47 protein-coding genes and 1 tRNA gene (1 of these 48 running past the window's edge) are annotated in these 57,671 nt (G+C 65.2%); 26 read left to right on the forward strand and 22 right to left on the reverse strand.

All coding sequences use genetic code 11. The features are described 5' to 3' along the window. Positions 1 to 108: 108 nt before the first annotated feature. From C8J46_RS06280 to C8J46_RS06295, 4 genes are all read left to right on the forward strand, one after another. Entirely contained in the window at positions 109 to 2,778 is a 2,670-nt protein-coding gene (locus C8J46_RS06280) for an EAL domain-containing protein (protein ID WP_243643242.1), read from the forward strand. A gap of 220 nt (positions 2,779 to 2,998) precedes the next feature. Continuing rightward, positions 2,999 to 3,724 (forward strand): haloacid dehalogenase type II, encoded by a 726-nt coding sequence (locus C8J46_RS06285; protein WP_132736342.1) that lies wholly within the window; start codon positions 2,999 to 3,001, stop codon positions 3,722 to 3,724. Positions 3,725 to 3,829: 105 nt separating this feature from the next. Then, entirely contained in the window at positions 3,830 to 5,935 is a 2,106-nt protein-coding gene (locus tag C8J46_RS06290) for an ATP-binding protein (RefSeq protein ID WP_207894117.1), read from the forward strand. Positions 5,936 to 6,611: 676 nt separating this feature from the next. Beyond that, positions 6,612 to 8,531, forward strand: coding sequence for a ribonucleoside-diphosphate reductase subunit alpha (locus C8J46_RS06295; RefSeq protein WP_132736345.1), 1,920 nt, complete (start codon positions 6,612 to 6,614; stop codon positions 8,529 to 8,531). A gap of 139 nt (positions 8,532 to 8,670) precedes the next feature. Here the strand turns inward: C8J46_RS06295 and C8J46_RS06300 are convergent, their stop codons facing one another. Continuing rightward, positions 8,671 to 8,931, reverse strand: coding sequence for a DUF2171 domain-containing protein (locus C8J46_RS06300; protein WP_056480099.1), 261 nt, complete (start codon positions 8,929 to 8,931; stop codon positions 8,671 to 8,673). A 56-nt stretch (positions 8,932 to 8,987) separates the two neighbouring features. On the opposite strand from C8J46_RS06300, the gene C8J46_RS06305 reads away from it, so the two are divergent. From C8J46_RS06305 to C8J46_RS06315, 3 genes are read left to right on the forward strand one after another with little or no spacing between them, the layout of a single operon-like run. Beyond that, positions 8,988 to 9,191, forward strand: coding sequence for a hypothetical protein (locus C8J46_RS06305; RefSeq protein WP_132736349.1), 204 nt, complete (start codon positions 8,988 to 8,990; stop codon positions 9,189 to 9,191). A gap of 60 nt (positions 9,192 to 9,251) precedes the next feature. After that, the gene (locus C8J46_RS06310) at positions 9,252 to 10,304 is read left to right on the forward strand and encodes a ribonucleotide-diphosphate reductase subunit beta (RefSeq protein WP_056484648.1); all 1,053 of its coding nucleotides are present in this window, start codon (positions 9,252 to 9,254) and stop codon (positions 10,302 to 10,304) included. Positions 10,305 to 10,309: 5 nt separating this feature from the next. Next, positions 10,310 to 12,055 carry an ATP-binding protein gene (locus C8J46_RS06315; protein ID WP_132736352.1) on the forward strand — a complete coding sequence of 582 codons (1,746 nt, stop codon included), beginning with the start codon at positions 10,310 to 10,312 and terminating at the stop codon, positions 12,053 to 12,055. 4 nt (positions 12,056 to 12,059) lie between these two features. Here the strand turns inward: C8J46_RS06315 and C8J46_RS21175 are convergent, their stop codons facing one another. Both C8J46_RS21175 and C8J46_RS06325 read right to left on the reverse strand, forming a co-directional pair. Further along, the gene (locus C8J46_RS21175; protein WP_243643243.1) at positions 12,060 to 12,863 is read right to left on the reverse strand and encodes a thermonuclease family protein; all 804 of its coding nucleotides are present in this window, start codon (positions 12,861 to 12,863) and stop codon (positions 12,060 to 12,062) included. A 535-nt stretch (positions 12,864 to 13,398) separates the two neighbouring features. Then, entirely contained in the window at positions 13,399 to 14,064 is a 666-nt protein-coding gene (locus C8J46_RS06325; RefSeq protein WP_132736355.1) for an opacity protein, read from the reverse strand. Positions 14,065 to 14,372: 308 nt separating this feature from the next. On the opposite strand from C8J46_RS06325, the gene C8J46_RS06330 reads away from it, so the two are divergent. Further along, complete coding sequence (locus C8J46_RS06330) at positions 14,373 to 14,582, forward strand: hypothetical protein (RefSeq protein WP_132736358.1); 210 nt, start codon at positions 14,373 to 14,375, stop codon at positions 14,580 to 14,582. Positions 14,583 to 14,633: 51 nt separating this feature from the next. On the opposite strand, the gene C8J46_RS06335 is transcribed toward C8J46_RS06330, so the two are convergent. Next, complete coding sequence (locus C8J46_RS06335) at positions 14,634 to 14,978, reverse strand: DNA primase (protein ID WP_132736360.1); 345 nt, start codon at positions 14,976 to 14,978, stop codon at positions 14,634 to 14,636. A 78-nt stretch (positions 14,979 to 15,056) separates the two neighbouring features. Next, a complete protein-coding gene (locus C8J46_RS06340) occupies positions 15,057 to 16,316 on the reverse strand; it encodes a multidrug effflux MFS transporter (RefSeq protein WP_132736363.1) in 1,260 nt (419 codons plus the stop codon). 128 nt (positions 16,317 to 16,444) lie between these two features. On the opposite strand from C8J46_RS06340, the gene C8J46_RS06345 reads away from it, so the two are divergent. The 4 genes from C8J46_RS06345 (at position 16,445) to C8J46_RS06360 (ending at position 22,749) form a co-directional block, all read left to right on the forward strand. Then, on the forward strand, positions 16,445 to 16,942 hold the full coding sequence (locus C8J46_RS06345; protein ID WP_132736366.1) for a hypothetical protein: 498 nt from the start codon (positions 16,445 to 16,447) through the stop codon (positions 16,940 to 16,942). Positions 16,943 to 17,065: 123 nt separating this feature from the next. Further along, positions 17,066 to 18,022 (forward strand): 2-oxoglutarate and iron-dependent oxygenase domain-containing protein, encoded by a 957-nt coding sequence (locus C8J46_RS06350; protein WP_132736370.1) that lies wholly within the window; start codon positions 17,066 to 17,068, stop codon positions 18,020 to 18,022. Between the two features lie 313 nt (positions 18,023 to 18,335). Beyond that, positions 18,336 to 21,110, forward strand: coding sequence for a DNA polymerase I (gene polA, locus C8J46_RS06355; protein ID WP_132736373.1), 2,775 nt, complete (start codon positions 18,336 to 18,338; stop codon positions 21,108 to 21,110). A gap of 121 nt (positions 21,111 to 21,231) precedes the next feature. Beyond that, a complete protein-coding gene (locus tag C8J46_RS06360; RefSeq protein ID WP_132736376.1) occupies positions 21,232 to 22,749 on the forward strand; it encodes an oligosaccharide flippase family protein in 1,518 nt (505 codons plus the stop codon). Here C8J46_RS06360 and C8J46_RS06365 read toward each other — a convergent pair. Both C8J46_RS06365 and C8J46_RS06370 read right to left on the reverse strand, forming a co-directional pair. Next, positions 22,746 to 24,062, reverse strand: coding sequence for an Nramp family divalent metal transporter (locus C8J46_RS06365; RefSeq protein ID WP_132736379.1), 1,317 nt, complete (start codon positions 24,060 to 24,062; stop codon positions 22,746 to 22,748). The genes C8J46_RS06360 and C8J46_RS06365 overlap by 4 nt on opposite strands. A gap of 316 nt (positions 24,063 to 24,378) precedes the next feature. After that, a complete protein-coding gene (locus tag C8J46_RS06370; protein WP_132736382.1) occupies positions 24,379 to 25,002 on the reverse strand; it encodes a DNA-3-methyladenine glycosylase in 624 nt (207 codons plus the stop codon). A gap of 60 nt (positions 25,003 to 25,062) precedes the next feature. Between C8J46_RS06370 and C8J46_RS06375 the strand changes: the two genes are divergently transcribed. Continuing rightward, the gene (locus C8J46_RS06375) at positions 25,063 to 25,380 is read left to right on the forward strand and encodes a 2Fe-2S iron-sulfur cluster-binding protein (RefSeq protein WP_132736385.1); all 318 of its coding nucleotides are present in this window, start codon (positions 25,063 to 25,065) and stop codon (positions 25,378 to 25,380) included. Between the two features lie 165 nt (positions 25,381 to 25,545). Here C8J46_RS06375 and rlmB read toward each other — a convergent pair whose 3' ends face one another. Further along, positions 25,546 to 26,289 carry a 23S rRNA (guanosine(2251)-2'-O)-methyltransferase RlmB gene (gene rlmB / locus C8J46_RS06380; protein WP_056055070.1) on the reverse strand — a complete coding sequence of 248 codons (744 nt, stop codon included), beginning with the start codon at positions 26,287 to 26,289 and terminating at the stop codon, positions 25,546 to 25,548. A gap of 175 nt (positions 26,290 to 26,464) precedes the next feature. Between rlmB and C8J46_RS06385 the strand changes: the two genes are divergently transcribed. From C8J46_RS06385 to C8J46_RS06415, 7 genes are all read left to right on the forward strand, one after another. Further along, a tRNA-Tyr gene (locus tag C8J46_RS06385) sits at positions 26,465 to 26,551 on the forward strand. A gap of 140 nt (positions 26,552 to 26,691) precedes the next feature. Then, complete coding sequence (locus C8J46_RS06390; RefSeq protein ID WP_132736388.1) at positions 26,692 to 29,121, forward strand: glycogen/starch/alpha-glucan phosphorylase; 2,430 nt, start codon at positions 26,692 to 26,694, stop codon at positions 29,119 to 29,121. Further along, positions 29,118 to 31,280, forward strand: a complete 2,163-nt coding sequence (gene glgB / locus C8J46_RS06395; protein WP_132736391.1) for a 1,4-alpha-glucan branching protein GlgB — start codon at positions 29,118 to 29,120, stop codon at positions 31,278 to 31,280. Before C8J46_RS06390 ends, glgB begins: the two co-directional genes overlap by 4 nt. Before the next feature lie 86 nt (positions 31,281 to 31,366). Next, positions 31,367 to 32,629 (forward strand): glucose-1-phosphate adenylyltransferase, encoded by a 1,263-nt coding sequence (glgC, locus tag C8J46_RS06400; protein ID WP_082471019.1) that lies wholly within the window; start codon positions 31,367 to 31,369, stop codon positions 32,627 to 32,629. A 211-nt stretch (positions 32,630 to 32,840) separates the two neighbouring features. Beyond that, positions 32,841 to 34,286 carry a glycogen synthase GlgA gene (glgA, locus tag C8J46_RS06405; protein ID WP_132736394.1) on the forward strand — a complete coding sequence of 482 codons (1,446 nt, stop codon included), beginning with the start codon at positions 32,841 to 32,843 and terminating at the stop codon, positions 34,284 to 34,286. After that, positions 34,283 to 35,902, forward strand: coding sequence for an alpha-D-glucose phosphate-specific phosphoglucomutase (locus tag C8J46_RS06410; protein WP_132736397.1), 1,620 nt, complete (start codon positions 34,283 to 34,285; stop codon positions 35,900 to 35,902). Before glgA ends, C8J46_RS06410 begins: the two co-directional genes overlap by 4 nt. A 19-nt stretch (positions 35,903 to 35,921) precedes the next feature. Next, complete coding sequence (locus C8J46_RS06415) at positions 35,922 to 36,758, forward strand: CoA ester lyase (RefSeq protein ID WP_132736400.1); 837 nt, start codon at positions 35,922 to 35,924, stop codon at positions 36,756 to 36,758. A gap of 138 nt (positions 36,759 to 36,896) precedes the next feature. Here the strand turns inward: C8J46_RS06415 and C8J46_RS06420 are convergent, their stop codons facing one another. The 5 genes from C8J46_RS06420 to C8J46_RS06440 are packed head-to-tail and all read right to left on the reverse strand — an operon-like array spanning position 36,897 to position 40,796. Then, a complete protein-coding gene (locus tag C8J46_RS06420) occupies positions 36,897 to 37,190 on the reverse strand; it encodes a plasmid stabilization protein (protein ID WP_132736402.1) in 294 nt (97 codons plus the stop codon). Between the two features lie 48 nt (positions 37,191 to 37,238). Continuing rightward, positions 37,239 to 37,820, reverse strand: coding sequence for an ABC-type transport auxiliary lipoprotein family protein (locus C8J46_RS06425; protein WP_132736404.1), 582 nt, complete (start codon positions 37,818 to 37,820; stop codon positions 37,239 to 37,241). 8 nt (positions 37,821 to 37,828) lie between these two features. Then, positions 37,829 to 38,791: an MlaD family protein gene (locus tag C8J46_RS06430; RefSeq protein WP_132736407.1), complete on the reverse strand. Its 963-nt coding sequence runs from the start codon at positions 38,789 to 38,791 to the stop codon at positions 37,829 to 37,831. Next, the gene (locus C8J46_RS06435; protein WP_132736409.1) at positions 38,791 to 39,687 is read right to left on the reverse strand and encodes an ABC transporter ATP-binding protein; all 897 of its coding nucleotides are present in this window, start codon (positions 39,685 to 39,687) and stop codon (positions 38,791 to 38,793) included. The genes C8J46_RS06430 and C8J46_RS06435 overlap by 1 nt, the downstream gene beginning before the upstream one ends. Further along, positions 39,687 to 40,796 carry an ABC transporter permease gene (locus C8J46_RS06440; RefSeq protein ID WP_132736411.1) on the reverse strand — a complete coding sequence of 370 codons (1,110 nt, stop codon included), beginning with the start codon at positions 40,794 to 40,796 and terminating at the stop codon, positions 39,687 to 39,689. Before C8J46_RS06440 ends, C8J46_RS06435 begins: the two co-directional genes overlap by 1 nt. Before the next feature lie 62 nt (positions 40,797 to 40,858). Here C8J46_RS06440 and C8J46_RS06445 point away from each other — a divergent pair, with 62 nt between their 5' ends. Next, entirely contained in the window at positions 40,859 to 41,563 is a 705-nt protein-coding gene (locus tag C8J46_RS06445; protein WP_243643244.1) for an HAD-IB family hydrolase, read from the forward strand. Positions 41,564 to 41,988: 425 nt separating this feature from the next. Here the strand turns inward: C8J46_RS06445 and C8J46_RS06455 are convergent, their stop codons facing one another. The 3 genes from C8J46_RS06455 to C8J46_RS06465 form a co-directional block, all read right to left on the reverse strand. Further along, positions 41,989 to 43,257, reverse strand: coding sequence for a DUF445 domain-containing protein (locus tag C8J46_RS06455; RefSeq protein WP_132736413.1), 1,269 nt, complete (start codon positions 43,255 to 43,257; stop codon positions 41,989 to 41,991). An 87-nt stretch (positions 43,258 to 43,344) separates the two neighbouring features. Further along, positions 43,345 to 46,575 (reverse strand): efflux RND transporter permease subunit, encoded by a 3,231-nt coding sequence (locus C8J46_RS06460; RefSeq protein ID WP_132736415.1) that lies wholly within the window; start codon positions 46,573 to 46,575, stop codon positions 43,345 to 43,347. A gap of 4 nt (positions 46,576 to 46,579) precedes the next feature. Continuing rightward, positions 46,580 to 47,758, reverse strand: a complete 1,179-nt coding sequence (locus C8J46_RS06465; RefSeq protein WP_132736418.1) for an efflux RND transporter periplasmic adaptor subunit — start codon at positions 47,756 to 47,758, stop codon at positions 46,580 to 46,582. A gap of 228 nt (positions 47,759 to 47,986) precedes the next feature. On the opposite strand from C8J46_RS06465, the gene C8J46_RS06470 reads away from it, so the two are divergent. Continuing rightward, complete coding sequence (locus C8J46_RS06470; protein WP_132736420.1) at positions 47,987 to 48,727, forward strand: SIMPL domain-containing protein; 741 nt, start codon at positions 47,987 to 47,989, stop codon at positions 48,725 to 48,727. A gap of 225 nt (positions 48,728 to 48,952) precedes the next feature. Here C8J46_RS06470 and C8J46_RS06475 read toward each other — a convergent pair whose 3' ends face one another. The 3 genes from C8J46_RS06475 to C8J46_RS06485 form a co-directional block, all read right to left on the reverse strand. Then, on the reverse strand, positions 48,953 to 49,210 hold the full coding sequence (locus C8J46_RS06475) for a GlsB/YeaQ/YmgE family stress response membrane protein (RefSeq protein WP_055881539.1): 258 nt from the start codon (positions 49,208 to 49,210) through the stop codon (positions 48,953 to 48,955). A gap of 93 nt (positions 49,211 to 49,303) precedes the next feature. After that, the gene (locus tag C8J46_RS06480) at positions 49,304 to 49,603 is read right to left on the reverse strand and encodes a DUF1153 domain-containing protein (protein ID WP_056412261.1); all 300 of its coding nucleotides are present in this window, start codon (positions 49,601 to 49,603) and stop codon (positions 49,304 to 49,306) included. 103 nt (positions 49,604 to 49,706) lie between these two features. Beyond that, positions 49,707 to 49,934, reverse strand: a complete 228-nt coding sequence (locus C8J46_RS06485; protein WP_132736423.1) for a hypothetical protein — start codon at positions 49,932 to 49,934, stop codon at positions 49,707 to 49,709. Positions 49,935 to 50,129: 195 nt separating this feature from the next. Here C8J46_RS06485 and mnmA point away from each other — a divergent pair, with 195 nt between their 5' ends. Both mnmA and C8J46_RS06495 read left to right on the forward strand, forming a co-directional pair. Further along, positions 50,130 to 51,251, forward strand: coding sequence for a tRNA 2-thiouridine(34) synthase MnmA (gene mnmA, locus C8J46_RS06490; RefSeq protein ID WP_132736425.1), 1,122 nt, complete (start codon positions 50,130 to 50,132; stop codon positions 51,249 to 51,251). Between the two features lie 36 nt (positions 51,252 to 51,287). After that, entirely contained in the window at positions 51,288 to 51,536 is a 249-nt protein-coding gene (locus C8J46_RS06495; protein WP_132736428.1) for a UvrB/UvrC motif-containing protein, read from the forward strand. Positions 51,537 to 51,777: 241 nt separating this feature from the next. Here C8J46_RS06495 and C8J46_RS06500 read toward each other — a convergent pair whose 3' ends face one another. Genes C8J46_RS06500 through pdxH form a run of 3 tightly spaced genes read right to left on the reverse strand, consistent with a single transcriptional unit; the run spans position 51,778 to position 54,131 of the window. Then, positions 51,778 to 52,569 carry a PhzF family phenazine biosynthesis protein gene (locus C8J46_RS06500; RefSeq protein ID WP_132736430.1) on the reverse strand — a complete coding sequence of 264 codons (792 nt, stop codon included), beginning with the start codon at positions 52,567 to 52,569 and terminating at the stop codon, positions 51,778 to 51,780. A gap of 39 nt (positions 52,570 to 52,608) precedes the next feature. Then, positions 52,609 to 53,556, reverse strand: a complete 948-nt coding sequence (locus tag C8J46_RS06505) for a cation diffusion facilitator family transporter (RefSeq protein WP_132736432.1) — start codon at positions 53,554 to 53,556, stop codon at positions 52,609 to 52,611. Beyond that, positions 53,553 to 54,131: a pyridoxamine 5'-phosphate oxidase gene (pdxH, locus tag C8J46_RS06510; protein WP_132736435.1), complete on the reverse strand. Its 579-nt coding sequence runs from the start codon at positions 54,129 to 54,131 to the stop codon at positions 53,553 to 53,555. Before pdxH ends, C8J46_RS06505 begins: the two co-directional genes overlap by 4 nt. Positions 54,132 to 54,239: 108 nt before the next feature. Between pdxH and C8J46_RS06515 the strand changes: the two genes are divergently transcribed. Further along, positions 54,240 to 55,127 (forward strand): Ku protein, encoded by an 888-nt coding sequence (locus tag C8J46_RS06515; RefSeq protein WP_132736437.1) that lies wholly within the window; start codon positions 54,240 to 54,242, stop codon positions 55,125 to 55,127. A gap of 219 nt (positions 55,128 to 55,346) precedes the next feature. Then, positions 55,347 to 57,671: the 5' portion of a DNA ligase D gene (ligD, locus tag C8J46_RS06520; RefSeq protein WP_132736440.1), read on the forward strand. Its footprint extends 207 nt past the window's final position; the window shows 2,325 of its 2,532 coding nt (coding positions 1-2,325); its start codon is at positions 55,347 to 55,349; its stop codon lies off the right edge, out of view.

Below are 57,671 nucleotides of genomic sequence, written 5' to 3' on the forward strand. Positions count from 1 at the left end.
CGAAAAACCCTGTGGCGATTTACGCGAAAGAAACCACTTCGGGTAGAGTACCGCGTCACGCGAGTGTTCGGGCTTCGCGCGCCATATCTGGCATTTTGCCCCGCCAAGGTGACGAAGACCGCGATGTACGCCCCGCTTCCCTCCGCCGATCGCCGTGCGCAAGACCGGCCACCCCATCTCGCAATGCGCGGGCTGTTCGGGCTGGCCGCGGATATCGGCGATCAGGTGACCGACCTGTTCGTGCTGAAGCTCGCGCAGGTCGCCGCAGTCTGGCCATTTGCCCTGGCGATCCAGATCGTCACCTGCGGTCTGCTGATCTGCCTTGCCGCCGTCGGCGATGCCGCCGACCACGCATCGGTTGGCGCGATCATCGTGCATGGCGGCATTCTGACGCTAGCGTCGCTGCTGGTTTTCGTGACGGTCCGCGCGCCCGATACGGAGGCACTGGCGCCGCACCGACGCAACTGGATCGTCACCGTATGTGCGGCGATCATGGGAGCCGCGCTCACGTCATTGCTGTGGTCAGTCACGTCGACGCCGGACGGGCCGGTCCAGTTTGGCAGCGTGATCGCGGTCGCCGGGACGATCGGCATCACCGCGGTCAGCCTTTACCCGATTCGCGCAGCGATTCTCGGCGTCGGCTTCGGCCTCGTGTTCACGCTCGCGATCCTCGCCGGCTTCGCCATTGCCGTCCCGATCGCGCTCCTGTTCTTCGGGTGCCTGATCGCGGCGACGGTCAGCCTCGCGCGGATCGATCACGCGCTCGAACTCGATCGCGCGACCACCTCCAACGAAGGCCGCGTCGCGGTCAAGATGATCGCCGAGTTCGAGGGCCATGGCGCCGGCTGGTTCTGGGAGGCGGATCGTCAGGGCCGCGTGACCTATCTGTCCGCCAAGGTCGCGCGCGACCTGGTTCCGTCGGGCGACGCGGTCGGCCAGATGCTCACCGATCTGTTCCGGATGGACAGCGACGCGCCCGGCACCGAACGCACGCTCGCCTTCCACATCTCGTCGAGAACCTCGTTCGCCGACTATTCGGTGTGCGCCGCGGCGCAGGATTGCGAGCGATGGTGGTCGATCTCGGGTCGGCCGATGGTCGACGATCTCGGTCGATTCCAGGGTTTCATCGGCTCGGGCAGCGATCTCACAGAAAAGCGCAAGTCGGAGGCGGAGATCACGCGGCTGGCGTTGTTCGACGGGCTGACCGGGCTCGCCAACCGCCAGCGGATGCGCGTCTCGCTCGACAAGACGCTCGCGCAGAATACCGGCCCCTACCGCGCGACGTCGCTGTTCCTGATGGATCTCGATCGGTTCAAGGCGGTCAACGACACGCTTGGCCACCAGGCGGGCGACACGTTGCTCCAGCAGGTCGCGCAACGGCTGCAACGCGGGGTCGGCCACGCTGGGCTGGTCGGGCGACTTGGCGGCGACGAGTTCAAGGTCGTGCTGCCGGGGATCGACAACCGCGATACGCTCGCGGTGCTCGCGCGCGACCTGATCGCGTCGTTGTCGCAGCCTTATTTCATCAGCGGGACCGCGGTCACGATCGGCTGCTCGATCGGCATCGCGATTGCGCCCAACGATGGCGATGACTCCGAAACGCTGGTTCGCAACGCCGATCTTGCGCTCTACGCCGCCAAGGGCGACGGGCGCGGCGTCCACCGGTTCTTCTCGGACGAGATGCTCGCAGGCGCACGGACGCGCAAACTGCTCGAGGACGATCTGCGGGTCGCCCTCGGGGAAGGCGCGTTCCATCTGTGCTACCAACCCGTCGTCAGCACCAAATCGGTGCGGATCGTCGGCTATGAAGCGCTGATCCGCTGGAACCACCCGACCCGGGGGCTCGTCTCTCCCGCCGACTTCATCCCCGTGGCCGAGGAATGCGGGCTGATCGAGGCGATCGGCGAATGGGTCCTGCGTACCGCGTGTTTGGAGGCGGCGCGCTGGCCCGACAGCATTCGCGTCGCGGTCAACGTCTCGCCGATCCAGTTCGCCAACCCGGTCCTCCCCGCACTCGTGACCAGCGCGCTCGCCCAGTCGGGGATCGCGCCGGGCCGGCTCGAGCTCGAGATCACCGAGGGCGTGTTCCTCGACGAGACGCGTTCGTCCGAACAGATGTTCAAGGCGCTGAAAGGCGTCGGCGTCCGGCTCGCGCTCGACGATTTCGGCACCGGCTATTCGTCGCTCGGCTATTTGCGCAACGCACCGTTCGACAAGATCAAGATCGACCAGTCGTTCGTGAAGGGCGCCGCCGAACCCGGCAACCGCAACGCCGCGATCATCAAGGCGATCGTCACGCTCGCCGACACGCTCGGCATGGAGACCACTGCCGAGGGGGTGGAGGTGCAGGACGAGATCGACCTGTTGCGCGATCTCGGGTGCAGCCACATCCAGGGCTATGTATATGGCCGTCCGGTCCGTGCCGAAGAGGCATTGCTGCAACTCGGCGGCGAGAATGGTGCAGCGACCGCAAGCGGCTTCAAGGTCAGCCGCGCGCCACGAACCAAGATGCTGCGCTCGGCGCGCATTCTGATCGGCGGGGTACGCGGCGACGTCCGCATCCGCGACATATCGACGTCGGGCGCGATGCTCGACGGGGTAAGGATCGACGGCAATCCCGACGGTGTCGAGATGCAGATCGAACTGATCGAGGACCAACTCACCCCCGCCCGCGTCCGCTGGGCGCGCGACGGCAAGGCCGGGATCGAATTCCACGAGGCGTTCAACCTGGAACGGCTGAACCAGGGACAGGCCTCGCGCATTCGGCGCGCAGGGTGAAGTAGGGTGAAGTAGGGTAAGCCGCGCGAAGGCGGGGCCCCAACTGGAAAGGTCGTCGTGACAGAGGACGGGGTTCGCCACCCCCCGTGCCCAAATCGGGTCCCGACCTTTACCGGGATGGGGGCCAAAGCGTCGACGACGCGCTCACCGCCAGCATGCGCAAAGGCCTCGAACTCGCCCATTCCGGGGAACCAACCCCCGCCCCCACCGTCTCTCCACCATGGTACATCGCGCGCCCATCAAAGCCCTGGCCTTCGACGTTTTCGGCACCGTCGTCGATTGGCGTTCGGGCATCGCCCGCGAGGCAGCACCCTTCCTCGCGCGCTTGAACCGCGGCGATATCGACCCGCACCGCTTCGCCGATGGCTGGCGCAAACGCTATCAGCCGGCGCTGGAGGAAGTGCGCAGCGGTCGCCGTCCGTTCGTGATCCTCGACACGCTTCACCGCGAGGCACTGGAGGATCTGCTCCGTCATCACGCCATCGATCCCGCCACGCTCGACGAAGCCGCGCTCGTCGACCTCACGCACGCGTGGCACCGGCTCGATCCATGGCCCGATTCCGTCGAAGGGCTGACACGGCTCAAGGCCGCTTTCCCGATCGTCACGCTGAGCAACGGCAACATCGCGCTCATGCTGGAAATGGCCCGCCGCGCCGGTCTTCCCTGGGACGCGATCCTCGGCGCCGAAGTCAGTCGCATCTACAAGCCGCTCCCCGAATCCTACCTCGCCACCGCGCATTTTCTCGGCATCGCCCCCGGCGAACTTTGCCTCGTCGCCGCGCACCACAGCGACCTCGCTGCGGCGCGCGCCGCCGGCCTGCAGACCGCCTATGTCGACCGCCCTCAGGAATATGGCGGCCGCTCCGCACCTGATGCGGATGCCGCGCAGGATTGGGACTATAGCGTCGACAGCCTGACGCGATTGGCCGACGAACTGTGCCGATGACCCGCCGACCTGCCTGTGAACCGGTAGAAACGTGCGACGCGTCGCCGTATCGAACGCACCCCGGAGTAAAATTCGGCCTGGCGTGCGACCCGGCAGGAATTTGAGATGACCCTACAGACGGCCGAGGCCGATTTCCTGACCGGCGGCGGCGAGATGGCCGCGATGATCCGCGCACACGACTGGTCGACGTCTCCGCTGGGGCCCATCGAGCACTGGCCGCAGTCGCTACGGTCGATCGTATCGCTGATGCTTGCCTCGGAATTCGCGATGTGCGTCGCCTGGGGACCCGAACTCGGCTTCCTCTACAACGATCATTACGCGCGGATCCTCTACGACAAGCACCCCGCCGCGCTCGGCGGTCGGCTCGATGTCATATGGTCGGAACTCTGGTCGGACATCGGCCCGCTCGTCGACCGCGCTCTCGGCGGCAAGGCGTCGTTCTTCGAAAACCTGCCGCTGGTCACCAATCGCAAGGGCTATGACGAGCAGACCTGGTTCACCTTCTCCTATTCGCCGGTGCGCGACGAAAGCGGTGCGGTCGCCGGCATGTTCTGCTCAACCTACGAAAGCACCGAGCGAGTCCAGACCGAACGCGCACTACGCGACGAGCGCGAGCGAATGAGCCAGATGTTCGCGCAGGCGCCGACCTTCATGGCGATGTTGCGCGGAGCCGATCACCAGTTCGAACTGACCAATCCCGGCTATGACAAGCTGATCGGCCACCGCCCCGTGCTCGGTCGTACCGTCGCCGAGGCGCTCCCCGACGCGGTTGAACAGGGGTTTCTGGGCCTGCTCGACGGTGTGTTTACGACGGGCGAACCCTTCACCGCGTCGGGCATGCTGTATGCGGTCCAGGCCGAACCCGGCGGTCCGATCGACGATCGCTATGTCGATTTCGTCTATCAGCCGATCCGCGATGCGCGTGGCGCGGTCGTCGGCATCTTCGTCGAGGGGGCGGACGTCACCGATCGCAAGATGCTCGAACGCGATCTGCAATCACTCAATGCCGACCTCGAACAGCGCGTCCGCGATCGCACGCAGGAACTCGTCGAGGCACAGGAAGCCCTCCGCCAGGCACAGAAGATGGAGGCGGTCGGCCAACTCACCGGCGGTATCGCGCACGACTTCAACAATTTGTTGCAAGGCATCACCGGCAGCCTGGAGATCGTCCAGCGCCGCGTCGCGCAAGGCCGCGTGAGCGAACTGGACCGCTTCATCACCGGCGCCACCGCCGCCGCCAACCGCGCGGCCTCGCTCACCCACCGCCTGCTCGCCTTCTCGCGCCGCCAGCCGCTCGATCCGCGCCCGGTCAAGGTCAATCCGCTGATCGCCTCGCTGGAGGACCTGCTCCGCCGGACCATCGGCGAGCAGGTCGAGCTCAAGATGGTGCTCGCCGCCGGCCTATGGACGACGCTGTGCGATCCCAACCAGCTCGAGAATTCGCTGCTCAACCTGGTCATCAACGCGCGCGATGCGATGCCGCATGGTGGCAAGCTGACGATCGAAACGGCCAACGCGCTGCTCGATGACCATTTTATCGCCAGTCAGCGCGACGTCCGCCCGGGTAGCTATGTTTGCATCTGCGTCTCGGACACAGGCACTGGCATGTCTGCGGACACTATTGCTAAGGCGTTCGAGCCGTTCTTCACCACCAAGCCGATCGGCCAGGGCACCGGGCTCGGCCTGTCGATGATCTACGGCTTCGCGCGCCAGTCGGAAGGCTATGCGAGGATCTACAGCGAGGTCGGCCAGGGCACGACGATCAAGCTGTATCTTCCCCGCCATTACGGCGACGCGGAGCAGGACGAGGCGCTCCCCGGCCTGACGCAGGATCACGCCACCGACGCGGGTGAGGTCGTGCTGGTGGTCGAGGACGATACGGTCGTCCGGTCGCTGATCGTCGAGGTGCTCGGCGAGCTCGGCTATGAGGCGGTCGAGGCGCATGACGGCCCGACCGGTCTCGAACGGTTGCGGACGATGGACCGGATCGACCTGCTCGTCACCGATATCGGCCTGCCGGGGTTGAACGGTCGCCAGGTCGCCGACGCTGGCCGGGCGATGCGCCCGGGGCTGCGCGTGCTGTTCATGACCGGCTATGCGGAAAACGCCGCGCTCGCGGCGGGCTTCCTGGAACCGGGCATGTCGATGATCACCAAGCCGTTCGCAATGGAGGCCTTGGCCACGCAGATTCGGACGATCATCGAGGGCTGAGCCAGCCCCCCATCCAATGCCACCACCCCGGCGAAGGCCGGGGCCCAAATGGAAAGGTCGCAGTAACGACGCGCACCGCTCCGTTGGCGACGTCCCCCAATTGGACCCCGGCCTCCGCCGGGGTGGTGTGGTGGTGGTGTGGGCGGGATCCCGAACAATTCCCGTTCCCCCGCGAAGGCGGGGGTCCAGGAATCACGCAGGACGACGCTCGCGGCTCCTGGGCCCCCGCCTCCGCGGGGGAACTAGAAACGGCGGAAGTCACTCAACGCCCCCCCCCGCCCTGCGTTACAACCAAAGCAACATTTGCCACTTTGACCCCTGAAATAATTTTTCGTTCCCGCCCCGTTCCCTTGCACATCGCGAACCCCGCAGAACTCCACGCGTCGCGAATCCTCGGCTCGCTCAACCCGCACACGAACACGACGAACCGAGCCCTCAACCACCCCCGCACCCCCTTGCGTCTCTTCGCGCTTTGGCACAATCTCTTGGGGTTGCGTTCGGGGGCGGACCCAATCGCTGGTAGAACAACCCTTGCATAGTCCTATGCGATATGACCGTAAGCGCGCCTTCCACCGCCGCGATGGTCACTTTTTGTTCTCCCGTTTGAGCCCGTCCGATGGTAGCATGGCAACAGGCGACCGATTCGAACGAATACAGAACACTAGGAGCGGTTTCGATGGATTTCAGAGACAGCAGCCGGGATAGCGACATGACCACAGACACGATCGAACACACCACTGCCACGCCTGCCGCCGAGGCACCCAAGGCGCCGCGCCAGGCGCAGGACAGCCACTCCGTGCGCGCGCAGATCTACCCGGTCGAGGTCGATCACAGCCGCGATGCGCTGCTGACCGAGTTCGGCAAGGACACGCTCAAGGATCGCTACCTGCTCCCGGGCGAGAGCTATCAGGACCTGTTCGTCCGCGTTGCGTCGGCCTATGCCGACGACGCCGGTCACGCACAGCGCCTGTACGACGCGATCTCGAAGCTCTGGTTCATGCCCGCCACCCCCGTTCTGTCGAACGGCGGCACCGGTCGCGGCCTGCCGATCTCGTGCTACCTCAACTCGGTCCCCGACAGCCTCGGCGGCATCGTCGACACCTGGAACGAGAATGTCTGGCTCGCCTCGCGCGGCGGCGGCATCGGCACCTATTGGGGCAATGTCCGCGGCATCGGCGAGCCGGTCGGCCTCAACGGCAAGACCAGCGGCATCATCCCGTTCGTCCGCGTCATGGATTCGCTGACGCTCGCGATCTCGCAGGGCTCGCTGCGCCGTGGCTCGGCCGCCGTGTACCTCGACGTCTCGCACCCCGAGATCGAGGAATTCCTCGAAATCCGCAAACCCTCGGGCGATTTCAACCGCAAGGCGCTGAACCTCCACCACGGCGTGCTGATCACCGACGACTTCATGGAAGCCGTCCGCAACGGCGACGAATGGCATCTCCGTTCGCCCAAGGACCAGGCGATCCGCGCCACCGTCGACGCGCGCTCGCTGTTCCAGAAGCTCGTCGAGACCCGCCTCCAGACCGGCGAGCCGTACATCGTCTTCGCGGATCACGTGAACAAGGCGATGCCGAAGCATCACCGCGAGCTCGGCCTCAAGGTCTCGACCTCGAACCTGTGCTCCGAGATCACGCTGCCGACCGGCAAGGATCACCTCGGCAACGAGCGTACCGCGGTCTGCTGCCTGTCGTCGCTGAACCTCGAGACATGGGATCAGTGGAAGGACGAGAAGGGCCTGATCGAAGACGTCATGCGCTTCCTCGACAACGTCCTGCAGGACTACATCGACCGCCACGAACCCGGCATGGAGCGCGCCGCCTATTCCGCGGGCCGCGAGCGCTCGGTCGGGCTCGGCGTGATGGGCTTCCACTCGTTCCTCCAGGCGCGCGGCATCCCGTTCGAGGGCGCGATGGCGAAGTCGTGGAACCTGCGCATGTTCAAGCACATCAGTGCCCAAGCCAACGAAGCCTCGATGCAGCTCGCGATCGAGCGCGGCCCCTGCCCCGATGCCGCCGACGTCGGCGCGATGGAGCGGTTCAGCTGCAAGATGGCGATCGCGCCGACCGCGTCGATCTCGATCATCTGCGGCGGCACGTCGGCGTGCATCGAGCCGATCCCCGCGAACATCTACACGCACAAGACGCTATCGGGCAGCTTCTCGATCAAGAACCCGTATCTCGAAAAGCTGCTCAGCGAGAAGTCGAAGAACAGCGACGCGGTCTGGAACTCGATCCTCGAGCAGGGTGGTTCGGTCCAGCACCTCGACTTCCTCTCGACCGAGGAAAAGGACTGCTACAAGACGAGCTTCGAGATCGACCAGCGCTGGCTGCTAGAGCTGGCGGCGGATCGCACGCCGTACATCGATCAGGCACAGTCGCTGAACCTGTTCATCCCCGCGGACGTCGAGAAATGGGACCTGCTCATGCTCCACTTCCGCGCGTGGGAGCTCGGCATCAAGTCGCTCTATTACCTCCGTTCGAAGTCGGTCCAGCGCGCGGGCTTCGCCGGCGGCGTCGAGGCGGACAACACCATCGACCTGCGCCAGATCGACGTCGAGTCGAAGGATTACGATGAGTGCCTTGCCTGCCAGTAAGGCCTCTCGGCGCTCAAGCGTGACCCCGGCCCGTGAACCACGGACCGGGGGACGCCTGACGCAAGAAACCCCGGCCCGCGCGAAGCGGACCGGGGTTCGGGCAGGCTATGCAGCGCGCTCGATGCGCACCGCGTTCGCGTCAGGCCTCTTCTTCGAACGTCACCGCCACGTCGGCGTTGGCGGAAAGTCGGACCTTGCCGTCCTCGATATCCGCGACCAGCCCGAGCGAGATGAAGTGATGATGCCCTTCATGGCTGCCCGTGCCCTCGACGACCTGCGCGCCCGAGTCCTTCTTGGTCAGCTTGATGCGGTTGCCTTCGACCTTGTCGACGGTGCCGACATGGACGCCGTCCGCACCGATGACTTCGGCATGTTCCTGGATCTGGGTTGCATCGACCATGGTCGTTCTCCTGTTTGGGGTTCGGGTGCTGAACGCGCGCCGGGCGAGTTGGTCGCATGACGTATGGTTCAGCTATCATGTTCGTGGTCGCGGGCGTGCTTGGAATCGTCGGCACCGCGATGCTGCTCCGGTTGCGTAGCCCAAGCATCACCGAGCAACAGACCTACGCGTTCCGCATGATCGGCATCATGCTCACCTCGGGCGCGATCGTCCTCGCGATGTCCGCCGCCGCGATGTGGCAATGGAGCACCGAGACATGAAACACGCGACCTGATCCCACCAGTTTCCCGATATAAAACCCATCTCCCGAAAGGCCTACCATGTCCCTCCTTCACGCCTCCAAGCAGTACAAGCCGTTCGAATACCCTTGGGCGTTCGAGTTCTGGAAGCGCCAGCAGCAGCTCCACTGGCTCCCCGAGGAAGTGCCCCTGGGCGAGGATTGCCGCGATTGGGCGCAGAAGCTCAGCGATCACGAGCGCAACCTGCTCACGCAGATCTTCCGCTTCTTCACGCAGGCCGATGTCGAGGTGCAGGATTGCTACCACGAAAAGTACGGCCGCGTGTTCAAGCCGACCGAGATCAAGATGATGCTGACCTCGTTCAGCAACATGGAGACGGTCCACATCGCCGCCTACAGCCATCTGCTCGACACCATCGGCATGCCCGAGAGCGAGTACGGCGCCTTCCTCGAATATGCCGAGATGAAGGAAAAGCATGACTACATGCAGCAGTTCACCGTCGACAACGACGAGGACATCGCGCGCACGCTCGCCATGTTCGGCGGCTTCACCGAGGGCGTCCAGCTGTTCGCCTCGTTCGCGATGCTGATGAACTTTCCGCGCTTCAACAAGATGAAGGGCATGGGCCAGATCGTCACCTGGTCGATCCGCGACGAAAGCCTCCACTGCGAGGGCATCATCAAGATGTTCCACACCTTCTGTCAGGAGCGCCAGTGCCTGACCAAGGCGGTCAAGGACGACATCGCCGACGTCTGCCAGACGACGATCCGCCTCGAGGACAATTTCATCGACCTCGCCTTCGAGATGGGCCCGGTCAACGGCATGACTCCCAAGGAGATCAAGAAGTACATCCGCTTCATCGCCGACTGGCGCATGACTCAACTCGGCCTGAAGCCGATCTACATGATCGACGAGCACCCGCTGCCCTGGCTCGCCCCGATGCTCAACGGCGTCGAGCACGCCAACTTCTTCGAACAGCGCGCCACCGAATATTCGAAGGCCGCGACCAAGGGCCAGTGGAACGACGTCTGGGACTCGTTCGACAAGCGCCAGACCGCGAAGAAGGGTCCGATTGCGAATGTGGACCTGAGCGAAGTTCGGGACATGTTCAGCGATTCGGTCGCGGCGGAGTAGTATAAGTGATAAAGTCGGTAGTGCTTAAAAACTTTCGGGGATTCAAAGATCACACTATCGACTTCACTCCGTTTTGCCTTCTTATAGGCCAAAATAACGCAGGGAAGACGACACTTATTGAAGCGCTACGTATCGCTTCTGCAGCGGTAAAAAAGTCCCCGTCCGCCGTTTTTGAAATGGCACCGGACCATTTAGCGCCTGATATAAGCGGACCCGTATTTCGCTTTTCAGTCGAGACGCTAGATATTGAGCATCGTGGGATACACTATAATTATGAATCCCACGATCCTGCTATCATAAAAGTTCGTTATAATAACAACTGCTCGATAACTATTGCAATCGGATCCGACGCATCGGAGATATATTGCCAGATGAGCTTACCTGGCGGTAAAAAAGTAAATCTAAGATCGCAAGCATCACCGAAGAAATTTACAAATATATTCGTAATGCCACCCGTCGGCGCACTTCTGTCTGAAGAGACGCAAAGAGATAGAAAATATCTTAAGAAACATATAAATGGATATTTATCTTATCGCCATATTCGGAACCAGATGGCAGACATGCCCGCTGAGTTTGCTCGATTTCAAGAACTGTTAGTCAATACATGGAGTAGCAATCTCCAAGTTAGCGATATTGAATACGGACTTGGCGAAAAAAAGAATAACTACGGTGTCACCATAAGAGATGGCCCATTTGTAAGCGAAATGGCCTTAGTGGGATCCGGCCTTCAAGCTTGGATACAAACAATATGGTTTCTGTCCCGCGTTGATACAGACTCCATTGTCATACTAGATGAGCCGGACGTTTATCTACACGCCGATTTGCAGCGGAAATTGATTAAACTGCTATCTGCGGAATGTTACAGGCAGACGATAGTAGCGACGCACTCAATGGAGATGATAGCGGACGTTTCACCAAGTGAAATCGCTTCAGTTAAAAAGCGAGAATCTCGATCGCGTCAATTGTCATCTGATGCTCAAGCTCAGGGCGTCGCGGAGGCAATCGGAACAAACCTAAATATTCAACTTTCAAAGCTTGCATCGTCAGGCCGCATACTTTTTGTTGAGGGTAAAGACTACCCATTCATCGATCAAATAGCGTTCAAGATGGGTAACGCGTTTTATGATCGGTTCTCGCGAATTCCTCACTTTTCAATCGGAGGGATGAACAATTGGCCTAAAGCAGCTATGGCTTCAAAGGCGTTCCACGATACGTCAGCAGGCAAAGTCGCCGGCGTGATGTTTATGGACAGAGACTATAAAACTGATGTTTTATTTTCAGAACTTATCTCAGACGCAAAAAAGGACGCGCTTTTTGTCACCGTCTGGCAAAAAAAGGAAATCGAGAATTTCTTTTTAGACCCAGCGTTAATGCATTCTTACATTGAAAACAGAGCGCGAGAGCCTGTTCGCTATGAAGATGTCGATGAAATGTTCAGGAAAGTAATGGCCGAAATGGCAGAGAGCCTACCAGAACTAATCGCCGACTCATATCAGAAGCATGATAGAGGCCTTGCGCTTCAGACAGCAATGGCGAAGGCAAAGCAATTCATAGAGTCGAGAGTTAGAGAGGGGGCAGAGATAAGAGATCTTGTTGGCGGAAAAAAAGCAATATCACTTTTATCTGCAAAATCACAAGAAATGTGGTCAACACAATTATCCCCGATGAGTTTATGCAGGCACCTTAAGCTGGGTGATACGCCACTCGAACTAGTGAGGGCGATTCGCAGCCTAGTAGACTCTGCCTGCTAGATATTTAAGCACACCAAGGCGAGCGCTTGCCGCCACCATAACGGCGCGCGAGTCCGTGGCGGACCAGTACCGCCCCCAGCGATACCCCACCCCGCTCGACGATCCGCAGTTTGCGGCCGTAGCGGTCGACGTCGCGCTTGATCGGGGTCAGCGTGAAGGGGCCGGCATTGAGCAGCGCCTGCATCTTCAGTGTCGCCGCCTGCCCCAGCCGTGCTTCGCGGGCGCAGCGCGGCGGGTGGGTCTCCGGCGTGTCGATGTCGGCGATGCGGATCTTGGTGCCCGCCATCCAGAACGTGTCGCCGTCGACCATGCAGTCGATCCGCTTGGCGTGGCCACAGATCGTGAAGCGCGCCGAGACCGCCTTGCCCCCCGACAGCGCGGAGGCGAGCGCCGCCGCGGAGGACGCCGCGCTGGCGACCCCCGCCGCAGTGGCGAGCGCGCCGGTCGCGGTGGTAGCGGCGCCCGCCTTGGTCGCCGCACTGGCGGCCGCACCCGCAGCGGACGACGCCTCCGCCTTGGCCGCGTCCGCACCCCATCCCCAGCCCCCCGGCACGCGCAGATGCCCGGCAGGCCAGGCGATACCGAACCCGGTCGGCCATTCGATCTTCAATCCCGGCGGTACCAGCGCCGCCCAGTCGATCTGGCGGATCACCGGCATCATCAGCCCGAGCAGCACGCCGTAGAACACCAGGCGGAGCTGCAGCAGGACTCCCGGCCTGGTACCGCGCGCCGAGCCCCCACGGCCACGCGTGGCGCCAGCGCGGTCGCCGCCGAGCAACCGCATGAAATCAAACACATACTCCATCATCGCTCGCGCCTACGCGCGCGCGCGCGGAAGTCACCTTGGCGCGACCCGGTCTTGCGGCGAGCGGAGTCGGAAACGAGGCGAACGCATCGTGAACATCGCGCCTGTCACGTCCTGGATGAATCGGACCAGCACTGCACCCGCTCGCGGACGTGCTAGATTTCGCTGTCCTACACGGCGCCGACATGCCCAGTTCGACGCATGCCAGCCCTCACTCCAGTCCAGCGCAGCGTGCACGCACCCCGCGATGCGTCCAGCATGAGCCCTCCCGCGACGACCGTGCGAACGTCTACACTTCCTATACTTCACTCGCCCGCCACGCCGGAAACGCCGGACAAGCGAAGGGCGGAAAGTGCTGCCACTCCCCGCCCCCGCGCGCCCTGCGCACCCTCCCGCGATCATCGCGCGAGCGTCTGCACTTCCTATACTTCACTCGCCAACCCACTGGAAACGCCAGACACACGAAGGGCGGGAAATGGCCCTAACCACTCCCCGCCCCCGTTACGCGTCCAGCTTGAACCTCCTGCGAGGCAAAGGCTTAGAAGTGCGTGATGATACCGAGCATCGGACGGAAGCTCTGCGCGTCGCCGAAGGTGTTGACCTCGGCGCGGATGCGGAAGCCTGCGTTGCCGGTGATGCCCTTCAGGCCAATGCTCTGCGGACCGACTTCTGCGCCGATGCCGTAGGTGATCGCGCTGTAGTCACGACCGGTGTCGCCACCGTTGGTCGAGCGTGCCGAGAAATGGTCGAAGTTGACCCACTGGTAGCCGACCTTGCCGTAGATCAGGCCGCTGTCGCCAGCGCGGAAGCCGAAACGGCCTGCTGCGCCGTATTCCCAATCGATGTTGCCATCGATGCCCTTGATCACGTTGCCTTCTGCGCCGACGAAGACCGGGCCGAGCGGCACGTTCACGCCGAGCACGCCCTGGACCAGCGAGCCCGATGGCTTGTAGCCGCGACGGAGCGAGTTGTCGGCGTTCAGCGCCTGCGGGATGCCGTGGCCGCGCTCGTTGTCGAACTGCTCCCAACCGCCCATGACGCCGAAGTAGGGCTCGATGCCGAATGCCTTCGAGCCGTCCGGAGCTGCTGCTTCGCCGGGCTGTGCGCTGTTGTCGGTGGGTGCCGGTGCCGACATGTCCTGCGCGAAGGCGGGAACTGCGACCGTTGCGGCGGCGAGGGCGATTGCCAGGGAAAGCTTACGCATGCGTGTGACCTTATCTCGAGTGTTGCGTGGATCCCCGACTGCACGGTGCGTCGGTTCGGTCCAGGCAAGTCGAAACAGGCCGGCGGGCACATGGTTGCACAAAAAACGTCACATTCGGGGAACTGCCGGGGAACTGTTCGCCTGTGTTGCGTTACAGCAACGGTTCCTGTCAGTTACATGAACGAACCATGGCTTCGCCGCGGCGAACTAGCCCGGAATACAGCGGAAAAGCGGCAAAAAGCAGCGGATGCCGGCATTAACGCTATCTGTTTATCAGCGGGTGACGATCGATGTGCAATGCAGCATCGATGGGGTTTTCACGTCTGTTCCGCAGCCGCTGGGCGGCGCTGTTCTGGTCTGCCGGTATCGTGTGGACGGCCTATGACGTGGCCAGCGACGCGCCGGAACCAGCCGCCGGAAATGCGGTTTCGAGCAATGTCGTGGAGGAGCAGACCGATGCGACGGGCGCTGCGTTCAACGCGCGGGACCTGGCGATCCTCGCCAACGCCACCGGTTAGCGGCGACGCGCCGATCGTTGGCGCGTCGCGGGTCGTTCAGGGTTTCGTGGGTTAGGGCTTCAGCGCGACGTCGTCGGCATCCTTTAGGTCCTCGTCGTCGTCGATGCTGCCATCGTCGAGCTCGTCCTGGACGTCGTCCTCGTCCATGTCGTCTTCGTCCATCGTGACCGAGGCATCGCTCTCGCCGACCTCTTCGGAGTCCATCTTGGTCTCGTCGATCGACTCGTCGTCGATGTCGTCCTCGCCAAGGTCCGGATCGAGATCGGTCAGGATGACGCCATCGGTCGGGCCACTGCGCGTCGCCTCGAGGATCTCGGCGCGCTGGCTCTCGTCATAACCCTCTTCGTCATAGCCGTCGTCGCCCGAACCGGCACTCGGCACCTGATGTCCGCCCATCGTCACACTCCCTCGTTCAGGACGCCCGCATGATGCAGGCCTACCGGATGCGAACGGTGGACGTGCGCGGTGGTTCCTTCAAGCGCGGACCGGCGCCGTCGACGCCGGCCGGAACAGGCGCCCCCGCTCGGTGATCAGGATGGCGAGAAGCGCGGCGAGACCGGCAACCAGGAACCCGGCGACCAGCGGCACCGTCGTGCCATTGAACGCTTGCCCGATCAGCGCGCCGATCACCGCGCCGATCGTCACGCTCAGGAATCCCTGCACGCTCGATGCGGTGCCCGCGATCCGCCCCATATTCTCCATCGCCATCGCCGAGAAGTTCGACGTGGCAAGGCCGAAACACCCGAGCGTCAGCGCCTGGAAGATCGCGAAACTGACCAACTTCTCGAACCCGATCTCAATCGCGAACAGATGCACCAGCGACACCAGGATCAACACCGACAACGCGCCGTGGCTGATCAACCGCGTCCCCAGCCGCATCACGATCCGCGAGTTGAGGAGGTTGCACGCCGCCATCGTCACCGACGTCGTCGCGAAGATCAGCGCGAGCAGCGTCGGCTTGTGAAACACATCCGCCATGATCTGCTGGATCGAATTGAGATACCCATACAGCGCCCCCATCAAGGCGGTCGAGGCGAGCGTGTAGCCAAGCGAATTGCGATCGGCGACCGTCTGCCGCCAGTCGCTAAGGATGCGGCGCGGGGTAATCGGCAGGACGTTCTCGGGCGCCAGCGTCTCGGGCATCCGCAGATAGAACCACACCAGCACGCCCAGCGTCAGCACCGCCACGGTCCAGAAGATCGCGCGCCAATCGCCGAACTGGAGCACCGTCCAGCCGAACGTCGGCGCCAGGATCGGCACGATCATGAACACCATGAACGCGATCGACATCACCCGCGCCATCGCCCGCCCGTGGTAGCAGTCTCGGACCAGCGCGATCGTCGCGACCCGCGCGGCGGCAATCACCGCACCGCCGAATGCGCGTGCGGCCAGCAACAGCGTGAAACTCCCCGCGGTCGCGCAAGCGACGTTGGCGATGATGTACAGGACGAGCGACCACAATAGCACCGTCCGCCGCCCGAACCGATCCGCGAGCGGCCCGTGGACGAGCTGCGCGACGCCGAAGCCGATCACGAACGCGGTCACCACGAACTGCCGCCCGTTCTCGGTCGCAACGCCGAGCGAGTCGCCGATCGCCGGCAGCGCGGGCAGCATCGAGTCGATGCCGAGCGCGGTCAGCGACATCAGCGAGGCGACGAGCGCGACGAACTCGACGAAACCGATCGGCGCGCCGCGCATCGCTGGCGCGTCGGATTGGGGATCCTGGGTCTGCATGATGCCTGCGCCTTTACCCGCTCGGCCGGTCTTGCGAAACCCGCTAACCGGCGCGGTTCGGCGATGATTGCGCGATACGTTGATGCCTCCTATCTGTATTATCATACCAATACACATCGGAGAAAGCCATGATCCGCCCGCTTCTGCTCGCCACCGTCAGCCTTGCCGGCGCGCTCGCACTGTCCGCCTGCGATCGCTCGAACGAAGGTGCGTCGGTCTCGATCAACGCCGACGGCGGCAACGTCCTCGGCGCGATCAACGGTGAGACCGGCGAGATGAAGATCGACGTCCCCGGCTTTCAGGGCTCGGTGAAGCTGCCGAAGATCAAGATCGATACCGGCAATTTCGATCTCAACGGCGTGCGGCTGTATCCAGGCTCGTCGATCAAGACGCTCAACATCGTCGGCGACGACAAGGCCGGCGGGTTGCGGGTGGCGTTCGCCAGCCCGGCCACCCCGACGATCGTCCGCGACTGGTTCGCCGCGCGGCTCGGCAAGGTCGGCTATCAGGTGCATCCCGAGGGCGCGAACCTGATCGGGACGACCGACGAAAACAAACCCTTCCGCCTCGAACTCGCCCCCGACGGCAAGGATAAGGCGACCGGCACGATCGTCATCAGCGGCTGAGGCTCCCATCCTCCACAGCCAGGGGGAGGATCGTTCAAAATGTAAACGCAGCCTAACCCAGGCATTTGGCACCGCCTGCTCAATCCCCTATATCAGGCGTCCCCCAAACCGGACACGCACCCCATGCTCGATACGCCCGCCGCCCAGGTCCCGACGCTCAGCCTCGCCACGCAGGACACCGACCCCGATGGTTTCGCCGCCGCATTCGGCGAATCGTTCGAGCGGTTCGGCTTCGCGATCGTCGCCGACCACGGCATCCCCGCCGACCTGATCGAGCGCGCCTGGGCTGAGACGAAACTCCTGTTCGACCTCCCCGAGGACGAGAAGCGCGGCTATCATATCCCCGGCGGCGGCGGCGCGCGCGGCTACACGCCGTTCAAGACCGAGATCGCCAAGGACGCCAAGGTCGTCGACCTCAAGGAATTCTGGCACGTCGGCCGCGAACTCCCCGAGGGTCATCGCTATGCCGACACGATGGCGCCGAACGTCTGGCCGACGCGCCCCGAGGGTTTCAAGCCGGTCTTCCTCGAACTGTTCGCCGCATTCGACCGCGCCGGCGACAAGCTCCTGTCCGCGATCGCGCGCCACCTGAAGCTCAAGCCCGACTGGTTCGACCCGGCGGTAAAGGACGGCAACAGCATCCTGCGTCTGCTCCATTACCCGCCTATCCCCGCCGATGCCGAAGGAGTCCGTGCCGGCGCACATGAGGACATCAACCTCATCACGCTGCTGCTCGGTGCAGAGGAAGCCGGCCTCGAACTGCTCGACCGAGCCACCGGACGCTGGCTGTCGATCAAGCCGCCCGAGGGCGCGATGGTCGTCAACGTCGGCGACATGCTCCAGCGCCTGACCAACAACGTGCTACCCTCGACCACGCACCGCGTCGTCAACCCGCCCCCCGAACGCCGCGGTCACTCGCGCTATTCGATGCCGTTCTTCCTGCACCCCGCGCCGGACTTCCTGATCGAGACGCTGCCCGGCACGATCACGCCGGACAACGCGAACCGCTATCCGAACCCGATCACCGCGCATGATTACCTGTACGAGAGACTGGTCGAGATCGGGCTGATCAAGAAGTAGAGGCATCATGTTTCCCCGCGAAGGCGGGGATCCAGACTGGGCTCCCGCCTTCGCGGGAGAACAAAAAAGCGCTGGCACTGACCACTGCACCACCCCGGCGAAGGCCGGGGCCCAGTTGGAAAGGTGGTCGTAACGACACGCACCGCTCTGTTATCGCCGTTTCTCAACTGGGCCCCGGCCTCCGCCGGGGTGGCGCATCTCTCGGGACCGCTAAAGCGCTCCCCATCCCCCCACCGCTTTTCTCCGCGCCTGATACCCAACAACCACGCTTCCGCCATTGGAGCCCGCCCCAGCATCCGCTAGACCGCGCGCGATGCCCCATCTCTATCTCGTCGACGGCTCCGGCTATATCTTCCGCGCCTATCACCGGCTGCCGCCGCTCACCAACAAGCATGGCGAGCCGGTCGGTGCGGTGTACGGCTATACGACGATGCTGTGGAAGCTCGCGGACGAGGTCCACGCCGCCGACGGCCCGACCCACATGGCGGTCATCCTCGACAAGTCGTCGAAGACGTTCCGCAACGATCTCTACGACAAGTACAAGGCGCAGCGCCCTCCCCCACCCGAGGATCTCGTCCCCCAGTTCCCGATGATCCGCGACGCCACGCGCGCGTTCAGCCTCCCCTGCATCGAAACCGAGGGACTCGAAGCCGACGACATCATCGCCTGCTACTCGAAGGCCGCGCTCGCGCAGGGCTGGGAAGTCACGATCGTATCGTCCGACAAGGATCTGATGCAGCTGATCGAGCCCGGCCTCGACATGTACGACACGATGAACAACCGCCGGCTCGGCGCGGAGCATGTCGCGGAGAAATTCCACGGCGTCTCCCCCGCGCAACTCGGCGACGTGCTCGCGCTGATGGGCGACAGCGTCGACAACGTCCCCGGCGTGCCCGGTGTCGGCCCCAAGACCGCGGCGAAGCTTATCCTCGAACACGGCGATCTCGAATCCGTGCTCGCCGCCGCCGACGGCATGAAGAAAGGCAAGTTGCGCGACAATCTGATCGAGCATGCCGAGATGGCGCGGCTGTCGAAGGTGCTCGTCACGCTGAAATGCGACGTGTCGCTGCCCGAGCCGCTTGAGGATCTCGAACTCAAGGGCATCCCCGACGCACCGCTACGCGCGTTCCTCGAACATCACGGCTTCAAGTCGCTGATCGCCAAGCTCTCCGCGGTCGCCGAAGCCCCCGTCGAGGCACCCACGAGCACCGCCGATCTCGACGCGGACGAACCCTGCAAGCACGACGATTACGAAACCGTCGTCGACGAAGCCGCACTCGATCGCTGGATCACCGTGGCGAAACACCAGGGCTGGATCGCGATCGACACCGAGACCACCGGCATCGACGCCACGCGCGCGGACCTCGTCGGGATCAGCATGGCGCTGCATCCGAACCTCGCCTGCTACGTACCTATCGCGCATGGCGGCACCGACTTGCTGGCGGAAAACCCGGTCCAGCTCGATCGCGCGGTGGTATTGGCGAAGTTGAAGCCGTTGCTGGAGGATCCGAGCATCCTGAAAATCGGCCACAACCTCAAATACGACATGATCGTCCTCGGCCGCGCCTACGCCTCCACCGGCGGCGTAAACATCGCGCCGTTCGACGACACGATCGTGATGAGCTTCGATCTCGACGCTGGCCTGCACGGCCACGGCATGGACGAACTCGCCGCCACGCACCTCTCGCACAGCTGCATCGCGTTCAAGGACGTCGTCGGCACCGGCAAGACACAGCGGACCTTCAACGAAATCGACCTCAAGGCCGCCACGCGCTACGCCGCCGAGGATGCCGACGTGACGCTTCGTCTCTGGCGCCGGTTCAAGCGCCGCCTCCCCGCGGAAGGCTCGACGCGCGTGTACGAGATGGTCGACCGCCCGCTCGTCCCCGTCATCGCGCAGATGGAGATGCATGGGATCAAGGTCGACGCCGCCAAACTGTCGAAGCTGTCGACCGAGTTCGCCGGCCAGATGGCGAGCCTGGAAACCGAAATCCACGCGCTCGCCGGCGCGCCGTTCACGATCGGCAGCCCCAAGCAACTGGGCGACGTGCTGTTCGAGAAGATGGGCATCAAGGGCGGGCGGAAGGGCAAGTCCGGCGTCTATTCGACCGACGTCAACGAACTCGAACGGATCGCGGCCGACAAGGACTCGCCCGGCGCCGTGATCGCGCGGAAAGTGCTCGACTGGCGCCAGCTGTCGAAGCTCAAATCCACCTACACCGACGCGTTGCAGGCGCAGATCAACCCGGCGACGGGCCGCGTCCACACGTCCTACTCGCTGACCGGCGCGCAGACCGGCCGGCTGTCGTCGACCGACCCGAACCTCCAGAACATCCCGATCCGCACCGAGATCGGTCGCCAGATCCGCGACGCGTTCGTGGCCGAGCCCGGCAACGTCATCCTCGCGGCCGATTACTCGCAGATCGAGCTGCGGCTGGCCGCGCACATGGCGAACGTCCCCGCGCTGAAGGCCGCGTTCGCCAACGGCGACGACATCCACTCGCTGACCGCACAGGAACTGTTCGGCGAGGTCAACCGAGACACCCGCGGCCGCGCGAAGACGATCAACTTCGCGATCCTCTACGGCATCTCGCGCTGGGGCCTCGCCGGTCGCCTCGACGTGTCGGCGGACGAGGCCCAGGCAATGATCGACCGCTATTTCGATCGTTTCCCCGGCATCTCGAACTACATCGTCGAGACCACAGAGAGCGTACGCGCGAGCGGTTTCACAACCACGCTGTTCGGCCGAAAGACCCACTTCCCGCGCATCCGTTCGAAGATCCAGCACGAACGTCAGGGCGCGGAACGCGCCGCGATCAACGCGCCGATCCAGGGGACGAGCGCCGACATCATCAAGCGCGCGATGGTGCGGATGGGGCCGGCGTTGCTCGAAGCGGGGCTGCCGAACGTCCGCATGCTCCTCCAGGTCCACGACGAACTCGTGTTCGAACTGCCGGAAGGTGACGTCGCCGCGGCCAAGCCCGTGATCGAGCAGGTCATGGCGAACGCCGCGCAACCCGCGGTGACGCTCGACGTCCCACTCGGCATCGAAATTGGCACCGGCCTGAGCTGGGGCGCGGCACATTGAGCCAGTCCACCCCGTCATGCCGGGCTTGTTCCGGCATCCACCGTTCCGCGTACTCGCCGACCCGTGAGCATGCGGGACCGTGGACCCCGGAACAAGCCCGGGGTGACGGAGGCTATTCGCAGTGACCGAGGCCACGCAGGATATCGACACGCTCGCCAAGGGCGGTCGGACCAACATCGCCGGCTTCGTCCTACGCCTCGCCGCGCGCATCCCGTTCCTGTTCATCGCCGGCCGCATCTACGGCCCTGACCTCGTCGGCCGCTTCGCGATCGCGGTCGTGGTGGTCGAACTTGCAGCACTGCTCGCCACGCTCGGCCTCAAGCGTGGCCTCGCCCAGGCACTCAGCAGTGCCGACCGTCCGCATGCCAACGTGGTGTGGGACGCGATGGCGGTCGCGTTCGTCGCATCGCTCATCGCCAGCGCGGTGCTGTGTACGTTCCCGCAAATCATGTATCCGAACAGCGCGATCACCGGGCTCGACCGGTTCCTGCCGCTGATCATCGTCGCGATCGCCTGGTCCGACGTCAGCCTCGCAGCTTTGGCGTACAGGCTCAACGTCAAGGCCGCCGTCACCGCCCGCGCGGTGGTCGAGCCGTGGACGATCTCGATCGCCGCTTGGGCATTCTCGTATTTCACGATCCGCGACGGCCTCGTGCTCAGCTACGTCGCGTCGATGACCGCAGCGCTGATCGCCAGCCTCGTGCCGTTCCTGCGCAGCTATGGCATCCCCCGCGGCTGGTCGCCGCACCTGCGCCCGCTCTACGCGCTCGCGCGCGCCAACGTGCCGCTCGCCGGTGCCGACATCCTCGAATGGGGCAGCCGCAACGTCGACCGCTTCATCCTCGGCGTGATGTTCGAGCCAAAAATCGTCGGAATCTATTACATGGCGCAGCAGGTCGCGAGCCTGCCGCAGAAACTCAAGACCAGTTTCGACCCGATCCTCGGCCCCGTCATCACCCACAGCCTGGCGATCAACGACCGTGCCGCGATCGCCAACCAGGTCCGCCAGGTCGCGTTCTGGATCATGGCCGCGCAAGGGGGACTCGCGCTGATGGGCTCGATTCCCGGCGAAGCGGTGATGGGCGTGGTCGGCCCGCAATTCGTCGCCGGCACCGCCGCACTCGCGTTCCTGCTCACCGCCGAAGTGCTCGCCTCGACCGGCGCAGTCAGCGAATCCGCGCTCGTCTACATCGCCCGCCACCGCAACCTGATGATCTCGGCCGCAATGCTCGCGTTCCAGGTCGGCCTCAGCTTCGCGCTGATCTTCACGATCCGGGCGCTAGGCTACCCCGTCAACTATCAGGCGGCCGGCCCGGCGATCGCGCTCATGCTCTCGGTTGGCCTCACCTCGATCATCAAGTCGAAGCTGCTCGGCCATCTGCTCGGCGCCAACGTGTCGCCGTGGCGCTGGCCGCTGGTCTGGGCCGCGCTCGCCGCGATCGTCGTCGGAGCTGGGTTCACCGCGCTCCCCAAGCGCTACGAATGGGTCGAACTGGCGATAGGCGAGCCGGCAATCGCGGCCACCTATCTCTATATCCTGTGGAAATACGCTTTCGGCCCCGCCGATCGCGCACTGTTCGCCAAAAAGCCCAAGGCTGACGAAGCCGCCTTGCCCAACGCGGGCTCGCCGGTCGCCTAAAGCATCCCGTACAACAGCGTACCGTTGAGCCCGATGATCACCGCGGCGATCACCCAGGCGAGAATCTTCAGCCAGGCGGGACTGACCAGATCGCCCATGATCGTGCGATCGTCGGTGAACTTGACGAGCGGCACTACTGCGAACGGGAGTTGCAGGCTGAGCACGACCTGGCTGAGCACCAACAGCTTCGTCGCGCCAGCATCGCCCGATGCACCGACCACGAACACTGCCGGGATGATCGCGAGGGCCCGCGTCACCAGCCGCCGCGCCCAGACCGGCATGCGCAGGTTGAGAAAGCCCTCCATCACGATCTGGCCGGCAAGCGTGCCCGTCACCGTCGAGTTTTGTCCCGACGCCAGCAGCGCGACCGCGAACAACACGCTCGCCGCACCCATCCCCAGCATCGGAGCGAGCAGCTGGTACGCCTGGTCGATCTCGGCGACGTCGGTCCGCCCGGCGACGTGGAAGGTCGCCGCAGCGAGAATCAGGATCGCCGCGTTGATGAAGAAGGCGAGCCCCAGCGCGACCGTCCCGTCGATCGTCGCCATCGTGATCGCGTCGCGCTTGCCAGCGGCGTCCTTGGCGAAGGCGCGAGTCTGGACGATCGACGAATGGAGGTACAGGTTGTGCGGCATCACGGTCGCGCCGAGGATGCCGATCGCGATGTAGAGCATCGCCGGGTTGGTGACGATCTGCGTCGTCGGGACGAGACCTCCGAGCACGCCCGCCCATTCGGGCCGCGCCAGGAACAGCTCGAAGATGAAGCAGCCAGCGATGATCACGAGCAGCGCGACGACGAACGCCTCCAGCTTGCGGAAGCCGAAGCGTTGCAGCGCGAGGATCAGGAACACGTCTAGCGCGGTGAGGACGACGCCGTAGACCAAAGGCAGGCCGAACAGCAGCTTCAGCGCGATCGCCGTGCCAAGCACTTCGGCGAGGTCGCAGGCAATGATCGCGATCTCGCATAGGAACCAGAGCGCGACCGAGACCGGCTTCGAATAATGCGCGCGGCAGGCTTGCGCGAGGTCGAGTCCGGCAACGATGCCGAGCCGTGCGGACAACGCCTGGAGAACCATCGCCATCAGGTTCGACAGCAGCACGACCGACAGCAGCGTGTAGCCGAATGCGGAGCCGCCGGCGATGTCGGTCGCCCAGTTGCCGGGATCCATATAGCCGACCGCGACGAGATAGCCCGGCCCGACGAACGCGAACAGCCGCCGCCAGAACGACGCGCCTTCGGGTACGACGACAGTGCGGTGGCTCTCGGCGAGCGAGTTGGCGAAATCCGAGGCAGGGAGATTGGGGGCTGACATCGCGGGCTGCTTTGCCGGAAGGGGCGAGAGGTAACAAGCGGGGTGTGACCCGAACGCTGTCAAGCAGCCCTACCCGCCCCCGTTACGTCATCCCACCCCCCGCACATCACCCGTCGACCCCGCCCGTCACCGCCCGTCCGCCGCCCTCCGTCCGTCCGTCGCCCCCCGCCCGTCACTACAGCGAAAGCTGGGGTATCCTGGTTGGCGGGTGTCACGACTCGAACGGGGAGATCCCAGCTTTCGCTGGGATCACGGGTGGGGTGCGGTGCGGTAGGGTCGGGTGGGGTGGGGCTGGGAGCAGGAGTGGAGAAGGAGGTCAGATCACCTTCATGTCCGCCTGGTAATGATGCCACGCGAAGATCGCCGCCGCGCCGCGGTGCGGGCGCCAAGCCTCCGCCACCTCGCGCGTCAGTTTCTCGCTCGGTCGGGTTTCATGGCCGAGAATGCGTCCGACCTCGATCTGGATCGCGAGGTCGCCCGCTGGCCAGATGTCCGTCCGCCCTTCCGCGAACAGCAGGTAGATTTCCGCCGACCAGCGACCGATCCCCTTCACGCGGACCAAAGCGGCGATCGCCTCCTCGTCGTTCTCGGGCAGGTTGGTGAGGTCGAGCCGGCCGCTCGTCACCTCGTCCGCGAGGCTGCGCGCATAGCCGAGCTTCTGGCGCGACAGGCCGGCGCTCTTCAGCAACTCGTCGCTGGCGGCGGCGATCTTTGCCGGATCGCCCGCGCCGCCGACCACCGCGTCGAGCTTGTTCCACACCGCTGCGGCCGAGGCGACGCTCACCTGCTGCCCGACGATCGTCCGCAGCAGCGTCGCGAAGCCGCGCTCGCTGATCCGCGGCGCGGGGTGGCCCGCATTGCCGACCGCGACCGCGAACGCGGGTTCGATCGCGCACAACGCCGCCATCGCGGTTTCGAGTTGCTCTGCGCTCAGGCCCATGATGCTTGATCCCTGGCTCGCGCAACGGCATGAACGCACGAAGATTTTTCGGAGAATGACATGCCCAAGCTTATCGTCGTGACGCGTGAAGGGGAAGAACGCGAGATCATCGGCGAGGCGGGCCTTTCGGTGATGGAAGTCATCCGCGACGCCGGGATCGACGAGATCCTGGCGCTGTGCGGCGGCTGCTGCTCGTGCGCCACCTGCCACGTCCATGTCGACCCGGACTTTGCGGGTAAACTGAAGCCGATGGGGCCGGACGAGGATGATTTGCTCGATTCGACGAGTGATCGCGATGAGTTTTCGCGCCTGTCGTGCCAGATCGAACTGACCGAGGGGCTCGATGGTCTGAAGGTCAGGATCGCCGAAGAGGACTGATTCCCCCTGTCCCTCGCCCCTACGGGGAGAGGGAGGGAGGAGCCGTAGGCGACGGAAGGGAGAGGGGCGTTGGGATGAACCGTCCCGAGCCTCACTCCCCTCTCCCTTCCCACCGCAAGGGCGGCGGGCCCCTTCCCTCTCCCCGTAGGGGCGAGGGAGTTCAGGTCACCGCGTGGTGATGGCGTAGAGCGCGATCGCCGCGGCGTTCGACACGTTCAGGCTTTCCACCTTCTCCGAGATCGGCAATTTCGCCAGCTCGTCGCAATGCTGCTCGGTATTCTGCCGCATGCCCTCGCCCTCGGCGCCGAGCACGATCGCGATCCGCTGCGTGCCCATCGCTTCCGACAACGTCTGCGTCGCGTGGCCCGTCAGCCCGATCCGCCAGAACCCCGCCGCCGCAATCTCTTCCAGAGCGCGCGCCAGGTTCACCACCCGGATCCAAGGCACCGACTCAAGCGCACCAGACGCAGCCCGCGCGATCGTCCCCGATTCCGGCGGCGCATTCCGGTCCGGCGTGATGATCCCGAGCGCATCGAACGCCGCCGCCGAGCGCAGAATCGCGCCGACGTTATGCGGATCGGTCACGCCGTCGAGGATCACCAGCGGACGGTTGTCGTCCTTGCCGTGCTCGAGCAGGTCGGCGAGCCACATGTCCTCGAGCGGCTCGACCTCGATCACCACGCCCTGATGCGGCGCGTCGCCCGGCACCAGCCGCGCCAGATCCATCGCCTCGGCATAGGTCACCGGAACGTCCGCCGGCAGGTCGAACCCGGCCAGCGCCTCGCGCGTGCCGAGGATTTTGCGCACCGTGCGCTCCGGATTGGCGAGCGCCGCCCCTACTGCGTGCTTGCCCCAGAAGCGGGGGCGGCCTGCCGGTGCCTTGCTCGGCCTGTGTCCCTTGCGTGCCATATTCGCTCTCTATCGTAGCCAGTGTCAGTGGGGTGTGTATGCCGCGTCCTTGTCGGCATTCCGCTCCCGCGGCAACTATGAACCACGAAACTTCGCAAAACCCGCGTTGACAGGCGGGGCGCGCTTCGCCATTGAGCCGCCTCGCTTGAAAGAGCGGCGCTTGCAAAAGCGGTCTGGACAGGTGGCCGAGTGGTTAAAGGCAGCAGACTGTAAATCTGCCGGAGTTTCTCCTACGTAGGTTCGAACCCTACCCTGTCCACCACCGCCCCAGCGCGGTGATGGATCATCCCAAATTCAAAGCATTGATCGGCAACATTCTTTTCCGTCACGGGAAGGAAGTCCGCGTGACATCGGCTCGCGGACGGCTAGGATCACGGCAACCGTAACGATTTCGGAAGCCGCGTGACCTCAGACATCGCCGTACAGCAGCCCGTCATCCAGGATCTGGCCGACTCGATCCTCGACACGCTGGTCCACCGCATCGGCAAGGATGCGCAGGCCGCCCGCCCCCACGACTGGCTCGCCGCGACGATCCTGACCGTCCGCAACGACATCGTCGAACGTTGGATGGCCTCGACCAAGGCCGCGCACGCGGCTGGCGCCAAGCGCGTCTATTATCTCAGTCTCGAGTTCCTGATCGGTCGGCTGCTGCGCGACGCGGTGACCAACCTCCAGCGCAACGACGAGGTCACGCAGGCCCTGAAACTCCACGGCGTCGACCTCGCCGAACTCGAAGAGATCGAACCCGACGCGGCGCTGGGCAATGGCGGCCTCGGTCGGCTCGCCGCCTGCTTCATGGAGAGCATGGCGAGCCTTGCGCTGCCCGCCTACGGCTACGGCATCCGCTACGTGAACGGCATGTTCCGCCAGCGGATCGACGATGGCTGGCAGGTCGAGATGCCCGAGAACTGGCTCGCGCACGGCAATCCCTGGGAGTTCGAACGCCGCGAGAGCGCCTATTTCGTCGGCTTCGGCGGCGAAGTGACGGCGGCCGACAACGGCCAGGTCCACTGGAGTCCGTCCGAGGCGGTCGAGGCCACCGCCGTCGACACCCCCGTCGTCGGCTGGCGCGGCAAGCACGTCAACACGCTCCGCCTGTGGACCGCCCGCGCGTTCGATCCGATCAAGCTCGACCGCTTCAACGCCGGCGATTTCACCGGCGCGCTCGCCGACCAGCTGCGCGCGGAAACGCTGACCCGCGTCCTCTACCCCAACGACTCCACTGCCGCCGGCCAGGAACTCCGCCTACGCCAGGAGTATTTCTTCTCGTCCGCGTCGATCCAGGACATCGTCCGCCGCCACATCCAGTATTTCGGCGACATCCGCACGCTGCCCGACAAGGCCGCGATCCAGCTCAACGACACGCACCCCGCGGTGTCGGTCGCCGAATTGATGCGGCTGCTGATCGACCATCACGAATTCGCGTTCGACGAGGCGTGGAAGATCACGCGCGCTACCTTCGGCTATACCAACCATACGCTGCTCCCCGAGGCGCTGGAGAGCTGGCCGCTGCCGCTGTTCGAACGCCTGCTCCCGCGGCACATGCAGATCGTCTATGCGATCAATGCCAAGCTGTTGCGGGAGGCACGCGGCACAGACGGTATCGACGACCGCGCGATCGCCGCGATCAGCCTGATCGACGAGGGCGGCGAGCGGCGCGTGCGGATGGCGAACCTCGCCTTTGCCGGCTCGCACAGCGTCAACGGCGTCGCCGCGCTCCACACGCAGCTGATGAAGAAGACGGTCTTCGCCGATCTCCACAAGCTGTACCCTACGCGGATCAACAACAAGACCAACGGCATCACGCCGCGTCGTTGGCTCCAACAGTGCAACCCCGGCCTCGCCGCGCTGATCCGCGATGCGATCGGCGACGGCTTCCTCGACGATGCCGAAAAGCTGGTCGATCTGGATGTTTTCGCGGACGATTCCGGTTTCAGGGAGCGCTTTTCGAGCGTGAAGCGTTCTAACAAGGTGGCACTGGCTAATCACATCAAGGAAACGATGGGGCTCCGCGTCGATCCCGACGCGATGTTCGACGTCCAGATCAAGCGCATCCACGAGTATAAGCGCCAGCTGCTCAACATCATCGAGACGGTCGCGCTCTACGACCGGATCCGCAGCCATCCCGAGCGCGACTGGACGCCGCGCGTGAAGCTGTTCGCGGGCAAGGCGGCGTCGAGCTATCACAATGCGAAGCTCGTCATCAAACTGGCGAACGATGTCGCCCGCCGGATCAATGCGGACCCCTCGGTCGGTGGCCTGCTCAAGGTCGCGTTCCTGCCCAATTACAACGTGTCGCTGGCGGAGAAGATCATTCCCGCCGCCGACCTGAGCGAACAGATCTCGACCGCCGGCCTCGAAGCGTCGGGCACCGGCAACATGAAGTTCGCGATGAACGGCGCGCTGACGATCGGCACGCTCGACGGCGCGAACATCGAGATCAAGGACCGCGTCGGTGACGATAACATCTTCATCTTCGGCATGACCGCGGACGAGGTCGAGGCGAAGCGCGCCAACGGCTATGATCCGCGCAGTGTCATCGACGGCTCGAACGAACTCCGTCAGGCGGTCTCCGCGATCGCGTCCGGCGTGTTCTCGCCCGATGACAAGACGCGCTACGCCGGGCTGATGGGTGGGCTGTACGAGGGCGACTGGTTCATGCTGGCCGCCGACTTCGACAGCTATGCGACCGCGCAGCGCGCGGTCGACACGCGCTGGAACGACCGCGATGCGTGGGTCGCCTCCACCGTCCGCAATGTCGCGCGCGTTGGCTGGTTCTCGTCCGACCGTACCATCCGCGAATATGCGCGGGAAATCTGGACGGTGATGTGAAGCCACCCGAAGGCGCCATCGTTGCCCTTCTGGAAGGGCGTCACGACGATCCGTTCTCGCTGCTCGGCGTCCATAGCGGTCCGACCGGCGTGTTCGCACGCGTCTGGCTGCCCGGCGCGGACAAGGCCGAGGCGCATGCGCTCGACGGCACCGTGCTCGGCACCCTCCCCCGCATCGACGATCGCGGACTGTTCGAGGGTCCGATCGACGGCACGCAACAGCCGGTGAAATACCATGCGGAGGCAGGCGACACCTCGTGGTGGGTCACTGACCCCTACAGCTTCGGCCCCGTACTCGGCCCGATCGACGACCTGCTCATGGCCGAGGGCACGCACCGCCGCCTTCACGACAAGATGGGCGCGCACCTGATCGAGCACGAGGGCGCACACGGCGTCCACTTCGCGCTCTGGGCTCCCAATGCGCAGCGCGTGTCGGTGGTCGGCGACTTCAACGACTGGGACGGACGCCGCCACGCGATGCGCAAGCGCGGCGACGTCGGCGTGTGGGAGATCTTCATCCCCGACATCGCCGAATACCGCGCGTACAAGTTCGAGATCGTCGGCCCCGATGGCCAGTTGCAGCCGCTCAAGGCCGACCCGTTCGCGTTCGCGTCCGAACTCCGCCCCGCCAACGCCTCGATCACGCGGAAACTTGCGCACGACTGGGCCGACACCGATCACCGCAAGCATTGGGCCTCGGTCGATCCGCGCCGCGTGCCGATCAGCATATATGAAGTCCACGCGGGCTCATGGGACCGCGACGCCGACGGCTGGTTCCTGACCTGGGACGCACTCGCGGACCGCCTGATACCCTACGTGGTCGAGATGGGCTTCACGCACATCGAGTTCCTGCCGATCAGCGAACACCCGTACGACCCGAGCTGGGGCTACCAGACCACTGGCCTCTACGCGCCGTCCGCGCGGTTCGGCGACGTCGATGGCTTCGCGCGGTTCGTCGATGGCGCGCATCTCGCCGGGATCGGCGTGCTGCTCGACTGGGTGCCGGCGCATTTCCCGACCGACGCGTTCGGCCTCGCCAAGTTCGACGGCACCGCGCTGTACGAGCACGAGGACCCGCGGCTCGGCTTCCACCCCGACTGGAACACCGCGATCTACAATTTCGGACGGCGCGAAGTGACGTCGTTCCTTGTCAACAACGCGCTGTTCTGGGCCGAGCGCTATCATATCGACGGCCTGCGCGTGGATGCGGTCGCGTCGATGCTGTACCGCGACTATTCGCGCAAAAGCGGCGAATGGATCCCCAACGAAGACGGTGGCCGCGAGAATTGGGAGGCCGTCGCGTTCCTCCGCGACATGAACCGCGAGATCTACGGCCAGCACCCCGGCGTCTTCACGATCGCCGAGGAATCGACCTCGTGGCCGGGCGTCTCCGCGCCGGTGAGCGACGACGGCAAGAGCGGTGGACTCGGGTTCGGGTTCAAGTGGAACATGGGCTTCATGCACGACACGCTCCAGTACATGGCGCGCGATCCGCTGCACCGGAAACACCATCACGGCGAGATCAATTTCGGCCTCGTCTATGCGTTCAGCGAGAATTTCGTCCTGCCGCTCAGCCATGACGAGGTCGTCCACGGCAAGGGCTCGCTGCTGACCAAGATGCCCGGCGACGACTGGCAGCAATTCGCCAATCTGCGCGCCTATTACGCGTTCATGTGGGGCTATCCGGGCAAGAAGCTGCTCTTCATGGGGCAGGAATTCGCGCAGCGTCGCGAATGGTCGGAAGCGCGCGCCCTCGACTGGGACCTGCGCAATGCGCGCAGCCACGAAGGCATCCGCAACCTCGTCCGCGACCTCAACACCGTCTACCGCGAAAAGCCGGCATTGCACGCGCGCGACTGCGAGGCGGAGGGGTTCGAATGGCTGGTCGCCGACGATGCCGCCAATTCGGTGTTCGCGTGGTTGCGCAAGGCCCCCGGCGCGAAGCCGATCGCGATCGTCGCCAACATGACGCCGATCGCGCGCGCGCCCTACCGCGTGCCGCTGCCGCTCGACGGCCGGTGGTGCGAGATCATCAACAGCGACGCGCACGACTATTGGGGCAGCGGGCTCGGCAATCTCGGCGGCGTCGTCGCGAAGGATGGCGCGGCTTGGGTCACGCTGCCGCCGCTGGCGACGATCATGCTCGAATACGAAGGCTGATCGAGTGCGAAGACCGATCCGGCGCAACGACGGAACAAGCCCGGGGTAACAGGGCGTTATACAACCGAATTTAGGGAGAGACGGACATGGTGGAACGGCGGGGACAGCCATTGGCGCGCGACGCGATGGCGTATGTGCTGGCCGGCGGCCGCGGCAGTCGCCTGATGGAGCTGACCGATACGCGCGCGAAACCCGCGGTGTATTTCGGCGGCAAGGCGCGCATCATCGATTTCGCGCTGTCCAACGCGATCAACTCGGGCATCCGCCGGATCGGCGTCGCGACGCAGTACAAGGCACATTCGCTGATCCGCCATCTCCAGAGCGGCTGGAACTTCCTCCGCTCGGAACGCAACGAGAGCTTCGACATCCTGCCCGCGTCACAGCGCATCAGCGAGTTCCAATGGTATGAGGGCACGGCCGACGCGGTCTACCAGAACATTGACATCATCGAGAGCCATGCGCCCGAATACATGGTCATCCTGGCCGGCGATCACATCTACAAGATGGATTACGAACTGATCCTGCAACAGCATTGCGAGACCGGCGCGGACGTCACCATTGCCTGCCTCGAAGTGCCGCGGATGGAGGCGGTCGGCTTCGGCGTGATGGCCGTGGACGAGCACGACAACGTCACCGCGTTCGTCGAGAAACCCGCCGATCCGCCCGCGATCCCCGGCAACCCGGACATCGCGCTGGCATCGATGGGGATCTACGTCTTCCACACCAAATTGCTGTTCGACGAACTCCGCCGCGATGCCGAGACGCCCGGTTCCTCGCGCGATTTCGGCAAGGACATCATCCCGTACCTCGTCAAGCACGGCAAGGCGGTCGCGCACCGCTTCTCCGACAGCTGCGTGCGCTCGGGCAGCGAAGTCGACGCATACTGGCGCGACGTTGGCACGGTCGACGCCTATTGGGAGGCGAACATCGACCTCACCGACGTGGTGCCCAAGCTCGACCTCTACGACCGCAGCTGGCCGCTCTGGACCTATTCCGAGGTCACGCCGCCAGCGAAATTCGTCCATGCCGACGACGGCCGCCGCGGCGAGGCGGTGTCGTCGCTGGTGTCCGGCGATTGCATCATCTCCGGCTCCTCGATCCACCGCAGCCTGATCTTCACCGGCACCCGCGCGCACAGCTACTCGATGCTCGACCAAGCGGTGATCCTCCCGCACTGCGTGATCGGCCGCGGCGCGCGCCTGTCGAAGGTGGTGGTCGATCGCGGCGTCGAAATCCCCGACGGTCTGGTCGTAGGCGAGGACGCGGAATCCGACGCCCAACGCTTCCGCCGCACCGACAACGGCGTGGTGCTGGTAACCAAATCCATGATCGACCGGCTGACGGCGTGATGACCAACGCAAATCCTCCCCGGCACGGGGAGGGGGACCGTTCGCCATCGGCGAAGGGTGGAGGGGGCTCACCGCGAGCGTACCGTCCGCGATCGCAGCCGTACTGTCTGCGACCGCGAACGTACTATTTGCAACCACGAGCATACCGTCTGCGGAAGCCCCCCTCCACCATGCGGTGCGTGGTCCGCCTCCCCGTACCGGGGAGGATTTGATGCGCGTCCTCTCCGTCGCCTCCGAAGCCTACCCCCTCATTAAAACCGGCGGCCTCGCAGACGTGGTCGGCGCGCTCCCGGCTGCGCTAGCCCCGCATGACGTCCCGCTGACCACGTTCCTCCCAGGCTACCCAGCCCTCGCCGCCGTCACCAAGCGCGCAAAAGTCATCCACCGCTACACAGACCTGCTCGGCACCGAAGCCCGCATCCTGAAGACAAAGATCGGCGACCACCCGCTGCTGGTCCTCGACGCCCCCGCGCTGTTCGCCCGAGGCGGCGGCCCCTACGGCGACGCGACCGGGGCCGACTGGTCCGACAACTGGCGCCGCTTCGCCGCGTTCAGCCGCGCCGCCGCCGACCTCGCCTCAGGTGCGGTCCCCGGCTACGACTTCGATATCCTCCACGCGCACGACTGGCAGGCGGCAATGGCCCCCGCCTATCTCCGCTACGCGCCCGGCCCCGCCAAACCCGCCAAGACGGTCGTCACGATCCACAACATCGCGTTCCAGGGACGCTACGGCCACGACATCTTCGCCGATCTCGCGCTCCCCGACAATGCCTTCGCGCTCGACGGCGTCGAATATTACGGCGGCGTCGGCTTCCTGAAAGCCGGTCTCGAGGCCGCCGACGCGATCACCACCGTCAGCCCGACCTACGCCGCCGAAATCCGCCGCGGTGAGTTCGGCATGGGCCTCGAAGGCCTGATCAACGACCGCGCCGGCCGCGTCACCGGGATCGTCAACGGTATCGACCCCGCCGTCTGGAACCCGGAGACCGACGCGTCCCTCCCCGCCCGCTACACCGCGCGAACGCTTCCCCGCCGCCGCACCAACAAGCGCGCGATCGAGACCCTGTTCAGGCTCGACGCCGGCGACGGCCCGATCTTCACCGTCATCAGCCGCCTCACCTGGCAGAAGGGCATGGACGTCCTCGCCGGCGCACTCGACGAACTCGTCGCGCTCGGCGGCCGTCTCGCGCTGCTTGGCTCGGGCGACACCGCCCTGGAACTCGCCTTCCTCAATGCCGCCGAACGCCACCCTGGCCGCATCGGCGTCCACATCGGCTATGACGAGCCCGTCTCGCACCTGTTGCAAGGCGGTGCCGATGCGATCCTGATCCCATCGCGGTTCGAACCGTGCGGCCTGACGCAGCTCTACGGCCTCGCTTACGGCTGCATCCCCGTGGTCGCGCGGACCGGCGGGCTGGCCGACACGGTGATCGACGCCAACGAAGCCGCGATCGCCGCGGGCGTCGCCACCGGCGTCCAGCACGACGGCGTCACGCCCGAAGCGCTCAGCCACGCGCTGCGCCGAACGATGGCCCTCTATGCACGCCCCGATCGCTGGTCCATGTTGCAGCGCAACGCGATGCGCGCGGACTTCTCGTGGGACGAGAGCGGCCGCCGCTACGCAGACCTTTACGCAAGCCTGACGGGGACCGCATGATCCGCACCGTATCGACCACACCGTACACCGACCAGAAACCCGGCACGTCGGGCCTGCGCAAGAAGGTGAAGGTCTTCCAGCAGCCCAACTACGCCGAGAATTTCGTCCAGAGCGTGTTCGACGTGGTGGCGGACAAGGCCGGTGCGACGCTGGTCATCGGTGGCGACGGCCGCTTTCTCAACCGCGAAGTCATCCAGGTCGCGATCCGCATGGCAGCGGCGAACGGCTTCGGCAGCGTGATCGTCGGCCGCGGCGGCATCCTCTCGACCCCGGCGGCCAGCCACATGATCCGCAAGCGTGGCGCGATCGGCGGCCTCGTCCTCTCGGCAAGCCACAACCCCGGCGGTCCCGACGAGGATTTCGGGATCAAGTACAACATCGCCAATGGCGGCCCCGCGCCCGAAGGCGTGACCGACGCGATCAATGCGCAGACGCTCGAGATCGACCGCTGGCTGACCGTCGACGCCGACGACATCGACCTCGACACCGACGGCGAAGTCACGATCGGTGATATGCCCGTCGAGGTCGTCGACCCGGTCGAGGACTACGCCGCGCTCATGGAGACGCTGTTCGACTTCGACGCGATCCGTGCGGCAAAGCTGACGATGGCATTCGACGCGATGAGCGCCGTCACCGGGCCGTACGCCACCGAGATCCTCGAACGCCGCCTCGGCTTCGCGCCCAGCACCGTCCGCAACGGCGAGCCCATGCCCGATTTCGGTGGCCACCACCCCGATCCCAACCTCGTCCACGCGCACGAATTGTACGAGACGATGATGGCCCCCGACGCGCCGGATTTCGGCGCAGCGTCGGACGGCGACGGCGACCGCAACCTGATCATCGGCAGGCACCGCTTCGTCACCCCGTCGGACAGCCTCGCGATGCTCGCCGCCAACGCGCACCTCGCGCCCGGTTACGCAGCCGGCCTCAAGGGTATCGCGCGCTCGATGCCGACCAGCGCCGCCGCCGATCGCGTCGCGGAAGCGCTCGGTATCCCCGCCTACGAGACGCCGACCGGCTGGAAGTTTTTCGGCAATCTGCTCGACGCCGGCATGGCGACGATCTGTGGCGAGGAGAGCGCCGGCACCGGCTCCGACCATGTCCGCGAGAAGGACGGCCTGTGGGCAGTCCTCCTGTGGCTCAACATCCTCGCAGTCCGCGGCGAAAGCGTCGACACGATCGCGCGCGATCACTGGGCGAAGTTCGGGCGCAACTATTACGCGCGCCACGATTACGAAGGCGTCGAAACCCCGCGCGCCGACGCGTTGATGGCGGCGTTGCGCGCCAGCCTCGCCACCCTCCCCGGTCAGCAGTTCGGCGACCTCACCGTCGAGACCGCGGACGAGTTCGCCTATACCGACCCGACCGACGGCTCGATCAGCCGCAACCAAGGCGTCCGCATCCTGTTCGAAGGCGGCAGCCGCGTCGTGTTCCGCCTGTCGGGCACCGGCACCACCGGCGCGACCTTGCGCGTGTACCTCGAACGCTACGAGCCGGTCGGCGGCGACCTCGACCGCGACACCGGCGAGATGCTCGCCAGCATCGTCGCCGCCGCGGAGTCGATCGCGGGGATCGCCGAGCACACCGGCCGGACCGCACCGGACGTCGTCACCTGATGCGCGAAAGCCTGACAGCATGACCAGCCGTCGCCGCCGGAGCGCGCTTTACATGCCCGCCTCCAACCCCCGCGCGATCGCCAAGGCGCGCACGTTGGACTGCGACGTCGTCATTCTCGACCTCGAGGATGCCGTCGCATCGGACGAGAAAACCACTGCGCGCGACCGCGTCGTCGAAGCCGCGCGCGAAGGCGGTTTCGGTTCGCGCGAACTCGTAGTGCGCGTCAACGGCCTCGGGACGCCCTGGTACGCGGACGACGTCGCGGCAGTGCGCGAGATCGGTGTCGGCGCGGTGCTCGTTCCCAAGGTGTCGTACCCCGCCGATCTCGAGACCGTTCGTGCATCGCTTGGCGAAGATGGCCCGCCGATCTGGGCGATGATCGAGACCTGTGCCGCGATCCTGTCGCTGCCGACCTTGTCCCAAGCCGCATCAGCTACGCGACTGACGGCGCTGGTCGCCGGCACCAACGATCTTGCCAAGGAGATGCGGTGTCGTCTCGGGCCGGATCGCACGCCGCTGATGCCCGCGCTCACAGCAACCGTCATAGCCGCGCGGGCGGCTGGGATCGTCGCGCTGGACGGCGTTTGTAACGCGCTCGACGATGCGCAGCGCTTCGCCGCCGAGTGCGCGCAGGGCGCGATGCTGGGCTTCGATGGCAAGACGCTGATCCACCCGTCGCAGATCGAGGCGGCGAACGCGGGTTTCGCTCCTAGCAAGGAGGAGTTGGCAAGGGCACACCTGATCGTCGCCACGTTCGCCAAGCCGGAGAATGCCGACAAGGGCGCGATCCGACTGGATGGCCAGATGGTCGAGCGGCTGCATCTGGCCGAGGCGGAAGCGATGCTAGCAGATTGAGGCAGACTTTGATCCTCCCCTGCAAGGGGAGGTGGCAGTCCGCAGGACTGACGGGGTATCGCGCTATCGAAAGGGTGTCACTCCTCCGTCTGGCAAGCGCCAGCCACCTCCCCTTGCAGGGGAGGATCGAAGACTTGGTTAGCCGTTTGCCTTCTTCCGTCGGGTGTCCCAACCCTTCTTCGCCGCAGCAGACTTCGCCGCATCGCTACGCCCCGCCGCTTGCTTCCCGCCACTGCGCGCAGACGCCTGCGTATCGGGCTTGCCGCGCCCTGAGCCGGACTTGTTGCCCCCGCCTGAATCCTTGTTCACCGTCGCCCAGGCACGCGCCTCAGCCTCGGACTCGGGGACACCCTTCGCCTCATAGCCATCCGCAATATGCGCAGCCTTGCGCTTCTGCTTATCCGTATACGCATCCTTGTCGCCCTGTGGCATTGCAGCTCTCCTCATCAGAGAGCATCAACGCTCAGGCCAACGTGGCGTTCATCGGCCGATCCAGTCCGCCACTTCGGTCGCGACCTGGTTCGCCGCCTGGTTGATCCCGGCCGCCGCCGACGTCGCATCGATCGCCGACACCGGCACGCGCGCCTCGAAGCGGCGCTTCTCGACCGACGTCTTGCCCGCGCGGGTCAGCGATGCGTCGAACGTTACGACCGCCTGTCGCGTCGTCGCATCCAGCCCGAACGACCGCAACTCGCCACCAAGCAATCCACCTGGATCGCCAATCGACTGCGCAGTCGACAGCACGACCAGCCCAGTCCGCGACGCAACCGTATCCGACACGAGCCGCGCGAACAGGCGAGCCGGCGGCTCCGCCCACTGCGCATCGGTCACGTACGCGATCGACGTCGGCGTGGCCTGCACCGGCACGCGCGCGGTCGCGAGCGACTGCGGCACGACCGGCACCTGAATCGTGATCGACTTAGCGGTCGCCGAATCCTGGTTCTGGCCGACCGGCACCGACGAAGAGCTCGTTAGCGTCAACAGCGTGGGAGGCGGTTTCGCGCCGAAGCTGATGCACCCGGCAAGTGGCAGCATCGCGATCAGGATGAGCGGTGTCTTCATGGCGTGCCTCACTTACCCTTGTAATCCGGGAGCTTCTGCTGCCCGATCAGCGAACTTGCACCCTGCTGGTCGACCTTCTCGGCGACCGACGACAATGCCGCCGCGGTCGTCCGCAGGTCGTGGACCAGACGGTTGGCCTCGGGAATCGTCGTCTTCGAGAATGCCTGCAAGCCCGGCCGCGCATCGCCGATCGCGGCGTTGAGCGTCTCGGCGCTCTGCTGCGCAGACGTGATCGCCTTGTTCAGGTTCGCCATCGCCGGCTTCACGTCCTCGGACAGAACCCCGTTGGTGGTCTTGGCCAGCACGCCGAACTGCTGCGCGGCATCGCCCGCCTGCTGGATCGCGACGCGGGTCTGCGCGAGCGTCGCGGCGATCTCCGGACCACGATCGGCGAGCGCATCGGTCAGCCGGTTGGTGTTCTCGAGGATGCCAGCGATCGACGCCTGGTTACGATCGGTCAGCAACCCGGTCAGGCGCTCGGTCAGCGTCGACAGACGCTCGAGCAACTGCGGTGCCGAGTTCAGGATCGCGCCGAGTCCGCCCTGCTTGGTCGGGATGACCGGCACGCCGTACGGGCAAGGCTGGCCATTGACGTCGGGGCACGCGACCGGCGGTGCACCTTTCCGCGCGCCATCTAGCGAGACCTGGCTGACGCCGGTGAAGCCGACGCCCGAGATCGACGCGGTCGTGCCCTGCAGCACCGGCGTCTCGTCGTTGACGCTGATCCGGACGCGGACGAACTGAGGATCGTTCTTCCACAACGAAATCGTCTTCACCTGGCCCGACGGCACGCCCGAGAACACGACGGCAGAGCCGCGCGCGAGCCCGTCGACCGACTGGCGGAAGAAGATGTCGTATTCCTTCTCTTCCTTGCCGCCCAGCCGCGCGATCCACACGGTGAACAGCGCTAGCAGGGCCAGCAGGATCAGCACGACGGCGCCGACTAGGACGTGGTTCGAACGGGTTTCCATCAGCGCGTCCTTGCTTCTTTCTCGGCGTATGTCGCGTCGGCGTCGTCCGGCGCGGACTGCTTGGACTGGACTTCAGTAGGGTGTTGGGCTGCTTGCTCGTCGGCGCGCTCGTGCGCCTCCTGCGTCGCGACCGCGGCACGGCCGCGGGGCCCCTTGAAATATTCTTCGATCCACGGGTGATCGAGCGCGATTAGCTCGTCGATCGTGCCGACCGCGATGACCTTCTTGTCGGCAAGCACCGCGACCCGGTCGCAGATCGCATACAGCGTATCGAGATCGTGCGTGATCAGGAACACGGTCAGCCCCAGCGTCTTCTGCAACGACTGGGTCAGCCCATCGAACGCTGCCGCACCGATCGGATCGAGCCCCGCGGTCGGCTCGTCGAGGAACAGCAGTTCGGGATCGAGCGCGAGCGCACGGGCGAGGCCCGCACGCTTCTTCATGCCGCCCGAAAGCTCGGCGGGAAACTTGTTCGCGGCGTCGGCAGGCAAACCCGTCATCACCACCTTGTACGACGCGATTTCCGCGAGCAGCGCCGGCGACAGGTCCGGATAGAACTCGCGCAACGGCACTTCGACGTTCTCGGCCACCGTCAGCGTCGAGAACAGCGCGCCGCCCTGGAACAGCACGCCCCAGCGCTTGCGGATCTCGGTCGCCTCGGTTTCCTCGCGGCCGATATTGGGCTCGCCGAACACCGTGATCTCACCCGCGACCGGCGTCTGCAGGCCGATGATCGAGCGCATGAGCACCGACTTGCCGGTACCCGATCCGCCGACGACGCCAAGGATCTCGCCGCGCCGCACGTCAAGGTCGAGCCCCTCGTGCACCACGGAATCGCCGAACGCGTTCTTCAGCCCCTTCACGGAGATGATGATATCGTCTTGCTTGCGGGGCATCAGTCCCAACCTAGCCAGGTGAAGAAGACCGCGAAGAACGCGTCGAGGACGATCACCAGGAAGATGCCCTGGACGACCGCGGAGGTGGTGCGAAGGCCGACCTGTTCGGCATCCGATTCGACCTGCATGCCCTGGAAGCAGCCGGCGATCGCGATGATCGCGCCGAACACCGGCGCCTTGATCAGCGAGATGTAGAGATCGGTGATCGGCACGACCTCGCGGATACGCGCGATGAAGGTGACCGGCGGAATGCCGAGCTGGACCCAGCAGAGCAGCCCGCCGCCGATGATCGCGATCACCGAGGCGTAGAAGCCGAGCAGCGGCATCATCACGATCGCGGCGAGCACGCGGGGCAGCACCAGCGCCTCCATCGGCGACACGCCGATCGTCCGCATCGCGTCGATCTCTTCGGTCAATTTCATCGTGCCGAGCTGCGCCGCGAACGCCGAGCCTGAGCGACCGGCGACCATGATCGCGGTCATCAGCAAACCTAGTTCGCGGATCGTCAGCCGGCCGACGAGATTGATCGTGAACACTTCGGCACCGAACTGGCGGAGCTGGACCGCGCCCTGCTGCGCGATGACCATGCCGATCAGAAAACTCATCAGCCCGACGATGCCGAGCGCGGCGACGCCGACAACCTCGAACCGCTGGACCACCGCGTTGAAGCGGAAGCGGCGCGGATGGCGGATGACGCTGCCGAACGCGATCGTGGTCGCGCCGAGAAACCCGAGCAGGCCGAGCATGGTCTTGCCCGACAGGACGATTGCATCGCCGATCTCGCCGAGCACGCGGCTGGCCGCGTTGACCTTGGCGGGCCTGGCGGCGAGCGGCTGATCGGAAGCGACGACCTGATCGAACAGCGCCTGGTCGTTGGCATCGAGCCCGTCGATCGTCGCATCGTTGCGCGCCGCGAACCGGTGGACGACCCAGGCGCCGATCGTGTCGATCCGGTCGACCCCGCTCAGGTCGACATGCTTCACCGAAGCCGCGTCGATCGCCTCGAGCCGATCGGGCAGATTGCCGATCTTTGCGAGCGACAGATCGCCGGTAAAGCGAAGCGTGCCGGTATCGGCACCGTCCTGCTGAAAATCGGCCATCGCGCTCATCGGGGGCACCTTTGCGGCAAAGTGACTGGATCGGCAAGATGAATGCGGCGTAAGTCGCGACGATGACCGAATTGCCTTCCGCCGCCCCGTCCGTCCGTCTCGCGATCTACGACATGGACAAGACGATCACGCACGCGCCGACCTGGACGCCGTTCCTGCTCCACACCGCGAAGAAAGGCGGCGCGCCGTGGCGGCTGGCGCTCGTCCCGTTCGCCGGAGTCGCCGCGCTCGGCTATGTCGGCAAGCTGATCAGCCGCGGCCGGCTCAAATACCTGATGCAGCGGATGATGCTCGGCAAGCGCATGACCCCCGCCGAAGAACGCCGGGCGGCCGAAACCTTCGCCGACCGCGTGATGCGCGACGGCGTGTTCGCGAGCGCCCGCGCGCAGATCGAGGCGGACCGCGCCGCCGGCTACCGGCTGGTGATGGCAACCGCGTCGTACCGATTCTACGTCGAGGCGATCGCGCGGCGACTGGGCTTCGACGCGGTGATCGGCACCGAAAGCCTGCGCGACCGCGACGGCGTCCTGCTCGCCGGCATCGAAGGCGAGAACTGCTACGGCCCGGCCAAACTGCGGATGATCCAGGCCTGGATGGACCGCGAAGGGATCGCGCGCGAGACCGCGCACGTCCGCTTCTATTCCGACCATGTTTCGGACGCCCCGACCTTCGAATGGGCCGACGAACCCTTCGCGGTGAACGCGCATGGCCCGCTGCGGTTGTTGGCGAAGGCCAAGGGTTGGGCAATGCCGGATTGGGAGCGGTAGCTCCGTTGCGAGACGAGTGCCCGGTTAAGACAACCTACCGGGTAACTATCATCCAATTGTCGCCGTTCGGCACAGTCGCGGTGTTTTGAAGCGGAGACACCCTCAGCCGTTACGCCAACGACAAGCCGGGAAAAGATTGGCAGAACATCGCACGCCTGACAACCGAATTGCCCCGTTCTCGACGTAACTAGGTCAAGCGCTCGATTTCGAAACTCCCCTCATTGCATAAAACGACCTGACTGAGGTACCTGAACGGAAGCAAACAGATTTTTTTCGCCTCTGGGGGTCCCATGGCAAGTTTGGTCGAAGAGATCACCGCCGCACAACGTAACGTTCGCACCGACGCCTATCAAATGTCGATTGGCGAAATTGTGAGCCTTTACGAAGAGGGCGACTTAATAATTGACCCGGAGTTTCCTACCCCATCACAACAGCACATCGACGCTGTGGATCACCAAACCGACCAACCCACCAACGATCGTGCCGTTCACGCGGATATATTGCAGGTCGCGGCCGACCGCGTTCTCGAGGCGGCTGGTGATCGTGTCGGCGTCCCAGCTGCGGACGGTTTCGGACACCAGCTTGACGATGCCGTCGCCGTAGTCGGCCGCCGCGCCGACGGCCGCGCGGCGCACGAAGCGGTTGATCGTGCGCGACATCCGCGGGTCGTGCTGCAGCGTTTCGCCGAGCTGGCGCAGGATGTCGCCGAGCTTGCCCGCCATCGCCCGCTCGGGATCGCGCGCGATCGCCAGCAGGGCACCGCGCGCCTGCTCCCACAACCCGTCGAGCCAGCGCTGCATCGCCGGATTGTCGAGCAGGTCGTTCTTCATCGTCTCGACCCGCTCGCGCATGCGGCGGTCGTATTGGAGATCCCAGGCTAGGCGATCGAGTCCCTCTTCTGCTTTCAGGCGCAAGGGATGCTCGGGGTCCTCGGCCATCTCCGCGAGCAGCTTGTCGAAGCCGCTGATCAGCTTGTCCGCGACGGTGGTGTCGAGACCGGTCCAGCGCAGGATCGAGCCGGCCTTGTCGTGGACCATCGCACGGACGAGGTGGTCGTTCGCCGCCAGCGTCTTCGCCGCCCAGCGGATCGCGCTTTCGAGCAGCGGCGCGTGACGGCGCTCGGCGATCGCGGCCTTCAGCAGCTGGCCAAGGATCGGCGAGACTTCGGTGGCGCGCAGGCGTGCGCCGATCCCCGCCTTGACCATCCCGCCGAGCCGCGCCGGGTCGAGCCCTTCCAAGACCTGCGCGACCAGCTTCGACGCGCCCTGCCGGAAGCGGCCCCCTGCCCCCTCGGGCGGATCGGTGAGCCAGCGCGCGATCGCGCCCGCCACGTCGAGCCGGCGGGTGCGCCGCGCGATCACGACCGGAATCAGGAAGTTCGCGCGGAGGAACTGCGCGAGCGTGTCGCCGATCCGGTCCTTGTTGCGCGGCACAATCGCGGTGTGGGGAATCGGCAGGCCGAGCGGGTGCCGGAACAGCGCGGTGACCGCGAACCAGTCCGCCAGACCGCCGACCATCGCCGCCTCGGCAAACGCGCGGACGAATCCGAACGCCGGGTGGACGGGGACGAGTGCACGGCTGACGAAGAACGTCGCGGCCATGAACACGAGCAGACCGGTGGCGACGATCCGCATGCGGACGAGCGCCGGCGGGGGGGCTTCGCCGGCCGGGCGCATACGGGGTAAAAGCGTCATGCCCGTAACAATCCCCGGGCGCCCCGAATGTTCACGCCGTTGCGGCGGTTCGGGTGCCCGGGTGCAGAGGGGCGTGCCGGGGATGACTCACTCGGCGGGTTGCGTGCCGTCACCGTGATCGCGGCCGTGGCCGAGCTTGCCGGTCGCGGGTCCGAGCAGCGGACCCGGATTGGGCCCGGCGATCCCGATCACCTCGTCGCCATTGTCGCCCGGACGATAGGTGAGCAGGCGGCGACCAAGCCGCGGCCCGACATAGCGCTCGATCCCGACCGCAAGGCTGAACGCCGCGGGGATGATCAGCAGCGTCAGCATCGTCGACAGCGCGAGGCCGCCGATCACGACCGTCCCCATCGGCGCGCGCGACGACGAATCGCCGCTGAGCGACAGCGCGGTCGGCACCATGCCCGCGACCATCGCGACCGTGGTCATCACGATCGGCTGCGCGCGCTTGTGCCCGGCATCGATGATCGCGGTGAAGGCGTCGACGCCCTTGCTCATCTCGTCGAGCGCGAAGTCGATCAGCAGGATCGAGTTCTTGGCGACGATCCCGAGCAGCATCAGCAGGCCGATATACACCGGCAGCGACAGCGGCTGGCCGGTCGCCCACAGCGCCAGCAACCCGCCGAGCGGCGCGAGCAGCAACGACCCCATGTTGACGAACGGCGGCAACACGCGGCGATACAGCAGCACCAGCACCGCGAACACGAGGAAGGTGCCCGCGATCACCGCGGTGATGAAGTTGGTGATCATCTCCGCCTGCCACTTGCTCTGGCCGAGCGTGAGTTCGCTGACGCCGACTGGCAGGTTCTTCATCGACGACAGCGCGTGAACCTGCTTCATCGCGTCCGAGATCACCACGCCGGGCGCGAGATCGGCGCCGAGCGTTATCTGGCGCTGCTGGTTGACGCGGTCTATCTTGGTCGGACCCGAGCCGAGGCCGATATCCGCGACCAGGTTGAGCGGCACCGAGCCACCCGACGCGGTCGACACGGGCAGGTTCTGGATCGTCGACAGGCTGGTCCGCGCCGACTGATCGAGCGCGACGCGGATCGGGATCTGGCGATCGGAGAGCGAGAAGCGCGCCGAATTCTGGTCGATATCGCCGAGCGTCGCGATCCGGATCGCCGACGACAGCGCCTGCGTGGTCACGCCGAGATTGGCGGCGAGATCGAAGCGCGGGCGGATGACGATTTCCGGGCGCTGCATGCCGCCCGACACGCGCGGTGCGGTCAGCGATTTCAGCGAACCCATCTCGGCGACGATCTTGTCCGCCGCCTGTTGCAGCTTGGCGGGATCGCTGCCGCCGAGCACGACGGTCACGTCGCGACCGCTGCTGCCCCAGCCCGATTGCGAGCGGAACGACACGCGCGCATCGGGGATCGCGGTGAGCTGTGGCGCCATCCGGCGTTCGAACTCGACCGAGGTCTCCTTGCGATCGGGGCGAAGATTGGCGGTCACCGAACCACTGCCAACTCTGGTCCGCGCATAGACCGTCGTTACCTCGGGCTGCCGGCGGAGGATCTCGCTGACGCGCGCGACCACCGCATCGGTCTGCGCGAGCGTGGTGCCCGGCACCATCTCGATCTGCGCGGACGAATCATCCTCATCGCGGGTCGGCTGGAACTGCGAGGGGATGACGGTGAACATGAACAGCGTCAGCGCGAAGGCGAGCACGCCCGCACCGATCGCCCACATCCGGTGATCCATTACGCGGTTGAACATTTTCCGCATGCCACCGCGGGCGCGCCACGCCGCCGCCTTGTCGCTGTTAAGCGTCCAGTGGAGCGTGCGGACATACCAGTCCATGATCCGGCCCTCGCCGTGGCTGGCATGGCCGAACGATTTCAGGAAATACGCGGCGATCATCGGCGTCACGAGCCGCGCGACCGCGAGGCTCATCAGCACGGCTGCGACCACGGTCAGGCCGAAATTCTTGAAGAACTGCCCGGCGATACCCGGCATCAGCGCGACCGGCAGGAACACTGCGACGATCGCCATCGTCGTCGCCAGCACCGCGAGACCGATCTCGTCGGCGGCGTCGATCGAGGCCTGATAGGCGGATTTGCCCATCCGCATGTGCCGGACGATGTTCTCGATCTCGACGATCGCGTCATCGACCAGCACGCCCGCGACCAGGCTGAGCGCGAGCAGCGTCATGCCGTTCAGGTCGAAGCCGAGCAGGTCCATGAACCAGAAGGCGGGGATCGCCGACAGCGGGATCGCCAGCGCCGAGATCGCGGTCGCGCGCCAGTCGCGCAGGAAGATGAAGACGACGATGACGGCAAGGATCGCGCCCTCGATCATGGCATGGATCGCGCTCTCATACTGCGCTTCGGTATAGTCGGTGCTGGTGTAGCGCTGGACGAACTTGACCGAGGGATTGCGCTTTTCGAGCGCACGCAGCTTCTCGACCGCGGCGTGATAGACGGTGACGTCGGACGCGCCCTTGGCCCGCTGGAAATCGAAGGTGATCGCCTGGCGTCCATCGACGGTCGCGCGGCTGCGCTGCTCGGCATAGAGATCGCGGACCTGCGCGATGTCGGCCAGGCGCACGGTACGGCCATTGCCGACGTTGATCTGGGTCTGGCCGAGATCGGCGGCGTCGCGCGCATTGCCAAGCACGCGGATCGACTGTTCGGAGCCGGCGATCTCGGCACGACCACCCGCCGCGTTCAGGTTCACCTGACGCAACTGCAAATTGACCTGGCTTGCGGTCAGTCCCTGGCTCTGAAGCTTGAGCGGATCGAGGATGACGCGGATCTCTCGACTGACGCCGCCGTTGCGGCTGATCGTCGCCATGCCGGGAATCGACAGCAGATCCTTGGTGACGGTGTCGTCGATGTACCAGGACAGCTGTTCGACGGTCATGTCGGTGGTGATCGCCGCGAAGCTCGCGACGTCGTTGCCGCTGGTGTTCGCGCGGTACACCTGCGGCTCGAGGATCCCGTCGGGCAGGTCGCTGCGGATCTGCGCGATCGCATCGCGCACGTCGTTGACCGCGCGGTCGATCGGCGTGCCGATGGTGAGCTGGATCACCGTTTCCGAATTGCCTTCGGTAACGGTCGAGTTAATTTCGTCGATGCCCTGAAGCGAGCGCACGGCCGCCTCGACGCGTTGCGTGACCTGCGTCTCCATCTCGGTCGGCGCGGCGCCCGGTTGGTTGACGACGACGACCGCGATCGGGAAATCGATGTCGGGATCGCGGTTCACGTCCATCCGCATGAAGCTGACGACGCCCGCAAGCATCAGGGCCAGGAACAGGACGATCGGCGGAACCGGGTTGCGGATCGACCAGGCCGAGATGTTGCGGAAGTTCATGAGCTCAGCTCGCCTTCTTGGTGATCGGCTTGACCGTCTGTCCGGGTGCGAGGAAGCCGCCCGCGGACTGTACGACGCGCTCCGAGCCGTCGAGTCCTCCGACGATCGTCACGCCGGCGTCGGACACCTGGCCGATCTTCACGTTACGCCGGACGATCTTGTCGCCCGGGCCGACGATATAGACGTAATTGCCCTTCTCGTCGCTTTGCAGCGCGGAATCGGGAAGCAAAGGCGCCTGCGTCACGCCGCCGACGATGGTCGCGGCGGCGAACCCGCCGGGGCGCAGGGCCGGATCATATTTGACCGCGATGCGCGCGATGCCCTGGCGGGTCTGCGGATCGATGACGGGCGATACCTGCCATACTTCGCCGGGATAGCCCTGCGTGGTGCCGACCGGCACGACGGTGGCGCGCGCGCCGACATGCAGCCCGGTCAGATCGGCTTCGCTCAACTGTGCGCGCATCTCCATCTGGCCGCCCATCGCCATGCGGAACAGGACGCCGGCCGATGGCCCGACGATCTGGCCAGCCTCGACGCCGCGAGTCAGCACGAGTCCAGCGGCAGGCGCGCGGATATCGAGCCGGCCATTGCGTGCACGCGCCTCGCCGAGCGTCGCCTGCGCCACCTTCACGCGCGCCGCCGCAGCATCGCGCGTCGCCGCCTTGCGCTGGAGATCGGCCTTCGAGATGAAGCCGCGATCGACCAACTGCTTGGCGCGATCGAGTTCGGCCTGCGCGATCGTCTCGTCCGAGCGCGCGACGCTGACCGAAGCGGCGAGCGACGCCGCGGTCTCGGTCTGGACCGAGCGATCGACCGTCGCCAGCACCTGCCCTGCGGCAACCCAGGTGCCGGGTTCGACCAGCACGCGCGTGATCATCCCGCCCTCGCCCGCGACGCCGACCGGCATCTCGCGTCGCGCCGCCAGCGTACCCGTTGCCGAGATCGTCCGATCGACCGACTGGCGCCCCGGCACCACCACCGACACGGTCGGCAGCTGCGATCCGGGCGCTGCGGCCGCGGCGTCCTTCTTGCCGGACTTGAAGGCATAGACCCCGGCGACGATCGCCAGCACCACGAGAACAGCGATGATGATGTTGCGACGGCGGTGCGAGGGAGCGCTATAATCCGGCAACGCCAGATGCTCTTCGCTCTCGTTACCGACCATCTTCGTCTCGTAATTCATGCGCGCCACAATCCCACTTTCGACCGGTCTTGCCTCGACCCGCACCATCGCTCATACGCTGTGTTATCTGAATAAGTCACCGTGCTCAAGTCTTTCGACGAGCGCCGGTCACAGACATGCTTCGATTTCGATCTATCCGCAATGCGCTTTGGCAGCTTGGAAAGACGTTCAGCTTGCGTTGAACCGTTCCGGGCGACACGCAGACCGAGTTCCACGGGAGAGACCATCATGAAGACCGCATCGTTCCTGACCGCCCTGGCTGGCGTCGCCGCGATCCTGCCTGCCGCCGGCGCAATCGCCCAGACGGCGCCGACCACGGTCGAGCCGATGGTGCCCGCCGCCGGCACCGTGCTGGACGTGTCTGCCGAGGGGCGGACGACGCGCGTTCCCGATCTCGCGACGATTCGTGCAGGCGTGGTCTCGCAGTCGCCGACCGCCGCCGCCGCACTCACTGATAATGCGCAGCGGATGACGAAGGTGCTGGACGCGCTCAAGCGCGCCGGCGTGGCGCCGCGCGATATCGCGACCTCGTCGGTGCAGCTCTCGCCGCAATATCGCTATGCCGACAACCAGCCGCCGGTCATCACCGGCTACCAGGCGACCAACACCGTTTCGATCCGCTTTCGCGACGTCGCCAAGTCCGGCACGATCCTCGATGCGCTGGTGGCGCAGGGCGCGAACCAGATCGACGGGCCGAACCTGTCGATCGACAAGCCCGAGGCGGCGCTCGACGAGGCGCGGGCCGACGCGATCGCGCAGGCCAAGCGCCGCGCGGATCTCTACGCGAAGGCAGCCGGGTTGCGGGTGGCGCGGATCGTATCGATCGCCGAATCGGGGCAGGACACCGGTGGCTCGCCGCAACCGATGATGGCGATGATGCGTGGCGCTATGGCCAAGGACAGCACGCAGATCGCGCCCGGCGAAAAGGACGTGACGGTGACACTGTCGGTGCGGTTCCTGCTGAACTGACCTTTCAACGATCCTCCCCCGCCAGGGGGAGGTGGCTGGCGCTTGCCAGACGGAGGGGGAGGAAAGGGAAACGACTGTTCCGCATCCTCCCCCTCCGTCACCTTCGGCGACACCTCCCCCTGGCGGGGGAGGATCGCAAGGGAGATGCGGCAAACAACGCACGCACGAAAAAGGGCCGCCCGGTTGCCCGGACGGCCCTTTTACTTCGCGTGACGATGCGAACTCTTAGCGGACGCTACCGCGACGCACGAGGTTCACGATCGCGAGCAGGACAACCGCACCCAGCAGCGAGACCAGGAACGAGGTCAGCGTCAGCGGTGCGTTGTTGATCGAACCACCCGACAGGACCAGGCCGCCGATGAAGGCGCCGACGATGCCGACGACGATGTTCAGGAAAATGCCCTGCTGCGCGTCGGTGCGCATGATCATGCTAGCGATCCAGCCGATGACGCCGCCGATGATCAGCCAAAGAATGAGACCCATGATATTTTCCCTCCGTTGAACCCGTATCCGGGCGATGGCGGAAAGACGAGCGAGCGGCGTTTTTTGTTCCGCCCGCGTTTTGAGTTTTAGCCCTCAATACTTTTGTTGGCGCTCGTACAACGACTTATAGTGCTGGATCCGCGTAACCCGGAGACCCGGCATGCCCGACCGGTCGATCGCGCGCTGCCAACTGGCGAACTCCTCGACCGTGAGACCATAACGGGCGCAGACATCGTCGACGCTGAGCAACCCGCCATTCACCGCCGCGACCACTTCGGCCTTGCGACGCACTACCCACCGCGTGGTGCTGGGCGGCGGCAGGGTATCCAGCGTCAGTTGCTCGCCCAATGGGCCAATGACCTTGCCGGGACGGATTTTCTGGTTCTCGATCATTTGAAACCTCTGATCGGGGCGGGGGGCCCCCTATCGATACGCACGCACGACACATAGTCGCAGGATTTGAAGATCGGCTGAAACGCCGGGGTAAACAGCATCTTCACTCGTCCTTCCACCGGGTTAAGGCCGCTGCCATCGGCCCGTTGAACGCACCGTGAAGCGGCGCGAACAGTTTTGGGTCGACCGTCGTTCGCGCGAAGCTGGCCTGCACCACCGCAGTCGGGCTCGCTGCCTGGCGGGCGGCGATCCCGACGATCAGCACCGCAAGGTCACCCGGAAGTACGGTGACCTCTGCGTCGCGATCGAAACGGGGAAAACTCAGGTCCAACGGGATACTCGCGCTTACTCTTGGGATGCCCGGTTTAGCGCGAGGGGGTGAAGGGACCGTAAAACTCGACAAAAAAGTTCGTGGACTTGTTGCCTTTTTGCAATCGTCGGTCGCGTTTTTCCGTCAACTCGTCCTGATATACGTTAACCGCTGCATCTTTTTGCAACCGCGCGCCGTCGCGCTTATGTGGTGACCATGGATCAGACCGATTTTCAGCTCGGGCCCCCTGCCGGTGCAGGCGCGGCCGGAAAGCGCATCGTCGTGGCGATGTCCGGTGGCGTCGACAGCTCGGTCGTCGCCGCGCTCGCGCATGCCACGGGCGCCGAGACGATCGGCGTGACGTTGCAGCTCTACGACCACGGCGAGGCGGTCGGCCGTGCAGGCTCGTGCTGCGCCGGTCGCGACATCCGCGACGCGCGCGCGGTGTGCGACCGACTCGGCATCGCGCATTACGTGTTCGACCATGAGACCAGTTTCCGCGAGCAGGTGGTCGACAAGTTCGCCGACGAATATCTCGCGGGCCGGACGCCGATCCCGTGCGTCCAGTGCAACATGGGTCCGAAGTTCACCGATCTGTTGAAGCTCGCGCGCGATCTCGGTGCGGATTGCCTGGCGACCGGGCATTATGTCCGCCGAGTCGAGGGCACGCACGGCGCCGAGCTTCACCGCGGGGCGGATCCGGCGCGCGACCAGAGCTATTTCCTGTTCGCGACCACGCAGAGCCAGCTCGACTATCTGCGCTTTCCGCTCGGCGGCCTGCCCAAGGCGCGGGTGCGCGAGATCGCGGCGGAACTCGGGCTCGGCGTCGCGGCCAAGCCGGACAGCCAGGATATCTGCTTCGTCCCCGATGGCGATTATGCCGGGCTGGTGAAGAAGCTGCGGCCCGAGGCGGCGGAGACGGCGGGCGATATCGTCGATCTCGGCGGGGCCAAGCTCGGCGAGCATCGCGGGCTGATCCACTTCACGGTGGGACAGCGTCGCGGGCTGGAGATCGGCGGCAGTCCCGAGCCGCTCTATGTCGTCCGCGTCGAACCCGCCACGAAGCGCGTCGTCGTCGGCCCCCGTCGCGCACTCGCGGTCGAGGCGGCGCGGATGACCGACATCAACTGGCTCGGCGGCGACTTCACCGGACCGCTGACCGCCAAGGTCCGGTCGATGGCCAAGCCCGTCCCCGCCCGCCTGATCGGCGACCGCGTGGTGTTTGACGCACCCGAATACGGCGTCGCGCCAGGGCAGGCGGCGGTACTCTATGCAGGCGAGCGCGTGCTCGGCGGCGGCTGGATCGCGGACACCGAGGCGGCACTGGTCGCCGCCTGACGCGTGCCCTTTGCGGGCTTGGTGCGTTGAGGCGGCATGGATATCGAAACCTTGCGCCGCCAGATGGAAGCCGCCGCCGCCGCGATGGACTTCGAAACCGCGAGCCGGCTGCGCGATGAGATTAGTGTACTGCGCGGTGGCGGCGAGGTCGCGGACACGGCTGGGCTGACCCGCCAACAGCCGGGCGCGATGGGCCTCGGCACCAGCCAGCAGCGCATGACTCCACCGCCGGGCTGGGTGAAACCGAAAAAGCCCGATCCGATGACCAAGGGGCGGAAGCGGTAGGGAACGGAACGGAACGGAAGAAGTAGAAGTCCCCACCCCCACCACATCGCCATCCCAGCCCCGTCATCCCTCAACCCCGTCATCCCCACCCCGTCATCCCAGCGAAAGCTGGGATATCAGCATGGGACTCCCGTCATCTGCCCCGTGGGAGACCCCAGCTTTCGCTGGGGTGACGGATGGAAGCGGGTGACGGATGAAGGCGGGTGACAGCTCCCGCGGATGAGCTAGGCAATAGGCACCGTTACGGAAGCAGGAAAGTCCCCTCGATAGTCGTCACGCACGACCCGCCGAGCACCACCCGGTCCCCCGCCAACCGGCACGTCAGCTTCCCGCCCCGCGCACTCGCCTGATACGCGGTAAAGCTGTCCCCCAGCGTAGGCGCCCAATACGGCACCATCACCGCGTGCGCCGAACCCGTCACCGGATCCTCGTTGATTGCGTAGTACGGCGTAAACACGCGGCTCACGATGTCGGTCGCCTCCCCCCGCGCAGCGACGATCGCGACGATCGGAAATTTCGCCAGCGCCGCGAAGTCCGGCTTCAGATCGCGCACCACGGCCTCGTTCTCGACGATGACAAGCGCATAGCCCTTCTCGTGCCACAACGTCTCGACCGGCGACTCGACGGTCAACGCCGCGACGATCTCCGGAATCGCCTTCGGACTAGGCCCCCATGCCGGCAGCTCCAGCGTATACCCGCTATCCGCCCGCGCGACCTCAAGCATCCCCGCCTGCCGCGTCCGGAACCGCACCCGATCAAGTGCGGTATCCGATGACAACACGAAATGCCCGCTCGCCAACGTCGCATGGCCGCACAGCGCGACCTCCGCGCCCGGCGTAAACCAGCGCAGGTCGAAATCGACGCCCTCGCCGTCCGACGCAACGATGAACGCCGTCTCGCTCAGGTTGTTCTCCTGCGCGATGTCGAGCAGCACGGCGTCGTCGAGCCATGCCGCCAGCGGCATCACCGCCGCCTGGTTGCCGCCGAACGGCGTGTCGGAAAACGCATCGATCTGCGCGAACGGTATTCTCATGCCCGAATCCTCAAACGCGTTTGCCGAACCCCGAGCGGGTTATACCCGCTTACCAAACCAATGCGGCGTCACATCCGCCTCGACCAGCGGATTGTCGGTATCGACATGGCCCTCGGGATCGAGATGGATCAGCACCTCGACCTTCGGGAACGCGGTACGCAGGTTGCGCTCGACCGCCTCGACGATGTCGTGCGCGTGTTCCACGGTCAGATCGCGCGCGACCTCCATGTGGAACTGCGCGAAATCGTGGCTGCCAGAGCGCCGCGTGCGGAAATCATGGATACCGCGGATGCCGGGCTGGCGCGCGGCGACGTCGAGGAACTGCGTGCGCAGATCCTCCGGCCATTCCTTGTCCATCAGCTGGTCGATCGCGTTCGAGGACGCCTGGAACGCGCCCCAGGCGAGCCACAACGCGATCACGATGCCGAAGATCGGATCTGCGCCGCTCCACCCGACATATTGATCGAGCACGAGCGCGACGATCACCGACCCGTTGAGCAGCACGTCGGACTGGTAATGGACGTTGTCTGCGAGGATCGCGACCGAGCCGGTCTGGCGGATGATGCGGCGTTGATACGAGAGCAAGAACACCGTGGCGACGATCGCGATCACCGACACGCCGATGCCGAAATCGGCGCCGGTGGTCGGCTGCGGATCGCCGAACGCCAGGATCGCGCGCCAGGCGATGCCGACCGCCGAGGCGGTGATCAGCATGACCTGGAACAGCGCGGCGAGCGCCTCAGCCTTGCCGTGGCCAAAGCGGTGGTCGTGATCCGCCGGCGTCGCCGCGAGCCGCACGCCGTACAGAGTCACCAGCGACGCGAGCAGGTCGAGCGCGGTATCGGCGAGCGACCCGAGCATCGCCACCGAGCCCGTCGACCACGCCGCAAAGCCCTTCAGCAGCAGCAGGAAACACGCCATCGCGACGCTGGCGAGCGCCGCGCGGGTTGCGAGGGGAATGATCTTGCGACGTTCGTCCTGGGTCATGGGAACAGCAATCCCTCGGTCCAGGCGCCGTCTTCGCGAACGAACAACCGACGTTCGTGGAGCCGGTGCGCACGGTCCTGCCAGAATTCGATCCGCGTCGGCGTCACGCGGTAGCCACCCCAATGCGGCGGCCGCGGCACGTCCCGACCCTCGAACTTCGCGGTCATTTCGGCAAAGCGCTGCTCGAAGGTGTCGCGACTGTCGAGCGGCCGCGACTGCTCCGACGCCCACGCGCCCAACTGCGAATCACGGCCGCGCGAGGCGAAATAGGCGTCGGACTCTTCGTCCGTCGCCCATGATACCGGCCCCTCGATCCGAATCTGACGGCGCAGCGACTTCCAGTGGAACAGCAGCGCACCCTGCGGATTGGCGGCCATCTCGCCCGCCTTGCGGCTTTCGCGGTTGGTGTAGATCACGAAACCGTCGGGCCCATGACCCTTTAGCAGCACCATGCGCACCGACGGTCGCCCCTCCGCGTCGGCAGTCGCGAGCGCGACCGCATTCGGGTCGTTCGGCTCGGACTGCTTGGCTTCGGCGTACCAGCTATCGAACAGCGTGAAGGGATCGTCTGACATGCCGCGCGCCTTAGCGGGATTTGGCGCGGAACGAAACTTGGGAACGACTCTACCGTGCCGATGATTGACCCAGGTAATCGAATCGTTTCCGCAACGAAGGAACGCCAAGTGGCAGCACGCGCATATTGGCAGGGGCAGATCCGGCTGGCCCTCGTCTCGATCCCGGTCGAGATCTACTCCGCGACAAAATCCGGCGCGGCGGTGTCGTTCAAGCAGATCCACGAGCCGTCGGGCCAGCCGATCCATTACGACAAGGTCGTCACCGGCGTCGGGCCGGTCGATGCCGACGAGATCATGAAGGGATACGAGGTCTCCAAGGGCGAATACGTTCTGCTGGAGCAGGACGAGATTGACGCGGTGAAGCTGGAGTCGAAGAAGACGCTGGAGCTGACGCAGTTCGTCGATGCGAGCGAGATCGACGTGCTCTATTACGAGAAGCCGTATTTCGTGGTGCCCGCCGATGATCTCGCGGAGGAGGCGTTCATCGTTCTGCGCGAGGCGTTGAAGCGGACGAAGAAGGTCGGGCTTGGGCAGTTGGCAATGCGAGGCCGCGAATATGTCGTGAGCCTGAAGCCGTGCGGGCGCGGCATGGTGCTGGAGACGCTCCGCTACGCCGACGAAGTGCACAAGGCGCAGGGCTATTTCCGCGAGATCCCCGACGACAAGCCGTCCGAGGAACTGTTGGAGCTCGCCGAGGCGTTGATCGAGAAGCGCAGCGCCGACTTCCACCCGCAGGAATTCCACGATCGCTATGTCGATGCGTTGAAGGATCTGATCGAACGCAAGCGCAAGGCGAACGGGAAGAAGATCATCGAGGACAAGGACACCGGCGGGAAGACCGGCTCGAACGTGGTCGATTTGATGGCGGCGTTGAAGAAGTCGATGGAGAAGAGCGGGGGGAGTGCGGCGGCGGAGAAGGCACCAGCGAAGAAAGCCCCCGCCAAGCGCGCGCCGGCGAAAACGGCTGCCAAAGCTCCTGCAAAAAAACGTGCATAGCGCCCTTGCCCCCCTCACCGTCATTCCAGCGAAAGCTGGAATATCCCGGTTGGCGAGGTCGCCCTTGCCGCACCAGATCCCAGCTTTCGCTGGGATGACGTATATTTGGGCCCCCTCCCCCGTCATCCCAGCAAAAGCTGGGATCTCCCCGTTGCAGACCTTCCCCCTGCTGCACGAGGTCCCGGCTTTCGCCGGGATGACGAAGATGGGACGCTGCTGATGGCCACGCCCCCAGATCCCCTCGCCCTCTACAATTCAAAGCGGAACTTCACCAAGACCGCCGAACCCGCGGGTACGCTGGCCCCCGGCAACGGCAACAGCTTCATGGTCCAGAAGCACGACGCCACCCGCCTCCACTGGGACTTCCGCCTCGAAATCGACGGCGTCCTGAAAAGCTGGGCGGTCACCCGCGGCCCCAGCCTCGACCCCAACGAAAAACGCCTCGCCGTCCGCACCGAGGACCACCCGCTCAGCTACGCCACCTTCGAAGGCACCATCCCCGCGGGCGAATATGGCGGCGGCACCGTCATGCTGTGGGACCGCGGCACATGGTCGCCGATCAAGGGCAAGTCGGCGAAGGATCTGGACAAGGGTCACCTCCACTTCGTCCTTGATGGCGAGCGGATGAAGGGCGAATGGCTGCTGATCCGACTGAAACCGCGCGCGAAGGAAAAGCGCGAGAATTGGCTCCTGCGGAAAATCGACGATGCGGCGGCGGGCGGCACGGACACGCTGGTCGAGGAAGCGCTGACCAGCGTCTCGACCGGCCGAACGATGATCGAGATCGAAGAAGGCAAATCCTCCCCGGCACGGGGAGGGGGACCAGCGAAGCTGGTGGAGGGGGCGGGCCGCAAGAGTACCGCCAGCCGTAAAGCTCTCGCCAGTGGCAGCCCCCCCTCCACCACCGCGAAAGGTCGCGGCGGTCCCCCTCCCCGTGCCGGGGAGGATTTTCAGGACCTGCAACTCTGCACCCTCGTCGACGCCGTCCCCACCGGCTCCGCCTGGCTCCACGAAGTAAAATACGACGGCTATCGCGCGTTGATCTCCGTCGCCAACGGCAAGGCGAAAGTCTTCACTCGCACCGGCCTCGACTGGACCGACAAGTTCGCCGCGATCGCCGCCGCCGCCGCGAAACTCCCGGTAAAATCCGCACTGATCGACGGCGAGATCGTCGCGTTCAAGGACGGCCACCCCGATTTCTCGACGCTGACGGACGCGATCTCCGCCGGCGGCGACATGACGCTGTTCGCGTTCGACCTGCTTGCGCTCGACGGCGAGGACCTGACCGGACTCTCCAACCTCGACCGCAAGGCGCGCCTCCAACCCCTGATCCCCGAGGACGAGGACCGCCTCCGCTACTCCGACCACGTCATCGGCGCAGGCGAGCAACTGTTCGAGACGATGTGCCGCGAAGGCCTCGAAGGCATCGTCTCGAAACGCGCCGACGCACCCTATACCGGCAAGCGGACCAAGGCGTGGCTCAAGGTCAAATGCACGCACCGCCAGGAATTCGTGATCGTCGGCTGGCTCCCATCCGACAAGAAGCGCGGGTTCAAGTCGCTGTTGCTCGGCGTCCGCGAGGGCAAAGGGTATCGCTATGCGGGAAAGGTCGGCACCGGTTTCGACCAGGCGTTGATGGACGAGATCCGCGACAAGCTCGACGCGCTCGACCGGAAAACGCCGACGGTCGAGGCGCCCAAGGCCGCGGTCCGCGGCGGGAAATGGGTGACGCCGAAACTGGTCGCAGAGGTCGCCTTCGCCGAGGTCACCCCCGACGGCGTGCTCCGCCATTCGAGCTTCATCGGCCTGCGCGAGGACAAGGCGGCGAAGGATGTCGTCGCCGAAATGCCCGCGCCGCTGCCCGATGTGGAGGAGAGCGCCGCGCCCGCGACGAGTATCAAGGTCAGCAGCCGCGACCGCGTGATCTTCGACAAGTCGGACGTCACCAAGGGCGATCTCGCGGATTACTACGTCGCGGTCTCGGGCATCATGCTGCCGTTCGCCGCCAACCGCCCGATCAGCCTCGTCCGCTGCCCGCAAGGCCGCTCGCGCGCGTGCTTCTTCCAGAAACACGATGCCGGCAGCTTCGGCGACGCGGTCCATAAGGTGCCGATCCGCGAGAAGGACGGCTCGACCGAAGACTATCTGTACGTCGATGATGCGGACGGGCTGGTCGCGTGCGTGCAGATGGGGACGATCGAGTTCCACGGCTGGGGCTCGTCGAACGCGACTTTGGAGAAGCCCGACCGCCTGGTGTTCGATCTCGATCCCGACGAAGGCCTCGACTTCGGCGACACGAAGAAGGCGGCCGAGCATCTGAAGAACCAGCTCGCCGAACTGGGCCTAGTCAGCTTCCCGATGCTGTCGGGAGGCAAGGGCGTGCATGTCGTCGTGCCGCTGACCCCGGAGGCGGAATGGCCGGCGGTAAAGGACTTCGCAGACCGCTTCGCGCGAGCGATGGCAGGAGCCGAACCGGAGCGCTTCGTCGCGACAATGGCGAAGGCCAAGCGCAAGGGGCGGATCTTCATCGACTGGCTGCGGAAT

Origin of the sequence: Sphingomonas sp. PP-F2F-A104-K0414 (genome assembly GCF_004340945.1) — a bacterium.
Lineage (GTDB): Bacteria > Pseudomonadota > Alphaproteobacteria > Sphingomonadales > Sphingomonadaceae > Sphingomonas.

Coding starts and splice junctions, on each gene's coding strand:
- C8J46_RS06425 (WP_132736404.1), bottom strand. CDS start 37,820: ATGAAGACACCGCTCATCCTGATCGCGATGCTGCCACTTGCCGGGTGC.
- C8J46_RS06370 (WP_132736382.1), bottom strand. CDS start 25,002: ATGGGCCTGAGCGCAGAGCAACTCGAAACCGCGATGGCGGCGTTGTGC.
- C8J46_RS06375 (WP_132736385.1), top strand. CDS start 25,063: ATGCCCAAGCTTATCGTCGTGACGCGTGAAGGGGAAGAACGCGAGATC.
- C8J46_RS06455 (WP_132736413.1), bottom strand. CDS start 43,257: ATGACGCTTTTACCCCGTATGCGCCCGGCCGGCGAAGCCCCCCCGCCG.
- C8J46_RS06470 (WP_132736420.1), top strand. CDS start 47,987: ATGAAGACCGCATCGTTCCTGACCGCCCTGGCTGGCGTCGCCGCGATC.
- polA (WP_132736373.1), top strand. CDS start 18,336: ATGCCCCATCTCTATCTCGTCGACGGCTCCGGCTATATCTTCCGCGCC.
- C8J46_RS06435 (WP_132736409.1), bottom strand. CDS start 39,687: ATGCCCCGCAAGCAAGACGATATCATCATCTCCGTGAAGGGGCTGAAG.
- C8J46_RS06330 (WP_132736358.1), top strand. CDS start 14,373: ATGGGGTTTTCACGTCTGTTCCGCAGCCGCTGGGCGGCGCTGTTCTGG.
- C8J46_RS06345 (WP_132736366.1), top strand. CDS start 16,445: ATGATCCGCCCGCTTCTGCTCGCCACCGTCAGCCTTGCCGGCGCGCTC.
- C8J46_RS06295 (WP_132736345.1), top strand. CDS start 6,612: ATGGATTTCAGAGACAGCAGCCGGGATAGCGACATGACCACAGACACG.
- C8J46_RS06310 (WP_056484648.1), top strand. CDS start 9,252: ATGTCCCTCCTTCACGCCTCCAAGCAGTACAAGCCGTTCGAATACCCT.
- C8J46_RS06420 (WP_132736402.1), bottom strand. CDS start 37,190: ATGCCACAGGGCGACAAGGATGCGTATACGGATAAGCAGAAGCGCAAG.
- C8J46_RS06365 (WP_132736379.1), bottom strand. CDS start 24,062: ATGTCAGCCCCCAATCTCCCTGCCTCGGATTTCGCCAACTCGCTCGCC.
- C8J46_RS21175 (WP_243643243.1), bottom strand. CDS start 12,863: ATGATGGAGTATGTGTTTGATTTCATGCGGTTGCTCGGCGGCGACCGC.
- C8J46_RS06335 (WP_132736360.1), bottom strand. CDS start 14,978: ATGGGCGGACATCAGGTGCCGAGTGCCGGTTCGGGCGACGACGGCTAT.
- C8J46_RS06495 (WP_132736428.1), top strand. CDS start 51,288: ATGGATATCGAAACCTTGCGCCGCCAGATGGAAGCCGCCGCCGCCGCG.
- C8J46_RS06460 (WP_132736415.1), bottom strand. CDS start 46,575: ATGAACTTCCGCAACATCTCGGCCTGGTCGATCCGCAACCCGGTTCCG.
- C8J46_RS06325 (WP_132736355.1), bottom strand. CDS start 14,064: ATGCGTAAGCTTTCCCTGGCAATCGCCCTCGCCGCCGCAACGGTCGCA.
- C8J46_RS06350 (WP_132736370.1), top strand. CDS start 17,066: ATGCTCGATACGCCCGCCGCCCAGGTCCCGACGCTCAGCCTCGCCACG.
- glgC (WP_082471019.1), top strand. CDS start 31,367: ATGGTGGAACGGCGGGGACAGCCATTGGCGCGCGACGCGATGGCGTAT.
- glgA (WP_132736394.1), top strand. CDS start 32,841: ATGCGCGTCCTCTCCGTCGCCTCCGAAGCCTACCCCCTCATTAAAACC.
- C8J46_RS06430 (WP_132736407.1), bottom strand. CDS start 38,791: ATGGAAACCCGTTCGAACCACGTCCTAGTCGGCGCCGTCGTGCTGATC.
- C8J46_RS06340 (WP_132736363.1), bottom strand. CDS start 16,316: ATGCAGACCCAGGATCCCCAATCCGACGCGCCAGCGATGCGCGGCGCG.
- C8J46_RS06415 (WP_132736400.1), top strand. CDS start 35,922: ATGACCAGCCGTCGCCGCCGGAGCGCGCTTTACATGCCCGCCTCCAAC.
- C8J46_RS06445 (WP_243643244.1), top strand. CDS start 40,859: ATGACCGAATTGCCTTCCGCCGCCCCGTCCGTCCGTCTCGCGATCTAC.
- C8J46_RS06285 (WP_132736342.1), top strand. CDS start 2,999: ATGGTACATCGCGCGCCCATCAAAGCCCTGGCCTTCGACGTTTTCGGC.
- C8J46_RS06465 (WP_132736418.1), bottom strand. CDS start 47,758: ATGAATTACGAGACGAAGATGGTCGGTAACGAGAGCGAAGAGCATCTG.
- C8J46_RS06505 (WP_132736432.1), bottom strand. CDS start 53,556: ATGACCCAGGACGAACGTCGCAAGATCATTCCCCTCGCAACCCGCGCG.
- pdxH (WP_132736435.1), bottom strand. CDS start 54,131: ATGTCAGACGATCCCTTCACGCTGTTCGATAGCTGGTACGCCGAAGCC.
- C8J46_RS06300 (WP_056480099.1), bottom strand. CDS start 8,931: ATGGTCGATGCAACCCAGATCCAGGAACATGCCGAAGTCATCGGTGCG.
- C8J46_RS06500 (WP_132736430.1), bottom strand. CDS start 52,569: ATGAGAATACCGTTCGCGCAGATCGATGCGTTTTCCGACACGCCGTTC.
- C8J46_RS06410 (WP_132736397.1), top strand. CDS start 34,283: ATGATCCGCACCGTATCGACCACACCGTACACCGACCAGAAACCCGGC.
- C8J46_RS06475 (WP_055881539.1), bottom strand. CDS start 49,210: ATGGGTCTCATTCTTTGGCTGATCATCGGCGGCGTCATCGGCTGGATC.
- C8J46_RS06305 (WP_132736349.1), top strand. CDS start 8,988: ATGACGTATGGTTCAGCTATCATGTTCGTGGTCGCGGGCGTGCTTGGA.
- C8J46_RS06440 (WP_132736411.1), bottom strand. CDS start 40,796: ATGAGCGCGATGGCCGATTTTCAGCAGGACGGTGCCGATACCGGCACG.
- rlmB (WP_056055070.1), bottom strand. CDS start 26,289: ATGGCACGCAAGGGACACAGGCCGAGCAAGGCACCGGCAGGCCGCCCC.
- C8J46_RS06290 (WP_207894117.1), top strand. CDS start 3,830: ATGACCCTACAGACGGCCGAGGCCGATTTCCTGACCGGCGGCGGCGAG.
- C8J46_RS06480 (WP_056412261.1), bottom strand. CDS start 49,603: ATGATCGAGAACCAGAAAATCCGTCCCGGCAAGGTCATTGGCCCATTG.
- mnmA (WP_132736425.1), top strand. CDS start 50,130: ATGGATCAGACCGATTTTCAGCTCGGGCCCCCTGCCGGTGCAGGCGCG.